This window comes from Cobetia sp. BL01 (assembly GCF_056493605.1).
On record NZ_JBVBEE010000001.1, the window covers coordinates 1 to 57,671 of the forward strand.

The 57,671-nt window shown below is 59.4% G+C and carries 38 protein-coding genes and 1 pseudogene (1 of these 39 running past the window's edge); 17 read left to right on the forward strand and 22 right to left on the reverse strand.

Annotated elements, in window-relative coordinates; all coding sequences use genetic code 11:
• Window positions 1-94: 94 nt before the first annotated feature.
• The 17 genes from ACZYGA_RS00005 to ACZYGA_RS00085 all read right to left on the reverse strand — a co-directional run bounded on the left by ACZYGA_RS00005 (window position 95) and on the right by ACZYGA_RS00085 (window position 23,138).
• Window positions 95-1,591, reverse strand: coding sequence for a polysaccharide deacetylase family protein (locus tag ACZYGA_RS00005; RefSeq protein ID WP_479398172.1), 1,497 nt, complete (start codon window positions 1,589-1,591; stop codon window positions 95-97).
• Window positions 1,591-2,490 (reverse strand): hypothetical protein, encoded by a 900-nt coding sequence (locus ACZYGA_RS00010; RefSeq protein ID WP_479398173.1) that lies wholly within the window; start codon window positions 2,488-2,490, stop codon window positions 1,591-1,593. Before ACZYGA_RS00010 ends, ACZYGA_RS00005 begins: the two co-directional genes overlap by 1 nt.
• Before the next feature lie 29 nt (window positions 2,491-2,519).
• On the reverse strand, window positions 2,520-4,655 hold the full coding sequence (locus tag ACZYGA_RS00015) for a glycosyltransferase family protein (protein WP_479398175.1): 2,136 nt from the start codon (window positions 4,653-4,655) through the stop codon (window positions 2,520-2,522).
• Between the two features lie 3 nt (window positions 4,656-4,658).
• Window positions 4,659-8,021 carry a glycosyltransferase family protein gene (locus ACZYGA_RS00020; RefSeq protein WP_479398177.1) on the reverse strand — a complete coding sequence of 1,121 codons (3,363 nt, stop codon included), beginning with the start codon at window positions 8,019-8,021 and terminating at the stop codon, window positions 4,659-4,661.
• A 99-nt stretch (window positions 8,022-8,120) separates the two neighbouring features.
• On the reverse strand, window positions 8,121-9,401 hold the full coding sequence (gene wecC, locus ACZYGA_RS00025) for a UDP-N-acetyl-D-mannosamine dehydrogenase (protein ID WP_479398178.1): 1,281 nt from the start codon (window positions 9,399-9,401) through the stop codon (window positions 8,121-8,123).
• 116 nt (window positions 9,402-9,517) lie between these two features.
• Complete coding sequence (gene wecB, locus ACZYGA_RS00030; RefSeq protein WP_479398180.1) at window positions 9,518-10,639, reverse strand: non-hydrolyzing UDP-N-acetylglucosamine 2-epimerase; 1,122 nt, start codon at window positions 10,637-10,639, stop codon at window positions 9,518-9,520.
• 39 nt (window positions 10,640-10,678) lie between these two features.
• Window positions 10,679-10,963, reverse strand: coding sequence for a hypothetical protein (locus tag ACZYGA_RS00035; RefSeq protein ID WP_479398181.1), 285 nt, complete (start codon window positions 10,961-10,963; stop codon window positions 10,679-10,681).
• 71 nt (window positions 10,964-11,034) lie between these two features.
• Window positions 11,035-11,811 carry a hypothetical protein gene (locus ACZYGA_RS00040; RefSeq protein ID WP_479398182.1) on the reverse strand — a complete coding sequence of 259 codons (777 nt, stop codon included), beginning with the start codon at window positions 11,809-11,811 and terminating at the stop codon, window positions 11,035-11,037.
• Window positions 11,812-11,857: 46 nt separating this feature from the next.
• Window positions 11,858-12,943, reverse strand: coding sequence for a KpsE/RkpR family capsule polysaccharide export protein (locus tag ACZYGA_RS00045; protein WP_479398184.1), 1,086 nt, complete (start codon window positions 12,941-12,943; stop codon window positions 11,858-11,860).
• Window positions 12,944-13,069: 126 nt separating this feature from the next.
• Window positions 13,070-14,047 carry an ABC transporter ATP-binding protein gene (locus ACZYGA_RS00050; RefSeq protein WP_479398186.1) on the reverse strand — a complete coding sequence of 326 codons (978 nt, stop codon included), beginning with the start codon at window positions 14,045-14,047 and terminating at the stop codon, window positions 13,070-13,072.
• On the reverse strand, window positions 13,975-14,817 hold the full coding sequence (locus ACZYGA_RS00055; protein WP_479398188.1) for an ABC transporter permease: 843 nt from the start codon (window positions 14,815-14,817) through the stop codon (window positions 13,975-13,977). Before ACZYGA_RS00055 ends, ACZYGA_RS00050 begins: the two co-directional genes overlap by 73 nt.
• 14 nt (window positions 14,818-14,831) lie before the next feature.
• A complete protein-coding gene (locus ACZYGA_RS00060) occupies window positions 14,832-16,547 on the reverse strand; it encodes a polysaccharide biosynthesis/export family protein (protein ID WP_479398190.1) in 1,716 nt (571 codons plus the stop codon).
• 179 nt (window positions 16,548-16,726) lie between these two features.
• The gene (locus tag ACZYGA_RS00065; RefSeq protein WP_479398192.1) at window positions 16,727-17,155 is read right to left on the reverse strand and encodes a DVU3141 family protein; all 429 of its coding nucleotides are present in this window, start codon (window positions 17,153-17,155) and stop codon (window positions 16,727-16,729) included.
• 62 nt (window positions 17,156-17,217) lie between these two features.
• Entirely contained in the window at window positions 17,218-19,128 is a 1,911-nt protein-coding gene (cysN, locus tag ACZYGA_RS00070) for a sulfate adenylyltransferase subunit CysN (RefSeq protein ID WP_479398194.1), read from the reverse strand.
• 171 nt (window positions 19,129-19,299) lie between these two features.
• Complete coding sequence (gene cysD, locus ACZYGA_RS00075; RefSeq protein WP_479398195.1) at window positions 19,300-20,241, reverse strand: sulfate adenylyltransferase subunit CysD; 942 nt, start codon at window positions 20,239-20,241, stop codon at window positions 19,300-19,302.
• A gap of 159 nt (window positions 20,242-20,400) precedes the next feature.
• Window positions 20,401-21,249, reverse strand: a complete 849-nt coding sequence (gene cysQ / locus ACZYGA_RS00080) for a 3'(2'),5'-bisphosphate nucleotidase CysQ (protein ID WP_479398196.1) — start codon at window positions 21,247-21,249, stop codon at window positions 20,401-20,403.
• A 110-nt stretch (window positions 21,250-21,359) separates the two neighbouring features.
• Window positions 21,360-23,138: an SLC13 family permease gene (locus ACZYGA_RS00085; protein WP_479398197.1), complete on the reverse strand. Its 1,779-nt coding sequence runs from the start codon at window positions 23,136-23,138 to the stop codon at window positions 21,360-21,362.
• Window positions 23,139-23,847: 709 nt separating this feature from the next.
• Here ACZYGA_RS00085 and ACZYGA_RS00090 point away from each other — a divergent pair.
• The 7 genes from ACZYGA_RS00090 to ACZYGA_RS00120 all read left to right on the forward strand — a co-directional run bounded on the left by ACZYGA_RS00090 (window position 23,848) and on the right by ACZYGA_RS00120 (window position 41,002).
• On the forward strand, window positions 23,848-25,920 hold the full coding sequence (locus tag ACZYGA_RS00090) for a capsular polysaccharide biosynthesis protein (RefSeq protein ID WP_479398199.1): 2,073 nt from the start codon (window positions 23,848-23,850) through the stop codon (window positions 25,918-25,920).
• Between the two features lie 282 nt (window positions 25,921-26,202).
• Window positions 26,203-27,417 (forward strand): capsule biosynthesis protein, encoded by a 1,215-nt coding sequence (locus ACZYGA_RS00095; protein ID WP_479398201.1) that lies wholly within the window; start codon window positions 26,203-26,205, stop codon window positions 27,415-27,417.
• Between the two features lie 131 nt (window positions 27,418-27,548).
• Complete coding sequence (locus ACZYGA_RS00100; protein ID WP_479398203.1) at window positions 27,549-28,433, forward strand: SDR family NAD(P)-dependent oxidoreductase; 885 nt, start codon at window positions 27,549-27,551, stop codon at window positions 28,431-28,433.
• 344 nt (window positions 28,434-28,777) lie between these two features.
• Window positions 28,778-30,529 (forward strand): LTA synthase family protein, encoded by a 1,752-nt coding sequence (locus ACZYGA_RS00105; protein WP_479398205.1) that lies wholly within the window; start codon window positions 28,778-28,780, stop codon window positions 30,527-30,529.
• Window positions 30,526-38,742 carry a type I polyketide synthase gene (locus ACZYGA_RS00110; protein ID WP_479398207.1) on the forward strand — a complete coding sequence of 2,739 codons (8,217 nt, stop codon included), beginning with the start codon at window positions 30,526-30,528 and terminating at the stop codon, window positions 38,740-38,742. The genes ACZYGA_RS00105 and ACZYGA_RS00110 overlap by 4 nt, the downstream gene beginning before the upstream one ends.
• A 267-nt stretch (window positions 38,743-39,009) precedes the next feature.
• Complete coding sequence (locus ACZYGA_RS00115; RefSeq protein ID WP_479398209.1) at window positions 39,010-39,348, forward strand: hypothetical protein; 339 nt, start codon at window positions 39,010-39,012, stop codon at window positions 39,346-39,348.
• Between the two features lie 316 nt (window positions 39,349-39,664).
• Window positions 39,665-41,002 carry an aminotransferase class I/II-fold pyridoxal phosphate-dependent enzyme gene (locus ACZYGA_RS00120; protein WP_479398343.1) on the forward strand — a complete coding sequence of 446 codons (1,338 nt, stop codon included), beginning with the start codon at window positions 39,665-39,667 and terminating at the stop codon, window positions 41,000-41,002.
• 154 nt (window positions 41,003-41,156) lie between these two features.
• On the opposite strand, the gene ACZYGA_RS00125 is transcribed toward ACZYGA_RS00120, so the two are convergent.
• The 4 genes from ACZYGA_RS00125 to ACZYGA_RS00140 all read right to left on the reverse strand — a co-directional run bounded on the left by ACZYGA_RS00125 (window position 41,157) and on the right by ACZYGA_RS00140 (window position 46,823).
• Window positions 41,157-41,807 carry a DsbA family oxidoreductase gene (locus ACZYGA_RS00125; RefSeq protein ID WP_479398211.1) on the reverse strand — a complete coding sequence of 217 codons (651 nt, stop codon included), beginning with the start codon at window positions 41,805-41,807 and terminating at the stop codon, window positions 41,157-41,159.
• A gap of 114 nt (window positions 41,808-41,921) precedes the next feature.
• Window positions 41,922-43,229, reverse strand: a complete 1,308-nt coding sequence (locus ACZYGA_RS00130) for an O-antigen ligase family protein (protein WP_479398212.1) — start codon at window positions 43,227-43,229, stop codon at window positions 41,922-41,924.
• Between the two features lie 251 nt (window positions 43,230-43,480).
• Window positions 43,481-44,647, reverse strand: coding sequence for a nucleotide sugar dehydrogenase (locus tag ACZYGA_RS00135; RefSeq protein WP_479398213.1), 1,167 nt, complete (start codon window positions 44,645-44,647; stop codon window positions 43,481-43,483).
• Between the two features lie 445 nt (window positions 44,648-45,092).
• Complete coding sequence (locus tag ACZYGA_RS00140) at window positions 45,093-46,823, reverse strand: thiamine pyrophosphate-dependent enzyme (protein ID WP_479398214.1); 1,731 nt, start codon at window positions 46,821-46,823, stop codon at window positions 45,093-45,095.
• A 335-nt stretch (window positions 46,824-47,158) separates the two neighbouring features.
• Between ACZYGA_RS00140 and ACZYGA_RS00145 the strand changes: the two genes are divergently transcribed.
• On the forward strand, window positions 47,159-48,229 hold the full coding sequence (locus tag ACZYGA_RS00145) for an NAD(P)H-dependent flavin oxidoreductase (protein WP_479398216.1): 1,071 nt from the start codon (window positions 47,159-47,161) through the stop codon (window positions 48,227-48,229).
• A gap of 325 nt (window positions 48,230-48,554) precedes the next feature.
• A pseudogene (locus ACZYGA_RS00150) lies at window positions 48,555-48,983 on the forward strand (helix-turn-helix domain-containing protein); the annotation flags it as partial.
• A 105-nt stretch (window positions 48,984-49,088) separates the two neighbouring features.
• On the opposite strand, the gene ACZYGA_RS00155 reads toward ACZYGA_RS00150, so the two are convergent.
• A complete protein-coding gene (locus ACZYGA_RS00155; RefSeq protein ID WP_084208310.1) occupies window positions 49,089-49,817 on the reverse strand; it encodes a FadR/GntR family transcriptional regulator in 729 nt (242 codons plus the stop codon).
• Between the two features lie 303 nt (window positions 49,818-50,120).
• Between ACZYGA_RS00155 and ACZYGA_RS00160 the strand changes: the two genes are divergently transcribed.
• The 8 genes from ACZYGA_RS00160 to ACZYGA_RS00195 form a co-directional block, all read left to right on the forward strand.
• Entirely contained in the window at window positions 50,121-51,149 is a 1,029-nt protein-coding gene (locus ACZYGA_RS00160; RefSeq protein WP_271303399.1) for a 4-hydroxythreonine-4-phosphate dehydrogenase PdxA, read from the forward strand.
• A 59-nt stretch (window positions 51,150-51,208) separates the two neighbouring features.
• Entirely contained in the window at window positions 51,209-52,381 is a 1,173-nt protein-coding gene (locus ACZYGA_RS00165) for an L-rhamnonate dehydratase (RefSeq protein ID WP_479398218.1), read from the forward strand.
• A 10-nt stretch (window positions 52,382-52,391) separates the two neighbouring features.
• On the forward strand, window positions 52,392-53,399 hold the full coding sequence (araD1, locus tag ACZYGA_RS00170; RefSeq protein WP_479398219.1) for an AraD1 family protein: 1,008 nt from the start codon (window positions 52,392-52,394) through the stop codon (window positions 53,397-53,399).
• Between the two features lie 164 nt (window positions 53,400-53,563).
• Window positions 53,564-54,562, forward strand: coding sequence for a TRAP transporter substrate-binding protein (locus ACZYGA_RS00175; protein WP_479398220.1), 999 nt, complete (start codon window positions 53,564-53,566; stop codon window positions 54,560-54,562).
• Between the two features lie 38 nt (window positions 54,563-54,600).
• A complete protein-coding gene (locus ACZYGA_RS00180; RefSeq protein ID WP_479398221.1) occupies window positions 54,601-55,614 on the forward strand; it encodes an amidohydrolase family protein in 1,014 nt (337 codons plus the stop codon).
• A gap of 81 nt (window positions 55,615-55,695) precedes the next feature.
• The gene (locus ACZYGA_RS00185) at window positions 55,696-56,769 is read left to right on the forward strand and encodes a TRAP transporter substrate-binding protein (protein WP_479398223.1); all 1,074 of its coding nucleotides are present in this window, start codon (window positions 55,696-55,698) and stop codon (window positions 56,767-56,769) included.
• 158 nt (window positions 56,770-56,927) lie between these two features.
• Window positions 56,928-57,578 (forward strand): TRAP transporter small permease, encoded by a 651-nt coding sequence (locus ACZYGA_RS00190; protein ID WP_479398224.1) that lies wholly within the window; start codon window positions 56,928-56,930, stop codon window positions 57,576-57,578.
• Window positions 57,575-57,671, forward strand: partial view of a TRAP transporter large permease subunit gene (locus ACZYGA_RS00195; RefSeq protein WP_479398226.1) — the beginning only. Its footprint extends 1,184 nt past the window's final position; 97 of the gene's 1,281 nt are visible here — the first part of the coding sequence; its start codon is at window positions 57,575-57,577; the stop codon falls past the right edge of the window. Before ACZYGA_RS00190 ends, ACZYGA_RS00195 begins: the two co-directional genes overlap by 4 nt.

Below are 57,671 nucleotides of genomic sequence, written 5' to 3' on the forward strand. Positions count from 1 at the left end.
CCTTTATTACTTATAAACCAGCAACCTGATGAATAAGGGGCTCAGTCTATTAATTACAAACACCATGAAAAGCAAAAAAGAGACCTCTAAACCATCAGTTTATTAACAAAGGAAGATCTCCATCTTTGGGTGGGATGTAATTGCTGGAATATTTAAACTCTTCCATAGATCTGCTTACCGTTGAAAATTTTGCCCCGCAACTTTTCAAATGAAACAAGAAGCTTGAAAACTTTTTGAATTCCTCAGCTTTCTCCCCAAAAACAACTATCCTTCTCTTGCCTTCTAGAGCATCATTATGGCACACTGAATCGCTTAAAATTTCGCTTTCATTTCTTTCGTCACCCCACTTCCCTAAATGCCTTCTATCACAGAAACTGAAACTATGAAGCATATAGTTTAGGTAGCCTGTTCCTCTAATAGAAAAATCTTTCACTAACTGGGCATGCTCTTCACTAGTCAGCCAATTAAGGTCCGCTTTCTTGACACGTACAATTCCATCTACACCGCTAACGGCCAGTGGAGTAACAGGTGCCTCAAAAATCGCACCCACTTTTTGTGGCTGCACATAGTCTGATAGGCTAAGTGGCTCTTCTACAAAACCATATAAAAACGAGGAATCAATCGATATACCTACTTCAGCAAGAGCTTTTATAGTATCTTCATTGTAACGGTATCCTCCAGCCCGATAACTTTTCACCTCGCTTCCAGTCCACTCCTCCAAGACATTCTTTCCCTTTGAAAGAATTTTAACTTGCTCATCCAAGGTATAATTCGGCAGCTCTTTATTGTACCAATCTAGATGATTGGATGGGTGTGTATGCAATGCAACTTCATGGCCTAACTCATCCAGCTCACGGCAGATATTTTTCAGCTTTTCCTCAAGACTGGTCTCCAAGGCTTCATATACGTTTACAAAAAATGTTCCCTCAACACCTAGGCTCTTCATCAAGTAAGCTGCTTCCATAACGCCTGGCCAACGCTTAAAATCATCTTGAATCAAGCAGCCGTCTGAAAAGTCTTTATCCTCTACATCAATTGTAATGTTGACTAGAAGATCTCGTGTTGCCTCTTTTTGCCAGCTAACGCTTCCCGCCTTCAGTGCGCCATTAAGCATTACCTCGGTAGCTTTTCTACGCTGCGGAGAAAACAATCTTACCTTGTGCCCATCTTGTCCATATATTTTTTTTGCTGAAATGCTGTAGACTGGTTGCGTTTTTACAATCTCTACTTTTGGTCTATTAACCTCTTGGCTCTTGAATAATCCATAAATTTCCAGACCTTTCCCACCGCCAGGTATTGAAAAAACTCTATCGCGATAACGTTTCGAGGTTAAATCCAGCGCCACCTCGCGAAACTTTCCAGAAAATTTATACCTTATATAGAGGTAGGAGGCTTCCTTAGTCTCAACTTTTGCATAAAACACGCCTTCTCCTACCAAAGCATCGCCAACTTCATCTCCTACGTCGAACTGCAATACGTCCCAGCTGAACTGTAGCTCTTCTCTATTCGGAATAACATCTGAAGAGAGAGAAAAATGTGAGAAAGCATCAGTCTCTAGTTTTTTATAATTCGAAAGAAAAACTCTCTTCATCAGTAGTACCCTAGCTTCTTCAATTCAAGATCAGGGAAAAATTCTTTGAAAAACGTCTCATCCTTTGACGAACACCTTTTTTTAACTTCTTCAACTAGCTCGCTAGTTAGGAAGTTTGATCGCCTGTGAGTAAGATTAGAAAAATTATCCGAGAGAAACTTTTCTAGTTTGGAGACATCCTCACCGTCAAGATAAAGATTTGCTAAACGAGATATCTCCACGGCAATATGGGAATAGCTAGGATTGGAATGAAGCGCAGTATTAATGTTTTCAATATCAACAACTCCTTTAAACACTGACTTCAAGAATGAGTCATCACCTTTTTTTATCCACTCATATGGAACAACATTTACTTTATCCTTACCTAACTTATCTATTACTGGATTAATAACCGAAGCCCATGACATATCCTCAGGAAGCTTCTCATTGATAAACTTATCTATCCCAGAGGAAACTCTACCTTTTCGAACCTCTTGGGCATACATTGCCTCCACTAAATCACTTTGCTTCCTAACGGTCAATACCACTTTCAGCTCCGTCTCGGCATTTAGCTTTTCTAGCCAGTGCGCAGTAGCATTAGGGTGGTACATTTGCTTACTGCTAGAATTGAAAGGATGGCCAAGCATTCCTTCCCACGAGTGAAAAAAACAATCAAACTTATCACTATCATACAGTTCTTTGAAAGTTTCTATCGACCCCCTAACATCAGCATTCTCACCTGATGACTGTATATCTCGTATTGCTTTTCTAAACTTAGGTTGAAATTCTTGGCTATGTGCTTTCGACCGCTGATCTATGAAGCCATAACCATTCTCCCCAAGCTCACTTACATTCTTCCTACACAGCGTTTGGATAGTGGTAGTTGCTGTCTTCCAAGACCCTATATGGATAATATTCATAATACTACTCCTTGCTATCACCGCTCATATCAGCCTGTGATTACTTTTTTCCAACGAGAACGAATGTCTTGCGACGACATGGCGCTCATGATGTCGGTCGCCTGCTCCTTAGCCGGCTTACCGCTGACGACGGCCTTCTTGGCATCTTGGAGTGAGCGAATCACGCATTTCTCCCCCCAGATCTCCGCTGCCCCATCCCAATCCCAGATGATCGGCGTGGCGCCGGTCAGCATCCCTTCGCCGATGGCCATATGGAAGGATTCGAAGTCCGACGGCGAGAGAATAAAACCCACCATGGTGAACCAGTCGTTGACGTCGTCACCGGGGGGGTCGAAGATCACCTTATGCCGTAATCTGGGGTTGCTGTTGATGCGCTCGAAGACGTTGCGGTAGTAGGCCAGCTCGTCTTCACGCTTGAGCAACCACCCATAATCGAGCGGATGCTTGCCCTTCACCCGCAAACAGTAACGGTCGTCCTCTTCCAGCAGGGCTTCCAGCAAGTCCAGCGCCCGGTCCAGGCGCTTGCGGGCCGGGGCTACGCCGATGATGCCCAGGGTGTAGCGGGCATCGCCGGTCTTCTTCTTGGGCGTGAACTTGCTCTCATCCAGCAGGTTGGGGATCACCGAGGTCTTCTCGAAAGGGAAGCCGAAGGCCTTCTGCCCTTCCCTACGGATAAACTCGCTGACGTAGCTGATGTGGTCGATATTGTCCCAGTTGGCCTCGGCCACGTAGGGCAGCTCGCGCTCCTGCAGGTGGAAACGCGCCACCAGGCGCTGGTGGTGCTGCTTATTGTGCGAGTACCACTTGAGGTTGCCCAGGCACCATTCACAGAAGATCACGTCGGCCTGTTCCAGCAGGGCACGGCTCTTGGCTTCATCGTGCTTGTTGTGGCCCTGCCACTGGTCGGTGAGGAACTCGAACTGCCCGGTGGCCTCCAGCTTTTTCTGCAGCAGGGTAAAGAATTTAAGATCGTGCCCGGCTACCAGCACTCGGGTCTTGGCCTGGGGCTTGGGTGCCTTGGGGGCATCGGCCAGCCACTGGCGAATCTCTTCCACTCGGGTCGAGAAGGTGTGGCGCTCGGCCAGCCGCTGCAGGGCATCGGCGGCCTGCTGGGCCACCTGGGGCTCACGCAGAGCCCGGGTCAGCTGGCGGCTAAACTCGGCGTCGCTGTTGGCAAACAGCGGGTAGTCCCGGCCCAGCAGCTGTTCATGCAGGGGGTTGCGGTTAAGGATCGCCGCACAGCCGGCCCCGCCGTACTCGAGGATCTTGGTAGAGTACTCCACGCTGTCGTTCATGCTCTCGTGCCGCCAGGAGAGCCCTACCCTCGCTTCGCGCAGCTGCTGCTGCACGGCTTCCCTTGGCTGGGCGCCCAGCCAGCGCAAGCCGGCGGTGCCTTCCAGCGCCTGCTGCATCTGCTGCTTGTAGCCTGGGCGATCCGGCTCGTCATGGATCTTGTCGCCGATCATCACCAGTTCGCTGCCCGGTAGCTCACGGTGAATGGCGGGCCACGCCTCGGCCATCTCCAGGGTCATCCAGTCGCCCTTGAACTTGCCGGCGTAGATGGCGCGCCTGGGGCGCTCGGCGATGGGCGGCAGCGTCGCGGGCAGGTCCGGAATCACCGGGGTGTAGAGCCGCACCTTGGCGCTCTCCAGGTCCGGCACCAGGGCCTGCCACAGCGCCGTGAAGCCCTCGGTCTGGCAGAGCAGGCGCTGGCAGCCCCGTGCGATGCGCTGCATCAGCAGGCGCTGGTCGGGGGCATACTCGGCCACCGCCTGGGGAATATCGGTGAGATACATCCAGCACTTGGCCAGTACGTCCGGGGCTTCCAGCAGCTGGGTGGCGATCTCCAGCCCGCGCACGATGATGACGTCGTAGGGCTGGGTGCGGTCCAGGCGAATGGTCAGCTCGCCCATCATCGCCGGGGTAATGCGCGCGAAGCCCCGGCCCTGCCAGTGCTGACGGTCGCTGCCATCGATAAGGGTGAGGTTGTCGGCGGCCTTCAAAGGGCCGTGGAGCTCGTCGCGCTCGGGGGTGCTTCTGGCCAGGAACTCGACCTCCGCCTCACCGGTCGCGGCGGTGGCCAGGGCGATGGTCTGGGCCCAGATGGAGGAGCCGTCGATGTAGTTGAGGTCGGGGTTGCCGCAGATCAGTACACGCTTGGTCATGGTTTAGCCTCCCACCACTTTCTGTGCCGCGCCGGCGGGTTGGAATTGGTCGCCATCGGCGAGGTAGAGATCCGGGCGCGTGATGCGCTCCTCCGGGTGGGCCTTGAGGGGTTGCTTGAGAAACTCCACTCGCTTCCAGAGCGCGCCGCCCAGGCTGGCCGGCCCGCCATAGGCGAAGCGATCCTGCTCCAGCGCCTTGGCCCAACCGCCGGCCTCCGGCTCGTAGAGGCTGGCGTTGGCCAGGTCACGCAGGTAGTGCTCGCCGTAGTGGGCCTGGGGGCTCAACCAGCCGGCCAGCGGGGATTCCGCGTGCTGCTCGGCCAGCCAATCAGCCTTCTGCCCCCGCTGCAGCAGGGTGATGTTCTCCGAGAGCGAGCCGGCCAGCTGCGCCAGGCCCGGCGCACAGGCGATGCCCAGCTGGAAGTGGCGGTAGCTCTGCTGGCGGGCGAACTGGTCGAGGGCCTGCAGCTCGGCGTGGCTATGGGCCTCGGCCACCAGCGCCATGGCCGGATCGGTGGGCAGGCGGGTTTCGATGCCCAGGCGGTCGAAGATATCGTTCAGGCGGTGGGCGTAGGTGTGCTTGGCGAAGACCTCACGGATACCCGCCAGGCTGCGGCGGCGCCACTCGGCGTCGTCGGTCATCAGGGTGTGCAGGGCCGCGTCGGCCTCTTCCTGGCTGTGGACCAGCCATACCGCATCGGAGTCGAAGAGGTTCTCGATGCCCTTGGCGTAGGTGCTGACCACGGGGGTACCGCAGGCCATCAGCTCGAACACCCGCCGCGAGAACATGGTGGGCGAGTCGGTCACCGAGTTGACGTTAAGGAACACCCGGTAGCGGCTGTACTCGTCGCAGAGCTCCTTGTAGGGCAGGCTGCCCTTGATGCCGGCCTGATACTCCTCCGGGAAGGGGAAGATGCCGGTGCCGTGGTTGCGATCGAAGATATCCAGGCCGTGCCGGTTGGCCGCCTGCAGCAGCCAGCGCATCGCCTCGCCGCGTTCGGCGTGGCGGTTGCCGTACCAGCTGCCCGCGAAGCAGGCGCGGGGCTTGCGTCCCGCCAGCGGCGCCGGCTTGTGCAGCGCCGGCTGGGCCGCGAAGGGCAAGGCATGGACGTTGGGGTTGCCGGTCTTGGCCTGGTAGGAGTCCTTCATGTTGGCGTCGGTGGTGAAGATGTGATCCACCAGCTTGGCGCTGCACATGAACTTCTGGTGATGAACCGGGTCCTCCTTGTTCCAGAACAGGGTAGGAATGCCCTTCTCCCGGGCGTACTGGCAGATATGGGCGATTTCCTGACCGGGCTTGTTGGCATAGTCCGCCACCCGGTACTGCCAGCTGCCGTAGTTACCCTTCCAGGCGCTCTCGATGAAAAAGAACTCGGGCTGGTACTTCTCGGCCAGGGCGTACCAGTTATCCGGGCGGGGCTGAATCAGGTTCACATCCTGCTCGAAGCAGCCGGTGGTGAACTCGTCCATGATGCCCATCACATAGGGCTTGCCGTTGGGTGACTGCTCCGGCCAGCCAAGAATGCTGATCTCGGCGGCCTGGGCGCTGGGGGGCACGAACTGGGTGGGCTGAGACTTATCCGGCTTGGGCTGCATGCGCAGCTCGCGCAGCATGACCTGCTCGTCATCATTCTTGTTGAAGCCACAGACGCCTATACGGATCTCGCTGACGCCTTCGGGCACGCTGAAGGTGTGCAGCTCCTGGATCTGGTTCTGGGTGCAGGGCAGGTACTTGAAGTAGGCCTTGAGGTGGCCGGACTTGGCCATCTTGCCGCAGGGGGTATCCACCGGCTTGCCGTCGGCGTCGAAGGCGTTGATCAGCAAAACCGCCTTTCGATTCTGGGCGCCCTTGATATTGCAGTATTCGGAAGCGGCTTCGATGATCAGTGCCTGACCGGCCTTGACCGGCACGCTGTGCCAGAGCGGGTCCTTGGAGGGCAGCTCGACGGTTTCGGGGCGGCTGAAGACGCCGAGGCGGGGCTGGGGCGATGCCGAGCTGTCCGAGGCGGCGGAAGCGGTAGCGGGCGCCTTGGCGGGCGTCGCCTTCTGCGCTGCCTTGGGTGTCGAAGGTTGTGCAGGCGCCTGCTGGGCAACGGGCTCACTCTCTCCGCCCTGCTGCCCTTCCTCCCCCTTCAACGCTTTGACCATCGGCTCGATATGCGCCGAGAACAGCAGCTCACCACTCGGCTGAGGAGCAGGCAACTTCAGTGACCCCTGAAGAGCCACGACCAAGCTTTCAGCATTATCGGCTTCGAACAATATCACGCTCTCATGCTTCTGGGCGTATTCCGCCAAAGGTGCGACATCGGAGGCCACCAAACGCTTGCCGTAGGCCAAGGCCTCGGCGGCCTTCATGGGCGGCACTAACTGACACACTGCCGAGTGCTTACGAGGAATCACCACTACATCTAGCAACGCGTAGTAGTCAGAGATCTGTTGATGCGGAACTCGGCCAGTCTGAATCAGCCAAGGTTTGTCTGCTACTGACTTGATACTATCTTTTGCACGGTCGAGTGGTTGATCATCACCCACGAACAGCAGATGAATTTTCTCACCAGCTTTTATCAAGTCAGTGCAAGCTTCAGTCAATACATCGAGGCCTTCATAGGCAGTTAAGCTACCGATATAGCCGATAACCTTGCTACCCTTGTCAATTCCAAGTTTTTGACTAAGAGCGTCATCAGCCGATTTGATAACCGGCAGCTGGCTGATCCCATTGGGTACAATGGAAATTTTAGCAGGGTCTATCTCCCTACGAGCAAGTTCACTACGCATTGGTTGATTAAGGGTAAATACCCGGTCTGCCTTACGGGCTATGAAAGTATCGCGCTGTGCTTCCTGCTGAAATGCCGGTGTCTTTTCATATCCAGGCTCCCTTGCTTCACGTGATAGCTCCCAGAAACCCCGTACCTCATTATAGAAGGGGAGGCCCAGACGCTTGGCAGCTACCCAGGCCGGAAGTCCAACAATATAGTTTGAGGCAGCAATGACCTTCTCAGGCCGATAGACACGGAATAGTTCAATAAAACGCTCGACACTGGCCTCAAGGTGAGCATGCTCTCCCTTCGGCACTTTACCTGCAGGCCATCGGCTATGGAGATAGCGCACCCCGTCAATGGTGACTTCCGGCGTGATGTCCACTTGGGTGTTCAGCTCCCAGGGGCGGCCCGGGCGAATCATGCAGAGGACTTCACATCCCTGTGCATTCAGGGCCTGAGCAATGCCCTGTGTCCGAATGGCGTAACCATTAGTGGCATAACTCTGCCCGTGACTGACGACATAGGCCACACGCCCCGATATCGGAAACGCCAAAGGAGAGTCATCATGTTCGGCCAGGCGCATCGCAAGCTGCAGGAGATCGTCCATTAAGTCCTTCTTTACCTTTCCGCGTATATAGTGAAATCAACAAAGGCGTCCAATACACGCCTTTGTTATGCCCACAAGTTTTTAGTCAAGCTTTGACAATTACCCCAATAAACCTACGGCATCAATTACTAGGGCTTTGTCCTTCAACGATTCGACCTTGTGGATAAACAGCTTGTGCTTGACCAGCACACAGATGACATCGGCTTGTTCGAGAGCTTCATCCAGGCTGACCAATGAAACATTTTCGGATTGAAGCTCCTTGGGTAGAGAGTCAATATTGGGCTCAACCACTTGGACCATGCAGCCGAGCTCAGCCACTTTCTTGGTGATGCCCAAGGCTGGACTTTCACGTAGATCATCAATATCTGGTTTGAAGGCTACGCCAAGGCAAGCCACAGTGAGGTCACGACGTGTTGAACCCGGTTGAGCGCGATGCAATTCTTCCAATGACTGGCCAACACGCTCAAGCACCCACTCTGGCTTATGGTCATTCACCTCTCGCGCGGTGCGAATCAGGCGTGCCTGCTCAGGGCATGCCGCCACGATGAACCAGGGATCTACCGCGATGCAGTGACCGCCGACACCTGCCCCCGGGGAAAGAATATTGACTCGTGGATGGCGATTGGCCAGCGAGATAAGATCCCAGACATTGATTTCCAGCTCGTGGGCAATTATCGAGAGCTCATTGGCGAAGGCAATATTCACATCACGGAAGCTGTTTTCCGTCAACTTTGCCATCTCGGCAGTACGCGCAGTAGTCGGCAGGCACTCACCTTCCACTACAATTTGATACAGAGCGCAAGCGACCTCGGCGCATTTAGGTGTCATGCCGCCAATCACACGGTCATTTTCTACTAACTCACGCACGACATGCCCCGGTAGCACACGTTCCGGACAATGAGCAATGCGGATATCTGAGGCCTCTCCGTGAGTTTGGGGGAAGGTGAGATCCGGACGGGCTCCCGCAAGCCAAGCGGCCATCTGTTCCGTGGTTCCCACCGGGCTTGTTGATTCAAGTACTACCAGATTGCCCGGCACCAGTACTTTGGCGATCGCCTCACAGGCAGACTGGATATAGCGGAGGTCAGCCTTGTGATTCTGGCCATTCTCGTCTGTATGGAAGGGAGTCGGAACAGCTACCATGAAGGCATCAGCGGGCTCTGGCTGTGTAGTGGCACGTAGGTACCCTTCATTTACAGCGGAATGCACCACCATATCCAATTCAGGCTCAATGATATGTATCTTGCCCTGATTGATTATATTGACAGCCTGCTGATCGATGTCCACCCCGATCACCTTCTTGCGACGTGAGGCAAATACTGCTGCTGTTGGGAGGCCGATATAACCAAGGCCTATCATTGAGATCGTATTAAATTCCATTATGTTGCCCTTGCTTTATGCCTGTTTGTAAATAAAATGTAAGGGAAGCATGCCAAATAGATTGGATAATATTCTTTGATACACTTACATTATCACATGAATTTTACTCTAAGCCACTACAATTTTTTTGTTACCAGTGCATCCAGTATATTTTGACAAGCATTGCCATCTCCATAGGGGTTATGGGCATAACTCATGGCTCGATAAAGCTCTGGTTGATCCAACAGCTTGGTCAATTCCGAGGTAATTACATCAACACTCGTACCCACGAGCTTGACCGTCCCTGCTTGCACTGCTTCCGGGCGCTCTGTGGTATTACGCATGACCAGTACTGGCTTGCCAAGAGAGGGAGCTTCTTCTTGAATACCACCTGAATCCGACAGGATGATATGCGCTCGGTTCATCAGGTAGACAAAGGGGAGATAATCCTGAGGTTCGATCAGGGTGACATTGTTGACATCCGCCAACAAGCGATTGACAGGTTCACGTACATTAGGATTGAGGTGGACAGGATATACGATCTGAACATCTGGGTGTGTCTTGGCCGTTTCCACTAAAGCGCGACAGATATTCTCAAAGCCCTCGCCAAAGCTCTCACGTCGGTGACCGGTAACCAGCACGAGTCGCTTGTCATCCTTCAGGAACTCGAAGCGTGAACGCAGTTCATCCCCTAGCGGGCCTGCCTCCAGCTTGCTTACAACTTCGAACAGCGCATCAATGACCGTATTCCCCGTAACATATATATTAGCTGGATCAATATTCTCCTTGAGCAGATTTTGTCGCGAAGTCTCTGTCGGTGCAAAGTGCTTAGCCGCCAGAGCCGCTGTCAATTTGCGATTTCCCTCTTCTGGCCAAGGCGAGTACAAATTGCCTGTACGTAAGCCTGCTTCAACATGGCCGACTGGAATCTGCTGATAATAAGCCGCCAGACTGGTGGCAAAGGTGGTGGCGGTGTCTCCATGTACCAGGACCATATCTGGCCTGAAATCTGACAAGACACTCTTCAATCCCTGTAATATCCCGCAGGTAACATCATTGAGATCCTGTCCGGGTTTCATCAGATTCAGATCATAGTCGGGCTTCAGCTCAAATAGGCCAAGCACCTGATCCAGCATCTCACGGTGCTGTGCAGTTACACAGACTTTGGATTCAAAGCGATCATCCTTCGCAAGTTGCAAAGCGAGTGGCGCCATCTTGATAGCTTCTGGGCGTGTACCGAATACAGTAAGAATTTTCATAGCTGCTCCCCATTTGCGTAGTAGAAATACATTTTTAAATCATTTTTTTGCAAGCTCATTTTCTAGCTTCTGGCTCTTTATGAAATAATATTCCAAGTGCGCCTGACTATCCGTCAGCTGTTTTATTATATTAATATCTTCTGACAACGGAATATAATTATAGGTATTTTTACCATCAATATTCTGGATTGCTCTATTACATAACATAATATTCGCATAAAAAAGACTTTCACCGTAAAGCTTACCTGCTTCTTGATATAGCTCTAGGGCTTCAAAGTACTTACCACTACGGTACGCAAAAGCTGCCTTTTTTATAATACTCACAACTACTCCTAAGCACTTAATATATATAATATCGCAGATACCACTCTATCGTTAAATCTTGATTAGCTTTTTCAAATAATTGACCGGCCTTCATCAACCCCGTGCCTAATATAGTGTAACAACGGATTAACGCCTTTATCTGCCACATCAGGATATTGTATAAGATAACGTAGCGTATCGAATTCAGGAGAAGGGCTTCGTCCTTCACATGCACCATACATTAAATAATGGACGATGGGATCCACCCCAGACCTGGCAACATCTTCGTATTGCGTAATGTACCATTCTTTGTCAAAGAGCTTAGAACTTTCTATCTCTTCACTTTCTACTTCCAGTTTCAGTTTCAGTGATTGTTCGCCGCCTGATATTAGCTGCTCCTGTCTTATCGCGAAAATCTTTAATACTAATCGTCGTTCTTTCTCAGCTTCTTCCTTCTTATAACTCTCTAGGTATTGACTCTGCTCAATTAGCTCTTTATGGCGTCTTTGATTGGCAATACTTAGCTTAAGCAAACGTCTATATAATAAATTGTAGCTCGATTGCAGTTCAGCGCATTTATCCTTTATAGTGTTCTTTTCCAAAATTACTTCTTCTAATGCTATCTGCACTTCTAGCAACTGACTGATTAACAGAGAATTCTCGCAAGAAAGATCACTACCATCAGACAAGAAAAATGCTTTATCCAAATCTGCTCTCAACACATTGATCTGCTTAATGAGAGTATCTTTTTCTGAAAGCAAGCTCTGATATTGATCGTATAGTTTATCATCGGATTTATCTTTCACGTTTGTCTTGGCCATATACAGTTCAGAATTTTTAATAGAGGCATATTTTTTAGTTTCACTCATGAACATCACCACATTACTCTAAACTGATAATTTTTTTAAAGTCAGTCTAATCACGATGATCTTTCACGATCATGACCAACATACTGAAAATGAAACCAAGGAAGATCATGACCAACCCAAAGATGGTCACGTTATAAAGACGTTCCGGCTGTTCCGGGTATTCCGGCAAGATCGGGCTCTGCAGAATGCTCACCTGCTTGAGCTTGCGAGCAGCTTCAATTCGAGTATTTTCCAGTGCCGCCAGCGCGTTGGAGTAGGTCTGCTTGGCAAAGTCGGCGCGCAGCTGCAGTGTCTCGTACTGGCTGGAGACACTATTGAGCGCATTGCCGGACTGGCGTGCCAGGCGTTCCTTCTCCAAGTCTATCTGTTTCTTGAGGGCGTTGATTTCGCTTTCGACACGCACCATCTCACTCGAACGCTGACTCTGGTAGCTCCCCAAAGCACTTTTGCGAGCCTTATAGGTGGCCAACTGGGCTTCAAGTGAGGAGACGACGGTGTTCAGGCTTTCGACTGTCTGAGTCGGGGATACCAGACCATTCTTGTTCTGGTAATCCAGCAGGTCCTGTCGGGATTTCTCGAAGTTGTCTTCCAGCAGGGAGACCTGCTTGTCGAGAAATTCGACCTGGTCTTCCGCCAGACGCTGCCCCATCTCATTCATGTGGCGTTCGCCTTCCTCCAGCAGTAGCTTGGCGAATCTCTGCGCAAATTCCGGTGTCCAAGCCTGTACCTTGACATTCAGCACGCCAGAATACTCATCCATTTCTACCGAGATTCGTTTCAAGTAGTAATCATGGAGTTCCTCTATCGGTGCATCGGCGTCTCCCAGGCGGGCAACGACATCACCGTGCTGGCTGTAGTGAGAACGAAAATCGAGCTCTTCCTGTACCTTCTTGAGCATATCCACGCTCATCAGGTATTCACGCAGCAGCAGCAGATCACTGTCAGTCTGGCTACCAGAAAGAAGCGAGCCGAAGCTGACTTCACTGGAAGCGCTGACCTGCGGGCTTTCCAGCACCACTGTCGCCTTGGATACGTAGCGGTCGTCCGCCCATACCAGCCAGTAGAAACCGACAAGCACGATGGACAGCAAGACAACGGCCCATTGTGGATAGCGTTTGATAAATGAGGTCATGCGTATTCCCGTTGAAGGCGCGCACCGAGTTCAGCGGCGGCAATGAAGTGAAAACGATGAGAGTAAATTCGAGGGTGCGAACAGATTGGTGACTGTCAGCATGATGCGTAGCTTTGGCCAACTGGATCATTCATCTGACAAGGTGCCAGGCTTGCCAGCAGCGCTAGCTTGGCGAGATTCAATTTCCTCTCGCACTTCCCGCAATGCTTCACGTGCAGCGCGCAGGGCATCGCCGTAAGGCTTCTTTTCACGTGGCGGTAGAGTGTCTGCGGACTCTCGTGCCAACTTGGCTTCTTCCATGACAGCGCGCCGTTCCTTGCGCAGCTTCTGCAGGGCCTGCAGCGTCATCTTGTCGAGCTGGGGGCCATCGCTGTCTGCGTGATAGGCCTTGATGGCGTCATGGACACTGTCATACCAGTAGGCCTGCCCCTCTTTCAGGTAGATACCTGCCTGACACAACTCCTTCAGGATGCCTTCTCCATGCGAGACCATGATCAGGCTGGCTTGCCCCACCTTGTCCTTGAAGGCCTTGGAAGCCTTGGCCTTGAAGGAGCGATCCCCCACCGCTGTCGCTTCATCCGAGAGGTAGACATCGAAATCGAAGGCTAACGACAGCCCGAAGTTGAGACGCGAACGCATGCCTGAGGAGTAGGTGCGAATCGGCTCATCAAATGCCGGGCCTATTTCCGCGAAATCCTGGACTCGTTCAATGATGCTGTTGATGTCGTACTCGGTGCCATGCATGCGCGCGACGAATTTGACGTTCTGGCGCCCTGTCATACTGCTCTGCAGCCCTGCCGCCAGTCCTATCGGCCATGACACCTTGGAATGACGTATCACTCGCCCCTTCTGTGGAGTATCCATACCAGCAATCAAACGTAGTAATGTCGACTTGCCTGCGCCGTTGGCGCCCACTAACCCGACACTGACACCTGTCGGGATGGTGAGATTGATATCCTTCAGCACCCAGTGGTCTTCACTTTGACTGTAGTGCGAGTGGTAATAGCGCTTGGAAAGGTTCTGTATTTCAATCATTGGCTTTTCAGGCGCTCCTTGAAACGCACGTGCATCAGTAGCCCCAGCACGAGTGAAGACAACGTCCATGCCCAGAAGTAGGTCAGGCTGGTGCCGTGTACCACCTGATAACCATCAAAGAAGCCGTGACGGATATATTCGAGACCGTGGACGATGGGATTGAGCATCAGGTATTCCAACAGGTAGTGCGGCAGTTGGTTGAGCGGCATGATGACACCGGACAGAATCAGCAGCGGCATGTTGAGCATGCGGATGATCTTGCTCACCTCTGGGACCAGTGTGCCCAGTACGGACGTCACTAGCCCGAGTCCCAGCCCGAACAACCAAAGTGACAACCAGCCGCCGATGGCCTGAAAACCGTTGTCAGGCCGGAAGTCTGTACCCAGCATCAGTCCACCCAACATAAACAGCAGGAAGATGAGGGTCCTAATCAAGCCGTCGAGTGCATTGCGAACGAAGACTCCATCGACAGGATGTACTTGCCGGTAAGCAAACAGTGCCTTGTTGGCATTGATGGCGCCCAGGCCCTGCATCATCCCCTCACGGATCAGGAAGAAGCCCATCATGCCGACCAGCATCCAGGGGATGAAGGGAGCATTGACGATAAGCTTGTCACCCCGGATGAAGCTGCGTATGCCGATCATCACGAGCAAGAACATTGCAGGCTCTGCAATCATCCAGAACCAACCCATGCGGTCAGTCATGGTACGGCCGATGGCTTCGCGCATGAACATGGCGAACCAGACACTACGCGTCACGGCCCAGGCGGAGCGCGCCTTGGGGCTGCTCTTCTTGTCGCCTGATGAGCGTTCAGTTGAAGGGCTAATGTCATCGTTCATGTCACTGGCCATGATCAGAGGTCTATCGCGACTTTGGTGGCGACGGCGACCTGGTAGAGAATCTGCGTGATGCTGGTGGCCAGCTGCAGGTTCTTGGTCGGCGGTTCCGGCAGTACCAGAATCTGATCACCCGAGCGCAGCTCGACTTCCTCGGCGCGACGCACGGCGCCGTTCTGACGTACGACCAGGATCTGGTCTTCATCCGCATGCTGCGTGAAGCCACCGGCGCTGTTGATATAGTCCATCACCGTCATGCCCTGGGTGTAGACCATGGCCTGAGGCACCACGACTTCGCCGCTGATCAGCAGGGAATCGCTGATTTCCGGAATGGTGATGACATCGCCATCCTGCAGGCGCACATCGGCGATGTTGCCGTCTTCACGTGCCACGACCAGTCGTCCGGTCGGCTCTTCCTGCTTCGCCTGTTCGACGAACTTCTCGATCATCTCGGCTTCCTGGACACGAAGCTCGGATTCTTCAGTGGTCGAGGAAGGCGCGCCGAGATAGGTAGCCTGAAGACGCTTGAGACTGTCCTGCAGTGCCTGCGCCTGCTGTTCCTTGACGCTCTCACGACGAATGGAAACGCTCTGGTAATCGGTCAGTCCTTTCGGCACCCCGACGGCATTGAGCAATTCCCCTAGGTGGGCATCGCGCGGCAGTGCATAACGCGACGGGCCATAGAAGCTGCCTTCTAGCTGCACGACGATGGTCTCGTCACGCTGGTCGGCACTGAACAGCACTTCATCACCAGCGCGCACGTCAGCAGCGCGGAATTCCGTCACCGGCAGATAGCGCGAGATGGGGCCGTCGGGGCGGGAGCCACGCAGCAGCACGTGAGAGACACCCGACTTGAGGCGCGCCAGGTTCAGGACGTCTTCGCCACTCAGGCGCGAGTCGGTGAGCTCATAGCGATAATCACGCTCGACATCCCCGACCACGCTGATCGCCGGGCCACGCTCCTCGACGACGACGGTATCGCCATCGCGGAACTGCGGACGAGCAATCTCGCCGTTGATCAGGAAGTCATACAGATCGACCGTATTGATGACGCGGCCATTGCGCTTGATCTTGATCTTGCGGTAGCTGCCCAGTGCCTGGTCGATGCCGCCGGCCTGATCGAGGAAATACAGCATGGAATCATTCGGGGTACCGGCGTAGCGGCCCGGATTCTTGACATACCCGGTGACGAAGACACCCACCGGCTGCACGCCCTGCAGGTTGGTGTAGACGCTGACGTTCTCGGGATACACCTCTTGAATGGCGCTGCGTACCTTGCCATCCAGCTGGGCATTGGTGGTGCCCTGCACCTTCACCGGACCGATGCCCGGCAGGAAGATGTTGCCCTGCGCATCGACAGGCAGCACGGACTCCATCTCGACCCCACCCCAGACACGCAGGGTGATCTGGTCACCCGGCTTGATGGTGTAGCTGCTGTTGAGGCCATCGGCCATCATGCCGCGGAAACCACCGGTAAAGAGGTTTTCGCCGAACGGCGGCAGGGAATCAGGGTCGGTCTGCGCACGGGAGGTCAGCGGCCCGTAGGTTCCGCTGCGCCAATCGGCACGCGCCTTGTCTTCTACACTATCCGTCTTTTGCGGGATGCTGGAGGCTTGGTCATTGCTGGACAGGATGGAACCACTGTCCAGGCCGGCTGCCATGGCAGGGCTGGCGTTCAGGCACGCTACCGCCACCAGGCACCCGGCCCGGAGCAAGAATCTGGAAATCGTCATCGGGCTAGGCCCCTCGTAGTGCAAAGAAAATCGTGCAAAAAATAGAGCAATGTCGGTCAGGAATGACAGTGCCGGTCACACTAGCTTGCTTACTGTAATCGTCGTTTCACGCCAGGCCAGGTGCGGGCCTTTCAGCGAGAAGGTGCCGAGAAGTTGCTGAGAAGTTATCGAGAAACTCCTCAGCGGGCCTCTTCCAGCAGGCCGGTCACCAACCGCTGGGTCACCCAGGTGCCTTCACCGGCCTTGCCGTCATTGCTGGTCCGGCACGCCAGCTCCTTGCTGGGCAGATCACGCTGATTGGAGACCGTCAGCTCGCGACAGCTACGCCCGCTGGCCGCGAAGTAGCGCTCATGGGCGACCACTTCGACATTACTACCCCAGGGGCTGGTCGACACGGCAATCACACTGCCGGGGGCTGCGCTGTCGAGAAATGACGAGACATCCGCCGACAGCGACGCAGCGCCGGCCAGGTTGGCCAAGTTAGTGCTGCCGGCACCGGTGGATTCCAGATAGGAGGTCGCGCAACCGGTGATGGCCAGTGCCAGGCCTATCACTGCCGCGAGACGCGCGACATGCGGCAAACGCTGTTTGAATCGTAAAAAAGTCATGTCAGAGTCCTGAAACGGCATATGCCCCCTCCCTACGGCGGGGGCTGATCGGCGTGGATACATTAACCAATGACGTTGTAGTGCTTGAGCTGATTGACCAGCTTGAGCGCAGTCTGCTCGAGGCTCAGTTCACCGGTGTTGATCTCGATTTCCGGGTTCTCCGGAGCTTCGTACGGCGAACTGATACCGGTGAAGTCGCTGATCTCGCCGGCACGCGCCTTGCGGTACAGGCCTTTCGGATCGCGCTCTTCGCAGACACTGATCGGCGTGTTGACGAAGACTTCGATGAACTCATCAGAACCAACCATGTCGCGTACGATCTGGCGATCGGCCTGGAACGGCGAGATGAAGCTGACCAGGGTGATCATGCCGGCATCAACCATCAGCTTGGCGACTTCGCCGACACGACGGATGTTCTCGGCGCGGTCGTCTTCGCTGAAACCAAGGTCACCACACAGGCCGTGACGCACGTTATCACCGTCCAGCAGGTAGGTGTTGTAGCCCATGGCGAACAACTGACGCTCCAGCGCGTTGGCAGCGGTGGACTTGCCGGCACCGGACAGACCGGTGAACCAGATGATGCACGGCTTCTGCTTGTTGCGATCGGCGCGGCGCTGCTTGGTGACCGCCATGTCGTGCCACACGATGTTGCTGGCACTCAGGGTCTCCTTGACCATACCCGCACCGATGGTGATGTTGGACAGGCGGTCAATGAACACGAAGCTGCCGGTATGCGGCGAGCGCTGGTAGCTGTCCATGGCCAGCGGCTGGGTCAGTTCGACCTGCACGCGGGCGATGCCATTGAGCGGGATGTTCTCCGCTTCGTTGCGCGCCATGGTGTTGACGTCGGTCTGATGGATGATGCGACCGACGCGACCGATGACACTGGACGTGCCGAGCTTGAGCTCGTATTCCTTGCCGACGATCAGCGGGTCTTCATGCATCCATACCACATCTGCGGTGAAGGCGGTGCACGGCTCCAGATCAGAATCTTCCGCCACGATCATGTCGCCACGCGAGATATCGATCTCGTCGGTCAGCGTCAGCGTGATGGCCTGCCCCGGCCAGGCGATGTCGAGATCACCGTCGAAGGTGACGATACGCTCGACAGTGGAGGTGCTGCCGGACGGGAGGACCTTGATCTGCTGACCCGGCGAGACGGTACCGGCGGCCAGGGTGCCGCAGTAGCCACGGAAGTTGAGGTTCGGACGATTGACGTACTGCACCGGGAAGCGCAGATCGGTCAGGTTGCTGTCCTCGGTGACATCGACGGTCTCGAGGATGTCCATCAGCGGGCGCGCTTCGTAGGCTGCGTCGTCGTACCACGGCGTATGCTCGCTGATGGAGACGACATTGTCGCCTTCCAGTGCGGACAGCGGGACGAAACGGATGTCCGGGACTTCGAGGTCCTTGGCGAACTCCTGGTAGTCCGCGACGATCTCGTCGAAGCGTTCCTGGGAGTAGTCGACGATGTCCATCTTGTTGACGGCGACAATCAGGTGCTTGATGCCCAGCAGCGAGCAGATGTAGCTGTGACGACGAGTCTGGGTCTGCACGCCGTAGCGGGCGTCAATCAGGATGATCGCCAGGCTCGCGGTGGAAGCACCGGTCGCCATGTTGCGAGTGTACTGCTCGTGCCCCGGGGTATCGGCGATGATGAACTTGCGCTTGTCGGTAGAGAAGTAACGATAGGCGACATCGATGGTGATGCCCTGCTCACGCTCGGACTGCAAGCCATCGACCAGCAGCGCCAGGTCGATCTTGCCGGTGGTGCCGCTCTTCTTGGAGTCGCGGGTGATGGCGGCCAGCTGATCTTCATAGATCATCTTGGAATCGTGGAGCAGGCGACCGATCAGGGTCGACTTGCCGTCATCCACGCTGCCACAGGTGATGAAACGCAGCAGATCTTTCTGCTCGTGTTCCTTGAGATATGCTTCGATGTTTTCCGCGATCATCGTCGACTGGTGAGACACTGTCATTCTCCCTGAACGAGGCCTGTCCGGCGCGAGCGTCTTGTGGCGTGTGAGGCGCGACGCTTCCAGCGATACGGATACCCCTCGTCCTGTCAATTTGTAAAGTCTTGCATGCCTTGAGGCGCGTCATGGCCGTTACGGGCCGGTTGAAGCCATTTCCCGGGATGAATCCTAGAAATAACCTTCGCGCTTCTTCTTCTCCATGGAGCCAGCCTGATCGTGATCGATCGCACGACCTGAGCGCTCGCTGGTGCGGGTCAGCAGCATTTCCTGAATGATTTCCGGCAGGGTCGCGGCGGTGGATTCCACGGCACCGGTCAGCGGGTAGCAACCCAGGGTACGGAAGCGAACGGACTTCATTTCCGGCACTTCGCCTTCGGCCAGCGGCAGACGCTCGTCATCAACCATGATATCGAGACCATCACGCTTCACGACCGGACGCACGGCGGAATAGTACAGCGGCACGATCTTGATGGATTCGAGGTAGATGTACTGCCAGATATCCAGCTCGGTCCAGTTGGAGAGCGGGAAGACACGGATGGATTCACCCTTATTGATCTTGGAGTTGTAGATGTTCCACAGCTCGGGGCGCTGGTTCTTCGGGTCCCAACGGTGATACTGATCACGGAAGGAGTAGACGCGCTCTTTCGCACGTGAAGCCTCTTCATCACGACGTGCGCCACCGAATGCCGCATCGAAGCCGTGCTTGTCGAGTGCCTGCTTGAGGCCGGCAGTCTTCATGATATCGGTGTACTTGGCACTGCCGTGATCGAACGGATTGATGCCCGCCGCGACGCCTTCCAGGTTGATGTGCTCGATCAACTCCATGCCGACTTCCTCGGCCATCTCGTCGCGGAACTTGATCATTTCCTGGAACTTCCAGGTGGTGTTGACGTGCATCAGCGGGAACGGGGGGACGCCCGGCGCGAAGGCCTTGCGTGCCAGGTGCAGCATGACGGCGGAATCCTTGCCGATGGAGTACAGCATGACGGGATTGGCAAATTCCGCTGCCACTTCACGGATGATGTGAATGGATTCGGCCTCAAGCTGCTTGAGGTGAGTCTGGCGTTCCGGTGTTATGCCGAGCTTGTCGGCCGTAGATGATGCAGTCATTACAGGTCCTTGAGATCACTCTGCTAGTTGTCCTTATCCTCTCCGCACATGCTGACACACGAAACTCGCTGCGTAGAGAACATAGTATCTTTGACACGAGACTGACATCGTCTGACGTCAGTCCCGTGACGCTTGCCTACCCCCTGCCTTGCGCCTTGTTCATGCCCAGGGAGCAGCCGGCTTGGCACAGACGATGAAATAGGGGTTGAGCACGCTGTCATGCTGGTTGTAATGCAGTGCCTGACGGGTCTCGGCATTCAGCACTTGGCCACCCGCGGCTTCGACCACCGCATGCGCTGCACCGGTATCCCATTCACAGGTCGGGCCGAGGCGCGGGTAGAGATCTGCTGCCCCTTCCGCGACCAAGCACAGCTTCAGGGAGCTGCCCATGGCGACAATATCGCAGGCAGCGAAGTCGGCAACGAACGCCTTGAATTCTTCGGTCTGGTGAGAGCGGCTACCGACAATACGCCAACTGTCGGTGCTGCTCGGCACGTCACTGACGGCGATGGCCTGACGCTCACCGTCACCAACCTGCTTCTCAGCGATGGAGGCCTGGCCTTCCCCCTGCTGGGCACCGACGTAGAGTGTCTCGATGGCCGGCGCATAAACGACTCCCATGGTCGGCACGCCCTGCTCGATCAGCGCGATGTTGACGGTGAATTCACCATTGCGCTTGATGAATTCCTTGGTGCCATCCAGCGGGTCGACCAGCCAGTAACGCGTCCAATCCCTGCGCACGTCCCAGCTGATGTCCGCGTCTTCCTCGGAAAGGACCGGTGTGGCGCCGAACTCGGCGTCCATGGCCTTCAGCCCGTCGACGATGACGGCATGCGCTGCACGGTCTGCCGTGGTCAGCGGAGAATCATCCGACTTCATGTCGACCGTGAAGTCACCGCTCTCATAGATCTCCATGATGGCAGCGCCCGCCCTGCGAGCAATGGCCTCCAGCGCATTCAACATGGAGCGTGTCGTGCTGTTGGTCATGCTCACTGTCGTATCCGTCATGTGCCTTCCTGTCTGTGTAAATTCGCCAGCCAGGCTGACGATGTAAAGGGTAACGCTCGCTAGCGGCCACCAGGCGAAGCAGAACATGGATAAGCCCATGAATGACCAGCTCAGCCCGTGAATGGCCAGATCAGCGGAATCAGAGCGACCGAGGTGACGCCGACGATGATGCTCATCGGCAAACCGACCTTCATGTAATCGGACACCTTGTAGCCCCCCGGCCCCATCACCATCAGGTTGGTCTGATAGCCCAGCGGGGTAAGAAAGCTGGCCGAGGCCGCGAACATGATCGCAATCGCATAGGGCATCAATGAAACCCCTAGCTGCTCGCTGACCGCCATGGCGATCGGAAACATCAACACGGCGGCAGCATTGTTGGTGATAATCTCGGTGAATAGCGTGGTAGTGAGATAGACGAGCGCCAGCATCAGCAGTGGCGAGCCGCCCCCCAACTGCATCAGCTGATCCGCCACCATCTGCGCCGCCCCACTGTAGGTCATCGCCTGGCCCAGCGCCAACGCCGCGGCAATGACGACCAGCACGCTGCCATCGATGCTGGCACGTGCCTGGGCAGCCGGCAGACAACCGGTGAAGACCATCAGGATAGCGGCTGCCACGGCCGCCTCGACCAGCTCGGCCATACCCGCCAAGTGCGTGATGATCATCAGGCTCATGATAGCGAGTGCGATAGGCGCTTTGGTGAGGTTGGGCATGCCATTGCCATCCAGCGTACTGACCAGCAGAAATTCACGGTTATAGCGATGCAGGCGCGTGAAGTCAGCGGCGGCTTCCAACAACAGGGTGTCACCGGGACGCAGCACGATGTCACCGACCTTGCTGTTGATGCGCTCACCATCACGCGACACGGCGAGAATCACGGATTGGTAGCGAGTGCGGAAACGCGCTTCACGCACGTTCATACCGACGACGGGAGAGCTGGGGGCGATGACGGCCTCGACCATGCGACGCTGGTGATGATCCAGATCCAGCCCTGCAGCATCGCTCTCCAGCCCGCGGAAAGCACGTACTTCATGCGCCGTGTCCGCGACACCTACAAAGATGAGGCGATCGCCGGACTGGAGGATAGTGTCAGGGCCGACCATGGACAGCAGCTTGCCGGCACGCTCTATCTCGGCCAGATAACCGAACTGCAAGCTACGCAGGCCTGCCTCTTCGATGCTCTTGTCGTGCAGCGGCCCCTTGTCGGCGACTCGCATGGCCACGGAATACTCGCGGCCATTGCCGAGCTGCTCGACCAGCCCCTTGCGCTGGGGCAGAAAACGCCATCCGATCAGTACCATCCACAGGGTACCGATGATCAAGACGGGGACGCCCAGTGCAGAGATATCAAAGATGCCGAGCCCGGGCAGATTGGCCTGGGACTGCAGCAAGCCGTCGACCACCAAATTGGTGCTAGTGCCGATCAGAGTGCAGGTGCCACCGAGGATGGCGGCATAGCTCATGGGCATCAGCAGACGAGAGGGAGAGATCTTCATGCGCGCGCACCAGCCCTGCACCAAGCCGATGAAAAGTGCCACGACAGGGGTGTTGTTCAGAAAGGCACTCAGCAACGAGGTGATCGGCATCAGGCGTGCCAGTGCTGAAGAGGGAGAGCTGGGGCGGCCGAGAAGACGTTCTAGCATCCAGCGCAGCGCTCCGGTTTCTTGCACGCCGGCAGCGACCACGAAGAGCGCACCAATGGTCATAATGCCGGGGTTGGAAAATCCAGATAGGAAGGTCGCGGGCGAGATGATGCCCAACAGAATCAACAGCACGGCGGCTGCCATCATTAGCCACTCAGCCGGCCAACGGTTCCTGATCAATCCCGCCAGCACACTGATGGTGACCATCAGTGTGATGACAGCATCCATGTGCTGCGCGATTTCCATCTAATCGAGTTCCCTTGGCATCCTGCCGCTTCTTTGAGTCGGTCCAGTACTATTTTCCTGACCACACGAAGCTGTAGCATTTAATATAAATCCGTAACTTGGCGCAGCACAAAGCATAACACTTTAGCAGAAAACCCATTATGGCAGAAGCGTGCAGTGAGTAAATCAAACAAGCACGAAGCCATGCATGCTAATAATTCGCATGCTACCAATATTAAGAGCAAAGCCTTGATTGAATTAGTTCGTCACTTTGCGTACTTTCGCTATTTGCGGACTCTGAGTCAACGTCCTCAGGTGACAAGGTCACTGGGAGTGCTGGGGATTACGAGTACGCAGTCACTTTTCTTATCTAAAACGGACACCCTGCATGCTGAAGGCGGCAATGATTCAAGGATGGAGGCTTCTCACACGCACTCTGCCTAACGCCTCTCACAGTCGGCACGGATTACTAGATGTCAAGAATGACGTATCCTCCGGGGCATCACTGTGTTTTTCCCCAGGCATTTACCGCCAACCTCTCCTCGCCCTTTTCATTCCCGAACTACTGCCGTTGAAGAGAAGGCATACATGCCTTGCATGTCAAAACAATGATACTCCCTCAGCCTTCAAGAATTTATCTTTCGTTGCCAAACGACGTGCCCCATCAGGCATGCGGAGCAAAAAAAATGTAGAAAAAGAACAACATTCCGTGACAACGAGAACCGATTCCTTGTCAGAATTCGGGGCATCGAAAGCGATAAAAACTGCGGCGGGCTCAGCGGAGAAAACACCCAGACAAGAAATTATGCGTGTCGTCGGTTGGGGGCATAAATCTACGGCGAATCACGCACGCCAATATGCGCTCAAACATGGATTGCCCTACGTCGCATTGGAAGATGGATTCCTGCGTTCACTGACCCTGGCTAGCGCCGGTTATCCCAGCATGTCGATGGTGGTCGATCATCAGGGCATCTATTACGACGCACGCCAACCGAGTGATCTCGAACACCTGATCAATGAAGCGCCGACACGCCAGGGAGAGGCATTGCTGGCCCGAGCGCGCACAGTTCTCGAAAGCCTACGCCTGCATCGCTTGAGCAAGTACAACCATGCTCCTGAACGTCAGCTCCCAGCCCGCCAACCTGGCATTCAGCGGCTTCTGATCGTGGACCAGACTGCAGAGGATGCATCGGTCGTGGGCGGCATGGCCAGCCCTAAGACCTTCCTTGCCATGCTGAGGGAGGCCTGTGCCATTGAGAGTGCCGAGGTGTGGATCAAGGTGCATCCGGATGTGATCGCCGGCAAGAAGCGCGGCTATCTACTGGAGGAGGCGCGCAAGCTTGGCTGCAAGCTGCTGAGCGAGGACATCAACCCCTGGTGCCTATTTGAACAGGTCGATGGCGTCCATGTCGTGACCAGCCAGCTTGGGTTCGAGGCCGTGATGGCAGGCCTGCCGGTGACCTGCCACGGCATGCCGTTCTATGCCGGCTGGGGCCTGACGGATGATAGACAGAAATGCCCACGCCGCGGCATCTCGCGTACGCTTGAGCAGGTGTTTGCCGCTGCTTATATCGAATACAGCCGCTATGCCAACCCCTATACCCAGCAGGCCGCGACGCTCGAAGAGATCATTCAATTATTGGCGGATCAAAAGCGCCAGGCCGAGAGATTGGCAGGTCACTGGATAGCGCCGGGGTACTCGCGCTGGAAGCGTAACTTCCTACCCGGCTTCCTGGGGCCATTGGCACACTACGACTTCGTCAAAAGCGATTCCATCGCACTGCAAAAGCTGCAACAGAAAGCTGGTGTCATCATCGCTCATGATCCGCAAGCGTTGTCGCAGCGCGAACAACAGGCCCCACACTCTACCCGGGTGCTGAGCTGGGCGAGTCGGACCACAGTAGAGCTCGAAGCCGCCGTCATTGCACAAGGGGGCGCTCTGTGGCGAATCGAGGACGGTTTCTTGCGCTCAGTCGGCCTAGGGGTGGATCTCACGCGGCCACTTTCGCTTATCCTCGACCCGCTCGGCATGCACTTTGACGCCAGTCGCTCAAGCACACTGGAGCAGTGGTTCATGCACCATGATTTCACCGATGCCGAGTTAGGCCGCGCACACCAGTTACGCGAGCGCCTGATTACGTTGGGACTAAGCAAGTACAATTCGGAAGGTGATGAACTGCCAGACCTTCGCGCGATGGCCAAGGGTCGTGACGTGATATTGGTTGTCGGGCAGGTGGAGTCAGATGCCTCGATACGCCATGCGTGTCCCGGGATACATACCAATCAAGCTCTACTTGAGGCGGCGCGGAAATTGCATCCTGAAAGCTACGTGATCTATAAACCGCATCCCGACGTTGTCACAGGGGGGCGTAGTGGCGAGGTGGTGACGGCAGGCGAAGCGTACGATCTCGAATTGACCACCGGCAATATCAGTCGATTATTTGAGCAGGTGGATCATGTACACACGCTTTGCTCGCTCGCGGGCTTCGAAGCCCTGATACGCGGTGTACCCGTCACGACCCATGGCCTGCCCTTCTATGCTGGCTGGGGATTGACCCATGACCTCGTTGAGTGCCCAAGGCGAACGCGGCACTTGAGTGTGGATGCCCTGGTGGCTGGCGCTCTGATCGAGTATCCCGTGTATGTGGCCCCTGAGCACGGTCACTTATGCAATGCCGAGACAATCGTCACGATCCTGGAACAACAACGTGACAAGCTTCGCAGGGGCACCTTGAAGCCTGCTTTGCCTTGGAAAACCCGTCTTTATCGAGGCTATCGCGCCTTATTCATCGGGAAGCATTGAATCATGTCACATGGACGCCTGGCATTACCTTTCACCAAATCAGCTTCCGCCCTTATACCCGCGGACGCACAATCGCAAGAGAGCCTTGGGGAGCAAGGGGGCTCGTCGACAGCCTCCGTGGCTAGCGCGATCGAAAAGCTGCGCCTGCTCAAGATGTCAGATGATGCCGTTTTGACACGTCCGCCAGTCCAGACCGACGCCTCTAGCAATACTGACATACAAACTCCAGGGCAACCTCCCACTGCTCACATCCAGCCGGGGGGGGGACGCAGGCGTGTATTCATGTTGCTGCAGGGGGTATGCTCCCCCTTCTTTCTCCATCTGGCGAAAAAGCTCAAACAGGATGGCCACGAGGTCATCAAGGTCAACTTCAACAGTGGTGATAGCTTTTACTGGCGTCACGACAAGGCGTATGCCTATCGCGGCAAGCTCGAAGACCTCGGCGACTGGATCGCCGCGCTGTGGCGTAAGCATCACGTCACTGATCAGGTACTATTTGGTGACCGACGCCCGGTACATCGGGATGCGGTACTTAAAGCGGAATATCTCGGTATTCGTACCCATGTGTTCGAGGAAGGCTACTTTCGCCCTTACTGGGTGACACTGGAACGCGAAGGCGTCAATGGCCACTCCCTGCTGCCACGCGACCCTGACTGGTTCCGTGAGGCAGGCAGACACCTCGAAGATGCTCCCACTCCGCAACGTTTCAAGGCGCCTTTCAGTGAGCGGGCGCGCCACGACATCACCTATCACCTGGCGGGCGCGGCCAATCCGCTGCTGTTCCCGCGCTACCGCTCGCACAGCATTCACGCCGTGCAGGAATACGCGGGCTATGCAACACGACTGCCCTTGATGCGCTGGTACAAGCGGCGTGATGCCAAGCGTATCGATCAGCTGATGGGCAGTGGCGCACCCTACTACATGCTGCCGCTGCAGTTGAATACCGATGCCCAGATACGCCACCACTCGCGCTTCGCCAACATGCAGGAAGTCATCCAGCGGGTGATGAAGAGCTTCGCCCTGAATGCGCCACGCGGTACACGCCTGGTGATCAAGAACCATCCTCTCGACATGGGGCTGGTGGATTACCCGGGGCTAATTCGCTCATTGGAGCGCCGCTACGACCTGATCGGCCGTATCGTCTACCTGGAGAGCGGCAATCTTGAGAAGCTGCTGCAGCAGGCCAAGGGCATGATTACGGTCAACAGCACGACCGGCAACGTGGCGCTGCAGTATCGCTGCCCGACCTTCTGTATGGGTGACCCGATATTCAATCTGCCGGGCCTGACCTTCCAGGGTTCTCTGCATGATTTCTGGTCCCAGGGCCAGCGCCCCGACACGACTTTATTCCGGCATTTCCGCAATACGGTGATTCATACCGCGCAGCTAAATGGGGGGTTTTACAGCAAGCCGGGTATGCAACTGGCCGTGCTGGGCGCGTCCAAGATACTGTGCGCCGAACGCTCGCCGCTGGAGAACATGTTGAGCCGCTGCTGAACATGAAAAAAGACTGGTGGACTACGCAACAACGGTGAGACACGCCAATGATGGCAGCCCTCTCAATCGACCGTAACGAGAAACGCAAGGGAACTGCCGGCCTTCGGTGTCGGGATTCAAGGAGACCAAAGATGACGGCCATGCCCCCCCAGCAGCCAGAGTCCACCGATGCTGAGCGCGACGCTGGCACTCACCGAGCGGATAGCCGACCTGCGGAGAGCGACTCCGGTGCGCAAGCCGCGCAGGATGCCAGCCGTCTGCGGCGCGTCCTGATCACCGGCGCCACGGGCGAGATCGGAGGTGCTCTGGCACGCGCCTATGCCGAGACAGGCACCACGCTGATCCTCACCGGCCGCAAGCAGCGCAAGCTCGATGCGATCGCAAGCGATTGCCGCAAGCTGGGCGCCGAGGTGGAATGCACGGTACTCAACCTGTGTGATGAAGAGACCCTGTTCACCTGGCTGGATGAAGTCTGCGCGCGCGGCGTGCCGGACATCGCCATCGCCAATGCCGGCATGAATACCGATATTGGCCCACAGGGCAACGGGGAGCGCTGGGAGGTTTCACGCCGCCTGCTGCAGACCAACGTGATCGGAACGCTGGGCATGGCCCATCAACTGGCCATGGCGATGAAGCAACGTGGCAGTGGTCAGCTGGTGTTGCTAAGCTCCCTGGCGGCCTGGCATGGACTGGCATTGACGCCCAGCTACAGCGGCAGCAAGGCAGCGGTCAAGGCATATGGCGAAGGTCTGCGCAGCTGGCTCAAACCCCATGGCGTAGGGGTCACCGTCGTTATGCCCGGCTATGTCACCTCGCCGATGTGCGAGGCCATGCCAGGGCCCAAGCCCTTCGAGATGCCCCCCGAAAAGGCCGCACGCCGCATCCTCAAGGGTGCAGCGCGTAACCGGGCGCGTATCAGCTTCCCCTTCCCGCTCAACTTCGGGTGCTGGTGGTTGAGTGTCCTGCCCGCCGGAATCTCACAGCGCCTGCTCGGGTGGTTCAATTACACTCATTGATCGAGGCTTGCGTCTTCGTGAGCCTGAGCCGTGGGCCGTGGGCCGTGGGCCGTGGGTCGGCCCGCCATGAGCAGTAGGCGATGACTCAGCGTTTTTCCATTGTCATGACAATGAGTTAGCGTAATGCCCCAGTACCTGCCACTGGAGTAGATCGTGCAGGATCGATAAGGAAGACAGTGGCGGGAACGCCATAGCGGCGTTGAACATGCTGAAACGACCAGGATCTGGACGCGAGGGGCCGACTTATCACTCCCCTAGCCGCCATGGATCTTGATCAGGGTCGAGTACTCGACCGGACACTACACAGCCCCTGCGACGGCAGCGGCTAACGAGGTCGGCATTACATGGAGTTTGTCATTGCGTTTGTGTCTTTCATGGCCGGGCCACTGCTGGTCGGCCTCGGGCTGACGTTGGAGCTTGAGCATCTGCTGCTGAAACAGATGACGACACCGCCAGCCGCATTCTGGCGCCGCCCCGTCAGTGCCCGGGTGGCACATGTCGGGTACTGGTGCGCCAGCTGGTCACTGTGCACCTTGATCACCCAGCGGCCATGGTTCTCGCTGATCGTCGTCAATGCGTTGTGGTTGGTAGTGCTGCAGGTCAGCCACACCAAGTACGTGTCGTTGCGTGAACCCTTCCTCAGCCATGACTTCGAGTACTTCACCGACGCCATCAAACATCCGCGCCTGTATATCCCCTTCTTCGGCATCGGGCTGACCATCGCCGCGACCACGGCAGGGGCGCTGGCGATCGGTCTGGGGCTCTGGCTCGAACCCGCACTGGGCTACTCCGCCGCCTACTCAGGCAATGCCGCTTTGTGGCTGGTGCCGTTGATCAGCGTACTGATCGGTGCGAGCCTCCTGGTCTACGCCCTGGGCAACCGTCTGGCCAGCAAGGTGATGTTGGTCCCCGAATTCGACCTGAGCGAGCTGGGCATGGTGCCCTACCTGCTGGCCTATGCGCGGCTGGCGCGTCGCCCACTCACGCCGCAGCACAACCCCCTGGATGAGGGAGAGCGCGAACTCGACGCCACCTTGCGCGAACTCGATGACAAGAGCGCCACCAGGACACTGCCCCATGTCGTCAGTGTGCAGAGCGAATCCTTCTTCGATGCTCGCCGCGTCTATCCCCAGGTGCGTGATGACCTGCTGCCGAACCTGGACCGCTGCCACTTCACCGCCCTGGCCCAGGGCCTGCCGTGCGGTCGTCTGGCCGTGCCGGCGTGGGGCGCCAATACCGTGCGCACTGAAACCGCCTTTCTGACAGGTCTGACCGCCGAGGAGCTCGGCGTGCACCAGTTCAACCCCTACCACCAGCTGGCGCGCCGCGCCGTGCCGAACCTGGCCGCCAGTTACAAGGCGATGGGCTATCGCACGCTGTGTATCCATCCCTATCCCGGCAGCTTCTATCTGCGCAATCAGGTGCTGAAACAACTCGGTTTCGATGAATTCCTCGACATCGCCCACTTCAGCGATGCCGACAAGAGTGGCCAGTACATCAGCGATGCCGCCGTGGCGGCCAAGGTCGAAGACTGCCTGCTGGAAGCCGGCGACACGCCATTGTTCATCCAGGTGATCACCATGGAGAACCACGGCCCGCTGCACCTGGAAGCCTTCGACAGCGCATGTCTGCCGGAGTGGTATGACGGCGACCTGCCGGAGAACTGTCAGGAACTGGGCATCTATCTGCGTCATCTGGTGAATGCCGATGCGATGATCGACCAGCTCACCACCGCGCTTTCGCGACTGCCGCGCGGCGGGCTGCTGTGTTTCTATGGAGACCATGTGCCGATCATGCCTGAGGTTTATACGACCCTGGGCGAGCCCAATGGCGTGACCGACTGCTTCATCTGGTCCAGCGCCCTGCCGGAGTCCGACGACACAGCCCGCCAGACCATGTCGGCCGTGCGCGACAAGGACCCGGAGCTGATGGAGTGGGCCCTCGACTGCGAAGGGCCCTTCAAGACTGACGAGCAATGCCGCAAGGGCGACCCGCGCGTCATCAATATCGATAGATTAGGAAGTGCGCTGCTGAAGGCGACCGCGAAACATGCTCGCCACAGTGCAGTGACTCAGAAGTTCAGGAGCTTGTCATGACCCGACGCGTTGCCATCATCGGCGCAGCCAGCCGTTTCCCCGGCACCACTCAGGCCAACCTGTGGGACGACCTCCTGGCCGGCAAGGACATGGTGACCGAAGTCGCCGACGACCGCTGGAGCAAGGAGTCTCTCTCGCACCCGGACAAGAAAGCCCCGGGCATGAGCTACAGCTTCGCCGCAGGTTCACTGGGCGACATCACGGGCTTTGACCCCGCCTTCTTCGGCATCAGCCCGCGTGAAGCCGCCAGCATGGACCCCCAGCAACGCATACTGCTGGAGATGAGCTGGGAAGCCATCGAGCACGCCGGCATCCCGGCCGAGAAGATGCGCGGCTCACGCTGTGGCGTCTTCATGGGCATCGCGAGCCTGGATTATTCCTATCGCATGGCGGATGACCTCAGCGCCATCGGCCCGAATACCGCAACCGGCAATACCTCCAGCGTGGCCTCCAACCGCCTGTCGTATGCCTTTGACCTGCACGGCCCGAGCCTGTCGCTGGATACCGCCTGTTCCTCCTCGCTGGTCGCCTTCCACCAGGCTTGCCAGTCGATCAGAAGCGGCGAGACCGACATGGCGCTGACCGGCGGCATCAGCCTGCACCTACATCCGTACGGCTTCCTGATCTTCTCCAAGGCCACGATGCTGTCGAAGACCGGCCGCTGCCAAGTCTTCGATGAGGCCGGTGACGGCTATGCGCGCTCCGAAGGCGGCGGCGTCTTCCTGCTCAAGGATCTCGACCAGGCCATCGCCGATGGCGACCGCATCCTCACCGTGGTGGCCTCTTCCGTGGTCAATACCGATGGCTACAAGTCCGGCCTGACCGTGCCCAACCCGGCGGCGCAAATTCAGTTAATGGAGCAGGCCTGCGAGCAGGCCGGAATTCAACCGGACGAAATCGACTATCTCGAGGCCCACGGCACCGGCACCGCAGTCGGTGACCCGCTGGAAACCCGCGCCATCGGCGCCGCCATCGGCCAGAAGCGCACCAGTCCGCTGCCGATCGGCTCGATCAAGAGCAACATGGGTCACCTGGAAACCGCCTCTGGCGTGGCTGGGCTGGCCAAGGCACTGGGCGTGATCGCGCACCGTGAAGTGCCGGCGACGATCAAGATCCAGCGTCTGAATCCGAAGATTCGTACCGACGAGTGGAATCTGGATATCGTCACCCAGCCGCGCAAGCTCAAGGCGGACGGGCGCCTGGTCGTCGGGGTCAACTCCTTCGGCTTCGGTGGCGCCAATGCCCACGTGCTGCTGGAAAGTGCTCCGGAACAGTCGGTAGCGCAATCGCACTCTGAAGGTGAACAAATGCCGCCGCTGCGCCTGAGTGCCCGTTCGCCGCAGGCGCTCAAGCAATCCGCACTGGAGCTGGCAGAGCACCTGCGTGAGCTCGCCGCCCACGACATGGCGCCCAGCCTCTACGATCTCGCCTGGCAGTTGGCCGCCCGCCGCGAGCACCATGTGCATGGCGCCCTGCTCAGCGCAGACACCTTCACTACCCTGCTTCAAGACCTGGACACCCTCGGTAGCGAGGGAGATCTCGGTGACCATCCGCGCATCACCCTGGCAGACCGTCTGCTGGCTTTGCCGAGCGCCAGCGACAATGGTGCCTCGCCGCGTCATGGCGCAAAAGTCGTCAGCGGAGTGCAGCAGGAGCGCGGCCCGGTGTTCGTGTATTCCGGCAATGGCTGCCAGTGGGCCGGCATGGGCCGTGCCCTGATGGAAGAGTCCGCCAGCGTGCGCGCCTGTCTTGAGCGCCTCGATGCAGCCTTCCGCGACTTCAATGGCTTCGAGCTGCTCAAGGAGCTGGACGGCAGCCTGAGCGAGAAAGGCGAGAACCGCCTGGACGCTACCGAGATCGCCCAGCCGACGCTGTTCGCGCTGCAGGTCGCGGTCACCGAATGGCTGATCGAACGCGGTATTCGCCCTGCTGCCGTCACCGGCCACAGTGTCGGCGAAGTCGCTGCCGCCTGGGCCAGTGGCGCGCTGACGCTCGAACAGGCCACCCGCGTCATCTTCCAGCGCAGCTACCACCAGGGGCGCACCCGGGGCACCGGCGCGATGATGGCCGTCGGTCTCGGCGAATGCGAGATGCGCGAGTGGCTGGAGCAGCCGCAATGGGCGTCGCTGTCACTGGCTGGCATCAATGGCCCGCGCGGCACCACCCTGGCCGGCGAGCGTGAGCTGCTGGAAGCGCTGAGCAAGGAGCTCTCCGCCCAGGGCACCTTCGCGCGGGTACTGGGGCTGGATTACGCCTTCCACAGCCCGGCGATGGACCCGATCAAGCCCGGCCTGCTCGAATCCCTCGACGGCCTAACGCCCCGCGCCACCCATACCCCGTTCATCTCCACCGTCACCGGCAGCGTCATTGCCGGCGAGCAGCTGGATGCACGCTACTGGTGGGAAAACATCCGTCAGCCGGTCATGTTCGAGGCCGCCGTCACCTCGCTGGTCAACTGGCACTCCGACGCGGAAGAGAACGCTGCCCTCGGCCGCCATCGCCTGCTGGTCGAGATCGGTGCACACCCGATCCTGCGCAGCTACCTGAACGACATCCTCAAGGCGCGCAGTGACGAGGCACCCGCCGGTCAGGTGCTCGCCAGTCTCGATCGTCGCCATGCCGGGCTAGATGCCCTGGAGCATCTGCGCGGTCGCGTGCTGCTTTCCGGCGCCGTCGACATCACCGGCCTGTTCCCGGTCGCCGGTCAGTTCGTCGAGCTGCCAGGCTACCCGTGGCAACGCATCCCGTGCTGGATCCAGACCACCAGCGAAAGCCAGCGTCTGCTGGATCGTCATTACGTGCATCCGCTGCTCGGCTATCGTCTCGCCCAGCAGCGCCTGACCTGGGAAGCCCAGCTCGATACCCAGAAGGTCGCGTGGCTGGCCGATCACCAGGTCGGCGAGAGTGCCGTCTTCCCGGGGACCGGCTATCTGGAGCAATGCCTGGCCGCGGCCCACGAATGGCAGGCCGCCAGCGCTGATGCGGACAGCCTGCCCGACGTGCTGGATCTGGAAGACTTCGAGATTCGCGCCCCACTGCTGCTCGATGACAGCACGCTGCGTCTAACCCGCCTGTCGCTGGACAGCTCCAATGGCGCCATGCGTCTGGAAAGTCGTGAGACACGCGCGGAAGATGCCGACAAGTGGAACCTGCACGCCGTAGCGCGCGCCTTCACCGCCACGCGTGGACGCCTGCTGGAGCGAGCCGCCCCAGTCATGCCGACTCGCGCCGCCGATTTCGGCCGCGATGAGCACGTGGCGGCTGCCGCGCAACTCGGCCTGCATTACGGCCCGCATTTCCGCGCCGCCGAGCAGATCTGGGTCGACGCGGGCGCCGACCATCACACACCGGGCACTGCGCGTCCGCAGGTGCTGGCCCGTTTCTCGTTGACCGAGGAAATGGCCAGCCAGGACGGAGACTTCCACCTGCACCCCGGCGTGCTCGACAGCGCCTTCCAGCTGTTCATTCCGCTACTGGGCGTGCTCAAGGGCCAGATGGCGGCCAGCAATGGCATGGCCTTCGTGCCGGTGCGTGTAGGTCGCCTGCAGGTGCGTGAGCAGGTACGCGCCTCGCAGATCGTCACCGCGCGCGTCGTGCTGCGCTCGCGTGGCCCGCACTCCCTGTGCGCCGACTTCGAGCTGTTCGATGCCGAAGGCCGCGCCGTGGCGGTTGCTGAAGAGGCCCGCTTCCGCGCCGTACGCCTGGGACGTGACGGCACGGCGCATCTGGATTATCTGGATATCGAACTGACTGCCGCCCCGCACCCGCTCACTCAGCCGTCCGCCCCGGCCTTAAATCTCGCAGGCCTGGTGAATGACGCCATGCAGGCGTCAGAAGCTGCCGATGGCGGTGAGGGTGTTGGTGAGAATATTGCTGAGAGCGACACGGCCGCCAGCGCACAGACACTGCTGGCCGACAGCCAGTGCTTCCGCGATGAGCTGGAGCCGCTGCTCGACAGCCTGATGCTCGCCAGCGTCCATGAAACCCTGCTGCGTCACGCCGCGCCGGGCGACCCGGAGGTGGCCCATCTGGATCACGAGGCGTTGTCGCGCTGGCAGCGCCGTTGTCCGCTGTTCAGCCGTGCCCTGCTCGACTGGGCCGAGTCACAAGGTCTGACGGAAGCACTCGACAGCGGCGACTGGCAGATCAACTCGCTGGACCTGCCCGCCGCGAATGACATCTGGCAGCTGCTGGTACGCGACTACCCGGGCCAGTTCCCGCTGACGCATGCCGCCGGTCGCCTGCACCTGCATCTGGATGAATGGCTCAATCGCGGCATGCCGTTGGACGGTACTCAGTCAGAAAGGAATGAGGCTGATGAAGTGGTGGCAGATCGCGAGGCGCTGCTCTCGACGGACGCCAGTGCCGCACTGGAGCATCTGCGCCAGCCGCTGATCCCGACGCTGCTCAAGACGGCGGTCGGCAATGCTGGCTGGCAGTGGTTGAGCGCACAGCTCGATCAACGCATCAGCAGCGCGCTTGCCGCCTTGCCTGCCGGCCAGCGCCTCGATGTGCTGGAGCTGGGTGCCGGCGGCCCCTGGCTGGGCCAGCGTCTCGCGACACTGCGCGAGGCGGATGCACGCAACGGTCGCTACTCAGCGCTGGATTACCGCTTCGTGGCCGCCAGTGCCGGCGCCCTCAATGAAGCCAATCGCCTGCAGGATGACTTGCCGCTGATCGACGTGATCACGGGCGAGGCCTTCCAGGACACTGTTACGACCCACAAGGCGCAGCTCGCCATCGTGCATCTGGACTTCGAAGCACCGTCACAGGCGCGCGAGCTGCTGACAGCGCTGATCGCCCGTCTGGCCCCCGGCGCGCAGCTGCTGCTGTGTGGCTGTGAACCGGCGGCCTGGGCCGGGCCGATCCTGGCCCTCGATGATGGTGAGCAGCTGCGCAGTCATCCGGGCATCGCGCAATGGCAGCGTCTCTTGACCCAGCTGGGCCTCGACATCGAGTCACCAGCGCCTGCCAGCGATAGCCTGGCCAGCGATCATCTGGGTACTGATACATCAGGCGCCTGGTGGCTGTCCGCGACGCTCGCCGCTCAGACACCACTCGCGGCTCTTGCGAAAACCGCTGAAGGCCAGACGGCGGCAGGTGAATCAATCGAGAGTGAATCAGTGGAAGGCGAAGCAGTGGCAAGCCAGGCCGCCACGCTCTCCATCGCGCTGCTGGATAGCCCGCAGGCACCGGCGGATCAGGCACTGCTGACGCGCTTGAGCGACTCACTGACCGCACGTGGTCATCAGGTCAGCCATCAGCCTCTGTCAGCCAGCCTGCCCGCGGACATGTCCGCATTGATCGAGCAGCTTGGCGACGTTGATCACCTGATCGCGCTGCCCAGCGCTGCGGCGACAGCTGAGCAGAATGATACGGACAGCACCAACGCCCTCCAGTGCGCACGCCAACAGCTACTGACACAGGTCGCCCAGGCCTTTGACAGCGCCCAGGAGCAGGACGACAGCCGCCTCGCCCCGACCCTGTGGGTGCTGACACATGACGTGGCGACGCTGTGGCAGACAGATGGTGCCCCCGCCGCGACGCCACCGGCGGATGCAGCCAGCTGGGGCTTTGCGCGCAGTCTGGCCAACGAGAGCCAGTCGCTGACCATTCGCCTGCTGGATACGCCGACGCTTGAGCACGACGACGCCTGCACGCCGGCCTTGATGGACGCGCTGGTGCAGGAACTCGAAGCACCGGATCAAGAGCAGGAAGTGGTGCTGAATGCCACTGGCGCGCGCTTCGCGACACGCCTGCGTCAGGTGACGGCGCCTCAGCAGGCCGCTGGTGGCGAGAGCTCCCTCTCGCAGATCTCAGGCTCGCAGACCTCAGGCGCTCAGCGCCACGGCGTCAGCCTCGGCTTCAGCCAGCCCGGCCAATTGCGCAACCTAGAATGGCAGCCACGTATTCTGCCCGCCGTGGCAGCCGGCGAAGTGGAAGTGCGTGTCGAGGCGACCGGTCTCAACTTCCGCGATGTCATGTACACCCTCGGCCTGCTGTCGGATGAGGCCATCGAACACGGCTTCTCAGGCCCGAGCCTAGGGCTCGAGTTCTCCGGCATCGTCACTCAGGCCGGCGCCAATGCCGAGTTCAAGGTCGGCGAGCGCGTAGTTGGCTTCGGCCCGGCCAGCTTCTCCGACCGTCTGGTGATCGCCGATACGGCGCTGGCCCATGTGCCCCACGGCGTCAGCCTGGAAGCCGCAGCGACCATCCCGACCACCTTCTTCACCGTCTACTACGCGCTCAAACATCTGGCGCGATTGGAAGAAGGCGAGAAGGTACTGATTCACGGCGCCGCCGGCGGCGTGGGCATCGCGGCATTGCAGATCGCCGAGTGGCTGGGCGCCGAGGTGTTCGCCACCGTCGGCTCGCCGGCCAAGCGCGACTTCCTTGCGCTGATGGGCATCGACAACGTCTATGACTCGCGCAGCCATGGCTTCGCCGAGGATATCCTGGCCGATCTCGCCGCATGCCAGCAGCATGATCCGTCTGTCGATGCGCGCGGTGTCGATGTGGTGCTCAACTCGCTGGCCGGTGAGGCCATCGCCCAGAATCTGCGCGTGCTCAAGCCGTTCGGACGCTTCTGTGAGCTGGGCAAGCGCGACTTCTACGAGAACACCCCGATGGGGCTGCGTCCGTTCCGCAATAACTTGAGCTACTTCGGCATCGATTCCGATCAGCTGATGAAGGAATGCCCGAGCCTGACCACGCGTCTGTTCCGCGAGATGATGGCGCTGTTCGAGGACGGCACCCTGGCGCCACTGCCCTACACCACCTTCGATGCCAGCCAGGTGGTCGAGGCCTTCCGCTACATGCAGCAGGCCCGCCAGATCGGCAAGGTCGTCGTCACTCAGCGCGTAGCCGAGCACGCCGCGGAGCAGACAAGTGCAAGTGCGGAGGCGGGAGCAGGTGCAGGTGCAGGTGCAGTGTCCACTCAGCGCGACGCATTAGCGGCCAATCAAAAGACACTGACGATCGACCCGGCTGGCAGCTATCTGGTCACCGGCGGTCTGGGCGGCTTTGGCCTGCGCACCGCCGAGTGGCTGGCCGCGATGGGCGCGCGTGAGCTGGTACTGCTCGGGCGTTCCGGCGCGGCCAGTGAAGAAGCACAGCAAGGCGTCGCGCGTCTCGAGGCCCAGGGCGTGAACGTACACGCGCTGGCCTGTGATGTCGCCGATGAGGCCGCGTTATCAAAGGTGTTCGCACGCTTCGGCAAGTCCGCTGACGGCGATGGCATTGCACCGCTCAAGGGCATCATCCATGCCGCTGCGGTGATCGATGATGCGCTGATTCGCCATCTCGATGCCGAGCGCATCCAGCGCGTGATGACGCCGAAACTGGAAGGTGCGCGACTGCTGGACCGCCTGAGTGCCGAGCATGCGCTGGACTTCTTCGTGCTCTATTCCTCGGCCACCACTCTGTTCGGTAACCCGGGGCAGAGTGTCTACGTGGCGGCCAACCACTGGCTGGAAGGGCTCGCCGCCAACCGTCGTGCGCGTGGCCTGCCCGCCACCTGCGCACGCTGGGGCGCGATCGAGGATGCCGGCTTCCTGGCACGCAACGAGAAGACCCGTGAAGCACTCAAGAATCGCCTCGGCGGCGATGCGCTGATGGCAGACCACGCTCTGGCCTGTCTCGGCGAGATGATCAGCGCGGATCAGCATGCCCAGGCACTCGGCTTGCCGGGACGCTCATTGGGGGTGCTGGAACTGGACTGGGGCGCGCTTGCGCGCTTCCTGCCGACCGCCGCCACGCCGCGCTTCGAGGAAATCTCCCGCCGCGCCGGTGAGGATGACAATAGCCAGGCGCAGCAGGATGATATCGCCGCGGCACTGGCGGGCCTGTCCGGTGAAGCGCTGCAGACCGCTATCGTCGAGATTCTCAAGGGCGAGCTGAGCAAGATTCTGTTGATCGACGCCAGCGCCATCGACGTCAACAAGAGCGTCTACGACATGGGCTTCGACTCGCTGATGGGGGTCGAGCTGATGACGGCGGTCGAGGCGCGCCTGGGGATCAGCATTCCGGTCATGATGATCAGTGAAGCCGCCACCCTGTGGCGCCTCGCGGAGCGCCTGATGCACAAGATGGGCAATGCCGACAGTGAGGAAGCTGAAAACAGCTCTGAAGACCAGGCCATGGCACAGCTCGTGAAGCAGCATGGCGGTGACTCCATCACTCAAGGAGAAGACACTGCCGTCATGAGCAAATAAGCGTAAACGCATCACGTGATAGGCGAGAGCTGGTAACACTACCACTCTCGCCTTTTTTCTATCAGGGACCGGGTTGCAGGTCATGCAGGATGAAATTTGCCATCGAGTAAAACTAATGGCGCCATACTATCTACTGAATTTTAGCGTGAACTGAACTAAAGTTTGTTCAGCTGCCATCGCAGTGCATGGAGCACTCGGTTGTTCACCAAATAAAGCCCAATCCATAGCCGACTTTATGGCTTCTCATTTTTGATGGAGCAAATCCTCATGGACGAAATGACCATCCTGTCTGTCAATACGCACCATGATCTGCAGGATCATACCCCCTTGGCACTCACAACGAGCGCGGAAGGCTTTACGCTACTGCTGGCCAAGACACAAAGCGAGACCTACCTCGTGATCGTCCAGTTCATTGGGCAGACCGTCTCGACGCTAGAGCTGGCTTCAGCACGTTATGGGGACTTTGTCATTCAGCTCATCGATGAGCACATTCGGCGACATCCAGGGATTCAGGGCACAGATCTCGATATGCACATCCGGCTCAAGGCAAAAGACCATTTAGCGCGCACGCCCTTGCCAAGCAATTTTTTAGAGCCTGCTGCCTGATATCAACAGCCGATGGCGTCACCTTACCCAACGATGAGCGGCCTCGAGAGGAGTTAGCTCCTTGAATGGACAGGTGAGACTCGATAATCGGCATTATTGTGGGTGGCGCTTGAGCAGCCCTGACGCGTGACTCACCGACCGCTCGCGCGCAACCGCATGTGGCGGGTGCTCAGCAAGTCCCAGAGAGATTCGTTCCCACGCGCGCAAAGGCTTGCCCTCTTGCTGACACCCCATCATCATCAAGGGAAAGACCGCTTCAACTTCAAGGACTTCCTCTTTGGCAACACGTCACTCCTCCGGCCTCTCTCCCCGCGACATGAAACAACAGCTGCTGGACAAGGCGCGTGCCCGTCGTACCCAGACAACCGCTCGCGTGGCGGACGACGCAGGCGACGATATGTTTGCCAGCAAGCCAACACCGCTTCAGATCAGCGATGACTTCGTGCGTTTCGATCGCCAGCCCGGTTATCAGCAGCTGAGCATGATGCAGCAGGCCGGTGCCGCCTTCGGCGTGCCGGAGCCGTTCTTCCGCGTGCATGAAGGCTGCGCCGGCGCCACCACATGCATCGATGGGCGCGAGCTGGTCAACTTCGCCAGCTACAACTACCTCGACTATTCCCGTCATCCCGAGGTGATCAAGGCCGCGGCCGAGGCGGCGGCCCATTACGGCACCTCGGTGTCGGCCTCACGCGCCGTCTCCGGTGAGCGCCCGATCCATCGGCAGCTGGAAGCGGCGGTGGCGCGCACCTACGAGGTGGAGGATGCAGTGGTGTTCGTCAGCGGTCATGCCACCAACGTGTCCACGCTGGGCTATCTGCTCGGCCCGAAGGACCTGATCCTGCATGACGAGTGGATCCATAACAGCTCGCTGGTCGGCGCTCAGCTCTCCGGCGCTCGTCGCATGCCCTTCGCGCACAACGACCCCGATGCGCTGGAAGCTCTGCTCAGCAGTCAGCGCAGCAAGTTCGAGCGCGTACTGATCGTCACTGAAGGCCTCTACAGCATGGACGGCGATGTGCCAGACCTGCCGCGCCTGATCGCCCTCAAGCAACAGTACCGCTGCTGGCTGATGGTCGATGAGGCCCATTCCTTCGGCGTGCTCGGGGAGCACGGGCTCGGCCTGAGAGAGCACTTCGACATCGCTGCGCATGATGTCGATATCTGGATGGGCACGATGAGCAAGACGCTGTCCGGCTGCGGCGGCTACATCGCCGGCTGCAAGGAACTGGTCAGCATGCTGCGCTACTTCGCGCCGGGCTTCCTCTACTCGGTGGGCATGCCGGCACAGGTCGCCGCCCCGTCACTGAAGATCCTCGAACTGCTCCAGGGTGAGGATGCCAGACAGCGCATCGCGCGCCTGCATGCCGTCTCCGGCTACTTCCTCACGCGCGCCCGTGCGCTGGGGCTGGATGTCGGCGACAGCCTGGGCGTCGCGGTGGTGCCTGTCATCCTCGGCAGCTCCCTGGTGGCGGCACGCCTCTCCAACCAGCTGTTCGAGGCCGGCTTCAACGTCCAGCCCATCCTGCACCCCGCCGTCCCGGAGAAAAGCGCCCGTCTGCGTTTCTTCCTCTCCTGCGAGCATACCGAAACCCAGGTGGACGCCGTCCTCAAGACCCTCATCCAACAGCTGAGCGACATCAAGGCAGGGCTCTGAGGGTTATTAGCCCACACGTGACGGATCGGCCCGTTCTGCCAGTTCACACCCCAGAACGAAAAAACGCGGCCCTGCTCAAAAGCGGGGCCGCGTTTTTGTCACGGGATCGTCACTACCGACATCAGTGCTTGAGTGGCACCTCATTCGGTGAGCCTCAAGCCTGATCTCCCGCAAGCTCGCTCAACACCTGCTCGAACACCTCTTTAGGTTGGGCCCCGTTCAGAGCGCTGCGACGATTGAAGACGAAGGTCGGTGCGCTGGAGATGCCCATCTTCTGCCACTGGGCTTCGTGCGCCCTTACCTGCTGGAGGGCTTCCGGGTCGTCCAGTCTTGCCAGCCCTTCAGTGGCATCCAGCCCGACCGCGGCCAGAGCGTCCGCCATCACGGCGCGGTCCGACATGTCCTTCTGCAAGGTGAAGTAGTCGGCGTAGAACTGCATCATCAGGTCATGCTGCATGCCCTGTTCGGCGGCGTACTCGAGCAGAACGTGGAGCTCGAGGGTATTCACCATGCGCATGTCGTCGAAGAAATTGAAGACCAGGCCTTCCTCGGCTGCCAGAGCGGTCAGGTTGCGACGTACCTCGGCACTGGCCTTAGGCGTGGTGTCGTACTTGCGCTCGATATGGGCGCGCAGATTCTCGCCATGTGCCGGCATGTCCGGATTCAGCTCGAAGGGCTGCCATTCGATCTCGACGCTATCTTCCAGACCGAGTGACTGAATGGCGCTCTCGAGGCGCTTGTAGCCGATCACGCACCACGGGCACATCACGTCGGAGACGATGTCGATCTTGAGCTTGTCTTGCATGTCAGTTCTCCTGAGCGGTGAAGCAGCCTCCTTCACCCTACGTGAATAGTCGTGAGCAATTGCTCAAATTTTGCGCGTACTGTAGACCCGTCACCTTCGCAGGTCAAAATACTCTCAGGGTGCCTGCAGTGTCTCGAGGCGTCGCTCGTGGGCGCGCAGCGTGCCCCACACGATCGCCAGCCAGAAGGCGAAGACCATCACGCCGCTGGCCTGGGAGAACATCACCCAAGTCATCCCGAAATCGAGGAAGGTCAGCGGCAACAGTACGCCGGCGACAGCCAGTGAGCGCAATGTCAGGTCGTTGCTGTCCAGGCGACGGTAGAAGAGTCGCAGCGGCACCAGATAGAGTGCCAGCAACGCCAGCAAGCCCAGTATCCCGCGCTTAACCCAGGCATCGAGAAACTCGTTGTGGGGATGCTCATACCGTTGGACATGGCGACTGAGCTCTCCCCGCTCGATCATCGCATCACGCGCCTCGGCATACCCCGTCTCGCCCCTGCCCAGCCACGGCTGCTCGGCAATCATCATGAAGGCGCCCCGCCACATCTCGAGTCGCGCCCCCGCGGAGGTGCCGGCATTGCGGTCCTCCACGTACTTCGTGACATCCGAGACACCGGCTTCGACACGTTGCTGGATACCGGTGGCCGGGGTGATCACCATCAAGGCGATCCCCCCGGCACACATGAAGACGCCCATTCTGAGCACACGGCGTGAAATCACCTCCCCATAACTGCGATACAGCACCCAGGCCGCGAAGGGAAAGCCGATCCAACCGCCGCGTGTCCCCGACATCAACGAGCCGATAATGCCGAACGCCCCGCCAACCAGCAGCGCCAGTATCCAATAGCGCCGCCGGGCACCTGCCAGACTCATGGCCCAGCCAAGTCCCGCGAGACAAATCAGTCCCATCAACATGCAGATATCACCGAAATTGATGGTGTTGGTGAAGCCGCCGGCGCGGTGCACGCCCCACACCAGCTTCTGCCACATCGCCCAGCTGCCGGCCAGCACGCTGCCGAGGATCAACCCACCCCACATCGCCCCCAGCGACGGAGGACACGACAATACGAGCAACAGCACCGGTACAGCCAGCAACAGGCGGATAGGCACACCTGCCGTCTGCCACGCATCCCCCTGCAGCAGGATGTTCACTAGCAACAAGGCTGCGAGGCACGCCATCACGCCGATGACGGTCACATCCTCCTTGCCAGGCGCGCGCAGCAGCGTACGCGGCTCACGCAGCAATCCATAGCCACTGAGCAACACCAGCAGTGCCGGCCCGATGCTATAGCCAGAGGGCACGACCAAGCTGAGCAGACCGAACAGGAAAACGCCGCAGGACACGGGGCGCGACGTCACCGAGGAAACATCGGCGTCAACGGGGGATGAAGCTGAACGAGCGAGGGAATCGTATGACGGCATACCTGGCCTTCCTGACCCAGTGATGACTCTATGAAGGATGGCACGAGCCACTCAGGCGCATGCTGCAGAGGGCTATTGAGGACTCCATGGGAGGGATAGCCTGACACAACTCTCCTCCTCCTTGGCATCAGGCAAGCAGCATGAAAGTCTTCACCTATGCCCTCTCTACCCGGTGCCCTGTGAACCCATATGAAAACGCCGCATCACGAGGATGCGGCGTTGTATTTTCGATCAAGAATCAGCGCTCAGGGTCAATCGTTGCCAAACAGATCGCGCGTGTAGACCTTGTCGACCACATCGGCGAGCTCTTCCGCCATGCGATTGCTCAGAATGACGTCAGCTTCCTGCTTGAACGCCTCTAGGTCTCGCATGACGCGTGACCCGAAGAAGGTGTCCTCTTCCAGTACCGGCTCGTACACCACCACTTCCACACCCTTGGCCTTGATGCGCTTCATCACGCCCTGCATGGCACTGGCGCGGAAGTTGTCAGAGCCGGACTTCATCACCAGGCGATACACCCCCACCACCTGCGGGTTGCGCTTGAGCACGGATTCCGCAATGAAGTCCTTGCGCGTGGTGTTGGCATCGACGATGGCCTGGATCATGTTGTTAGGCACTTCCTGATAATTGGCCAACAACTGCTTGGTATCCTTTGGCAAGCAGTAACCCCCATACCCGAAGGACGGGTTGTGATAGTGCTGGCCGATGCGCGGGTCCAGCCCCACCCCTTCGATGATCTGCCTGGCATCCAGGCCATGTGATTCGGCGTAGGTATCCAGCTCATTGAAATAGGCGACGCGCATTGCCAGGTAGGTATTGGCGAACAGCTTGATGGCCTCTGCCTCGGTGCTGTCAGTGAACAGCACATCGACATCCTGCTTGATGGCACCTTCCTTGAGCAGCCCGGCGAATACCTCGGCACGCTCGGAGCGCTCACCGACAATGATGCGAGACGGATGCAGATTGTCGTACAGCGCCTTGCCTTCGCGCAGGAACTCGGGCGAGAAGATCAGGTTCTCGGTATTGAAGCGCTCACGCGCCTCTACCGTATAGCCCACCGGCACGGTGGACTTGATGACCATCACCGCGTCAGGATTGATGTCACGCACATCCTGAATCACCGCTTCCACACTCTTGGTAGTGAAGTAGTTGGTGGTGGCATCGTAGTCCGTTGGCGTCGCGATGATCACGAAATCGGCATCGCCGTAAGCCTCTTCCTTGTCGAGGGTAGCGCGGAAATTCAGATCTCCACGCGCCAGAAACTCATGAATCTCATTATCGACGATAGGTGAGATACCACGGTTCAGGCCCTCCACCTTCTCCGGCACGATATCCAACGCGACGACTTCATGATGCTGAGACAGCAGCATGGCGTTGGAGAGACCAACATAACCGGTGCCTGCGATGGCGATTTTCATACTGAAGATTCCTGTAATTCATAAACAACCATTGAGCAGCATATCCCCAACGATCAGTTCATATTCAGAACACGAAAAGAACATTCGGGATGCTTCTTGTTGCGCAACGAAATAGCGCCATAGCATAACGCCGAATTACGATATACTGCATCCTCGGTGCGGCTCTCAAAAGACGCAAAATTCTCATACCGTGAAATCCCATGACCAGCTATCGCGACATGGACGACTACTGGCGCGGTTTCGCCTCACAGGTATGGAAAGGATCCTGACCGCGAGCTGACCTCTGCTCCCGCAGACAACGGCCGGTCGTGCTGAAGTTTCCCTCTGTCACCTGCCGTACCAATGACAAGGCCCCGATCCTCTGGATCGGGGCCGTCTTGTCTGCGCCTTCACTCATTCCTTCTTGAGTGAAGGCATGGGTGGGTCACAATCTCGCACATCGTACTCACCGCCCGGTGAAGTTGTTGCGCACCAGATCGACGACATCATCCATGCGCCCATTGAGCACCGCCTTGGCGGAATAGAGCGCGGTGGAGGCGACCTGTCCGGCTTCGATGTGCGGCGGCATCACCAGCTCCATGCGGTTGACCTTGACCTCGAGTACCCCAGGGCCGTCCTGGGCCAGCAGGCTCTGCACTGCCTCATCCAGCTCGTGCTTCTCCTCGACACGCAGTCCCCACAGCCCCATGGACTGGGCGACCAGCGAGAAGTCGGGGTTCTCGAGTTCGGTGTAGGTATCCAGGATGCCCTCGACCTTCTGCTCCAGCTCAACGAAGCCCAGCGTGCTGTTGTTGAAGATGACGATCTTGAGCGGGATCTTCTCCTGCTTGAGGGTCAGCAGGTCCCCCATCAGCATCGACAGACCACCATCACCGCACATGGCGATCACCTGACGCTCAGGGTAGGCCTTCTGGATGCCGATGCCCTGAGGGTAGGCATTGGCCATGGTGCCATGCATCAGACTTGGCAGCGTGCGGCGCTTGCCGTTGGCGCGGATATGACGCAGGCACCACACCATGGGGCTGCCGCCATCGGCGGTAAAGACGGCGTCCTCACTGGCATGGCGGTCCAGCGCCAGGGTCAGCTCCTGCGGGTGAATCAGATGCTCATCGTCGGAGGTGACGGCGGCCTCGTCGCGTGCCTCGAGATATTTCTTGCGGCAGCTGTCCAGCCAGCCACTGTCATCACGCGGGTCCACGCGGGTCAGCAGCGCGTCGCAGGTATCCTTGACGCTACCGACGACACCAAGATCCACCGGATGACGGATACCGATCTTGCCGGGGTCGAGATCCACCTGGATCACGGTGGCCTTGTCCGGATAGAACTGGGACCAGGCAAAGCTGCAGCCCAGCAGCAGCAAGATGTCACATTCCGCGACGGCCTCGTAGCCGCCCTGCAGGCCGAACACGCCGGTCATGCCGACTTCCTGCTCGTTGTTGGGCTCGATGAAGTCCTTGGCACGCGACGTCCAGGCCACCGGCGCCTTGAGGCGACGTGCCAATGCCAGCACTTCTTCCTGCGCATCCTGACAGCCGACCCCGGCGTAGATCGACACTTTGCCCGGCTGATTGAGCGCCTCGGCGACGGCGGCCAGCTCCTGCTCACTCGGGCGGATTACCGGCGAGAAGCGGTGGGCACGCCAGGGCAGCGAGGCCTTCGGCTTCTGCGAGAATAGATCCCCCGGGACGATCAGCACCGCGACCCCACCTTCCGCCAGCGCCTTCTGCGCCGCGATGGCCACCATGCGGCGAGCATTCTCGGGATTGGTCAGGTATTCACAGAACACGCTGTACTGGGAGTAAAGCGCCTTCTGATCCACATCCTGCGGGAAGCCCACGCCCATCTCGGCGGTATCGATCTGCGAGGCGATGAACACCACCGGTCCGCCATTGCGATGCGATTCGATCAGACCATTGAGAAAGTGAGTGCTCCCCGGCCCACAGGTGCCGGCACAGCAGGTCAGCTCCCCGCTGATGAAGGACTCGCCCCCTGCCGCGAAGCCGGCCACCTCCTCATGCCGCACATGCACCCACTCCATTTCGGAGCGCCGGATGGCGTCGGTGAAATGGTTGATGGTATCGCCGACGATGCCGTAACAGCGCTTGGCACCTGCCTCGAGCAGAGATTCGGTGATGATCTCGGAGACACTGTGGGCCGAAGAATGGGACTTGGACATGGGGGCGCTTTCCTTTTCCGTTGAGTTGCGGTGAAGGATGAGCAATGCATTCACTCATTCGAATAAACAGTAAACAAGACGTTGGGATGACCCGAGGGATTGCAATGGTGAGGGCGCAAGGCATAAGTGGCACACGGCGTTGCGTGCGGCGTAGCATAAGCCTGAGGCACCCGAAGCCACGAGGACCTGATCACGCCACGCAGCGTGCACAGGCGGAGTGCACAGGCAGAGTGTGCATGCAGAGCAGAGCGCGATGCTGGATGGAGCAATACTGGAGAGATCGCAAAGCCGGAAAGTGCGCAATACCGGAGAGAACGATGCTGGGGAGAACGAAAATGCTGAAGAGGATGGGGATGCAGTGGCCGATCATTCAGGCCCCGATGGCAGGCGTCTCGACGCCGCGTCTGGCAGCCGAGGTCTCGCAGACAGGCGGGCTGGGCTCGATCGGCGTCGGGGCCACGGATGCCGCCGGCGCCCGCAGGATGATCACAGAACTGCAAGCGCTGACCGACAGGCCCTTCAACGTCAATGTCTTCGTGCACCCGGCCCCGGCACATGACGCTGCTAGCGAGAGCGCCTGGCGGGAGTGGCTGACGCCGTACTTCCAGGCCTTCGAGGCAACGCCCCCCACCAGACTCGACACGCTCTATACCAGCGTCGCCGATGACCCCGACATGCAGGCGATGTTGCTGGAGACTCGCCCACCCGTCGTCAGCTTTCACTTCGGCCTGCCCTCACGCGATTTCATCCGCGCCTTGAAGGAGGCAGGCATCTGGCTCATGGCGACGGCGACCCACCTGGAGGAAGCCCGCGCCATCGAGCGGGCCGGCCTGGACGCCATCGTGGCGCAGGGATTCGAAGCGGGAGGTCATCGCGGCATGTTTGATCCAAAAGCCGCAGATACCCAGCTGAGCACTGCCGCCCTGACCAGGCAGCTAGTAGACGCCACGCACCTGCCGATCATTGCCGCAGGGGGCATCATGAACGGTGAGGCCATTGCCGCCGCTCTCGCGAATGGCGCCGTGGCAGCCCAACTCGGAACCGCCTTCATCGCCTGCCCGGAATCCAGCGCCGATGCCGCCTATCGAGACGCACTCACAGGACCGGCAGCGCATGACACCCGCATGACCTCGATCGTCTCGGGCCGCCCCGCACGCATTCTCGCCAATCGATTCGTCAGCCTGATGGAAGACCCATCATGCCCCGCACCACCGGACTACCCTCTCACCTACGCCGCCGGCAAGGCGCTCAACGCCGCCGCCCGCTCGCAGGGCGACACCGGTTTCGGGGCACAGTGGGCGGGCCAGGGCGCCCCGCTGGCCAGAGCGATGCCAGCGGGAGAGCTGATGGCAATATTGGGAAAGGAATATCGAATGGCGTGTAGGGCAATGTCATTGCGGAGATAACGGGTCAGAGCAAGGCGCTGCACCTTCAGTGCAGTGCCACTCCTGACAGGCTGCCTCACTCAGTACTCCACACTCCCCCTCACCTCCTCATTCCTATCCCGTTCCTCCCCTACCTCTGCTCGCCCGCCTTCGCCCCTCGAACCAACCTGCGCAGTGCACCCAATTGATTCTTTATTTCAAGACGTTAGCGCTAGATGTAGGGTGCCGGATGATCACGGAGACAGACTCCTCACAGGCATCAGCCGGCAGCACCGCACTCAGCAATGCAGAACAGGAAGACCGTCGTATCGGCAGACAGCTGCGCGACCTGCGCAAGTCCCGTCAGATGACACTCAGCCAACTGGCGAAGCGCGTCGGAAAATCCGTCGGCTATCTGAGCCAGGTGGAGCGCGGCGTCTCCTCCCTCCCCATCGGGGTACTACAGGCCCTGAGTGATGCCTTCGGTGTGCGCGTCAGCTGGTTCTTCCAGCCGGGCGGGAGTGACTCGGCGGCCGAGCAGGAAACTATCGTGCGCGCGGATCAACGCCGTGCCATGAACCTCAGCGCCATCGGTGCACGGGAAGAACTGCTCTCCCCCCGCCTGAGCGGTCAGCTCATCCTGATCATGACCCGCCTGCAGCCCGGCGGCAGCGGTGGTGAGACGCCTCGTGAGCGGCGCGGTGCGGAAGCGGGCTATGTGGAAAGTGGCCAATTGGAGCTGACCATCGGCGAGCAGGTATTCCTGCTCAACCCGGGCGACAGCTTCTCGCTGACCGGGGAGGAACCCCACTGGATTCGCAACCCCGGCGAGACCGAGACCCGTATCGTCTGGGTGATGACGGGCGTGGAGTACTGGCCCCCTCTTCTCCATGAGGCACCTTCAACGAGGCATCTTGTCCCGCGTAGTGTAATAGACGCTGTCGATATGCGAGAGCATGGCGCGTTCGGCGGCGTCAGGGTCGCCGGCGCGCAGCGCTTCGACGATACGTACGTGCTCTTCATAGCTGCGCTTGATCGAGCCATGCTCGGCCATGACCTGGCGACGAATGTTGAGCGCATAGGTATAGAGCTCGTGGGCGTAGCGGATCAGGATCTCGTTGCGCGAATACTCCGCGATCACCTGATGGAAGTTCTGATCCGAGAGCTGGAAGTTCACCGGCGAGTCGAAGTGCTGGGACTGGGCGTCCAGCAAGGCATCCAGCTTCTTGAGGCCCGCGGCATCGATGTGCCGTGCTGCGCGGCGGGCGATGGCCGACTCCACCACGATACGGCTCTCGAAGACGCTCTCGATGTCCAGATTGTTGAGCTCGTCGCCCTGCTGACGCGCGGGATGATTGCGGAAGCTGTCGATCACCGCCTCGCTGGCACACACCCGTGACTTGCTGCCATGCGAGACATTCAGCAGGCCATAGCCCGTCAACAGCGCCAGCCCCCCGCGCACGGTCTCACGACTCACTTCAAACAACTGCGCCAGCTCACGCTCGCTGGGCAGCTCATCCCCATCGCGCAGCAGGCCGGTCAGGATCATCTCGATGAGCTTGTCGGCGAGAATTTCCTTCTTGGTCTGATTCTTCAGCGCTTTCTCGAAGGCGAAAGGCGTCTGGTTCATACGGCCCCCACTGGTATAGATTTCATACCAGAATAACTGACAACCGAATCAGACGCACCAGAAAACCGACCATGGTCGCAATTTTCGAGAAATCCTTGACCAATCATCGTGCGCTCGGCTAGTTTTCATCTCAACTGGTCCGGTAAACCAACCAGCAGTCCAATCAAGTCGTGATGTTTCACAGTCCTGAACTGTCTTGAGAAGGCCCCCACGCCAGAGGCCGAACTGCTGAGCACGCCTGACATCGACACGATCGACAACGGTCGACGACAACAACGACGACAACACCAAGAGGTTGACCCCATGTCCGCAACACGCCCTGTCATTGCCCTGACCCTCGGTGACCCCGCCGGTATCGGCCCGGAGCTGATCGCTCGCCTGATCGCGGAACCCGAGCAGTTCGCCGAGACCCACAGCGTGCTGGTCGGGGATCAGTGGCTTTGGGAACAGGGCCAACGCCAGGCCGGGCTCTTCACCGAGCTGCCACGCGTCACAAGCTTCGCGGAAGCCCGTGAACATGAAGGCCTGTCATTGATGCTGGTAGAGAGCGTGGCACAGCAGAAGGTGACGCTGGCCGAGGAAAGTGCCGCCTGTGGCGCCTCGACCCTCGCGGTGCTGTCTCGTTGCCTGGAAGCGGCCCAGAACGAGGAAGTCGACGCCATCTGCTTCGCGCCCCTCAACAAGCTGTCGATGAAGAAAGGCGGCCTGGGCCATGAGGACGAGCTGCACTTCTTCGCCGAGACGCTGGGCGTCAAGGGCTACTTCTGCGAGTTCAACACCCTGGGGACGCTGTGGACCTCGCGCATCTCCTCGCATATCCCGCTCAAGGATGCCGCCGAGTACGTCACTCAGGAGCGCATCATCGCCGCCAGCCAGCTGATTCATGACTCGCTGACACTGGCCGGCGTCGAGCAGCCGCGCATCGCCGTGGCCGCCTTCAATCCCCATGGTGGCGAGGGCGGCACCTGCGGGCGTGAGGAGATCGATGTCATCGCGCCTGCCGTCGCCGAGTGCCGCGCCCAGGGCTATCCCGTGGAAGGCCCCTTCCCGGCTGACACCATCTTCCTCAAGGCACGCGATGGCGAGTACGACGCCATCGTGACCATGTACCACGACCAGGGGCAGATCGCGATCAAGCTGCTGGGCTTCAAGTCCGGCGTCACCGTCCAGGGCGGCCTGCCGATCCCCATCACCACGCCAGCCCACGGCACCGCCTTCGATATCGCAGGCCAGGGCAAGGCGGACGTGAACCCGACCCGCAATGCCTTCGCGATCGCCAAGCGCATGGGCACCAACCTGCGCGCGCTGCGCCTCGAGACCGCGTCGGCCTGACGACTTGTCACTCTTGCTCACCTATCTGCGCCAACGTCATCCACAACAAGGATAATCCGATGAAAATCACCAAGGTCAGAACTCGCGTCTTCGAATGGAAAGGCCACACCGTCCCCCCCACTGCCCACTTCTGCTCCAACGCCATGGACGAGCTGTGGGACAAGGGCGACTCGATGGGCACCTTCTGCTTCCACGGCTGGACGGTGGTGGAAATCGAGACCGACAACGGGCTGGTAGGGCTTGGCAACGTGGCACTCGCCCCGCGCATCGCCAAGGCGATCATCGATCAGTACCTCGCGCCGCTGATCATCGGTCAGGACCCCTTCGACTACGAATACCTGTGGCAGCGCATGTACCGCTCCACCCACGCCTGGGGTCGCAAGGGCATCGGCATGGCCGCCATTTCCGGCGTGGATATCGCCATCTGGGACATCATGGGCAAGGCAGTCGGCAAGCCGGTCTTCAAGCTGCTGGGCGGGCGCACCAAGGACAAGATCCCCTGCTACGCCTCCAAGCTCTACCGCACGGACCTCAAGGGCATGCAGGAAGAGGCCCAGTCCTATCTGGATCAAGGCTTCACCGCCATGAAGATGCGCTTCGGCTACGGTCCGCGTGACGGCGTCGAGGGCGTACGTGCCAACCTCGATAGCGTCGCCGCCGTGCGCGAAGTCATCGGCGAGGATATCGACCTGATGCTCGAATGCTACATGGGCTGGAACCTGGACTATGCCAAGCGCATGTTGCCGAAGCTCGAGCGCTTCCAGCCGCGTTGGCTGGAAGAGCCGGTGATCGCCGATGACATTGATGGTTACGCCGAACTCAATCAGCTGACCAGCATTCCCATCTCCGGTGGCGAGCACGAATTCACCCATTACGGCTTCCGCCAGCTGCTGGAAAAGCGTGCCGTTTCCGTCATCCAGTACGACACCAACCGGGTCGGTGGCATCACCGCGGCGCGCAAGATCAACGCCCTGGCCGAATCCTTCAGCGTGCCGGTCATCCCGCATGCCGGCCAGATGCACAACTACCACCTCACCATGGCCTCACTGGCCTCCCCGATGAGTGAGTACTTCCCGGTGCATGACGTCGAGATCGGCAACGAGCTCTTCTACTACATCTTCAAGGGCGACCCGGAGCCGGTGAACGGCTTCATCGACCTCGACGAAGAGACCCCGGGGCTGGGCCTTGAGCTGAACAGCGACTACTTCGATCAGTTCAACATCATCGAGTGAGGAAGCCATCATGAAACTCGTCCAACTTCGCACCGCCAACGGCCCGCGGGTCGCCGTGGTCGAAAGCCGCGACCAGCTGCGCCTGCTCGACTTCCCGGGCGGCACCTATGAGCTGGCCTCTCGCGCCATCGAGCTGGGCATCAGGCTCAGCGTACTGATCGAACAGCACTACTCCCACACCCTGGTCGACTACAAGCAGGCCATTGATCGCCAGGAACTGCTGCCGCCGGTCACCCACCCGGATCGCGCGCGCTGCACCGTCACCGGTACCGGCCTGACCCATCTGGGCAGCGCCGATACCCGCGACGCCATGCATGCCGCCGCTCAGGCGCAGGATGACGCAAGCCTTACCGACTCGATGCGCATGTTTCGCCTGGGGCTCGAGGGTGGCAAGCCCGCCGAGGGTCAGGTCGGCGCGCAGCCGGAATGGTTCTACAAGGGTGACGGCAGCATCGTGGTGGCACCGGAAACCGCGATCAGCGTGCCGGCCTTTGCCGAAGACGCCGGCGAAGAGCCCGAGCTGGTCGGCCTGTACTTGAACGATGCCAACGGTCAGCCGCATCGCATCGGCTACGCGGTAGGCAACGAGTTCTCCGACCACATCACCGAGCGCGCCAACTATCTATGGCTGGCCCACTCCAAGCTGCGCGCCTGCAGCTACGGCCCTGAACTACTGATCGGCGAGCTGCCCCAGCACCTGGAAGGCACCAGCCGCATCACCCGCGACGGCCAGACCCTGTGGGAGAAGCCCTTCCTGACCGGTGAGGCCAACATGGCCCACAGCCTGGCCAATCTGGAGCACCACCACTTCAAGTACGCCCAGTTCTGCGCGCCGGGGGATCTGCACGTGCACTTCTTCGGCACCGCCACCCTGAGCTTCGCCGATCAGATCAAGGTGCAGGAAGGGGATCGCTTCGAGATCGAACTGCCCGCCTTCGGGCGTGCACTGCGCAATCCCGTCGCGTTCGAGACCCACGCCAACGACGCTGAGCAGCCATCCGCCATGGCGGTGCTGTGAGCACGCTTGATCAGTACGAGCCATAGAGGAGGGATCAGGGCCTGGAGAGTGTCGCCACCACCCGGCCCTGACCCCGTCAGCACCAGTAACACCAACAGCACCAGCGTCAATAACGCCTGTACGCACCAGAAGCATCACGACAATAACGAGAAAAGGGCTTCGCCATGACACTCTCGACCCGCCACGCCACCGCCTCATTTATCACCGCCGCTCTTGCCAGTCTGCTACTGGCAGGCCCCGCACACGCCGCCACCTCGCTGACCTTCGCGCATGCGCATCCGGTCACCGACTCGCAGCATCTGGCCGCCGAACGCTTCGCCGAACGTCTGGCAGAACGCAGTGACGGTGAACTGACCGTCAAGATCTTCCCCAACGGCCAGTTGGGCAATGACCAGGCCATGATCTCGGGTGTGCGCAGCGGCACCATCGATATCGAGCTCTCAGGCAACCCCTACTTCAGCGGGCTGGTCGGCGAGCTGAACGTGCTCGACCTGCCCTTCCTGTTCGACACCCGTGAGCAGGCCTATCAGGTGCTGGATGGCGATATAGGCCAGGAGCTACTGACCGCCATGCAGCCGCAACAGATCGAAGGACTGGCCTTCTGGGAAATCGGCTTTCGCAACCTAACCAACTCGCGACGTGCGGTCGAGAACGCCGATGACGTCAGCGGGCTGACCCTGCGCACCACCCCAAATCCGGCGCATATCGCCGCCTTCCATGCACTCGGTGCCAATCCGACTCCGATGCCCTTCGCGGAGCTCTATACCGCGCTGGAAACCCGTACCGTGGATGGCCAGGAGAATCCGGTCAGCCTGATCCGCTCCGCCAACCTGTATTCCGTGCAGGAGCACCTGTCGCTCACCGCACACGCCTACACCGCCGCCCCCTTGATCATGAACAAGCAGACGTTCGACAGCCTCGCGCCCGAACTGCAGACACTGATCAAGGAAGAAGCTCAGGAAGCGGCCCGCTATCAGCGCCAGCTCAATCATGACAATGAGCAGGGCGATCTGGCCTTCCTCGAGGAGCAAGGCATGCAGGTCGTGCGTGAACCCGATACCGCCAGCATGCGTGCCAAGGTCGCCGAACCGGTGCGCGCCGAGTTCACCGAGAAGCACGGCAGCGAGCTGCTGGATCGCATCGACACCGCCCTCGCGCGCTGATCACGCTCGCCTGACTCGCCCATTCAAGGAGGCACGCCATGCTCTCTGACTCACTCCAATTTCCGGTAATACCTGCGTCTCTGGCGGAACTGGGCGAGCAGCGCGCACGTTATCTGGCCACCCGCCAGGAGGAAGACCTGCCGATCATCGATGCCCACATGCATGTCTGGGACCCGACGCGGAACTACCACCCCTGGCTGTGTGATGAGCCGATGATCCCCTTCCGCTACGGCGACTACTCCGCGATCCGTCGCCCCTACCTCCCCGCCGAGCATCTCCAGGCGGCGGGCGAGACGCATCGGTTGCTGGGGGGTGTCTACATGGAGGCGGAATGGGCGCGGGGCGATGCGCTCAAGGAAGTGCGCTGGATCGAGGAGACTGCCCGCGAGAGCGGCTGGCCCGATGCCATGATCGCCCAGGCCTGGCTGGATCAGGATGACATCGGCGAGCAGCTCGAGAGCCTTTGCACATCAGGGATGGTCAAGGGTGTCCGCCACAAGCCGGCCGCACTGGAGCGTCACGATCCGGCGCTTGCCACCCACGCCTTGCCCGGCTCGCTGCGCTGCCCGCGTTATCAGTCCGGCGTCAGTGAAGTCGCCCGCCACGGGCTGATCTTCGAGCTGCAGGTGCCCTGGTGGCACCTGGCGGAACTGCTGCCGCTGCTGGAGCGCCATCCGGAGATGCCGGTGGTGATCAATCACGCCGGCGTGCCCGGGGATCGTGATCCCGACACTCTGCGGGAATGGTCACACGCCCTCGCCAGGGTCGCTGTCTGGCCGCAGGTGATGATCAAGTTCTCGGGGCTCGGGATTGCGGGTCAGGCCTGGCGTCTGCAAGACAACCGCGAGGTCTTCGACAGCGTGCTGCATCACTTCGGGGCCCAGCGCGTGATGTTCGCCAGCAACTTCCCGGTCGATGGGCTGGTGACCTCTCTCGACACGCTGTTTCGAGGCTTCAAGACACTCAGTCGTCCGCTCAGTCCCGAGCAGCGACTAGCGCTGTTCTGCGACAACGCCGTGCGCTGCTACTCGCTGGACACCAGCATCCAGTGACCGATCGACACCGCAGCGATCAACTCAGCAACGATCGCCATCACCACGATTGCCATAACAACAACTCGCAAGGAATTCGCCATGTCCATCCGCCACGCTCTGCTCAACAAAACACTGCTCAACAAAACACTGCTCAACAAAGCCCAGTCCAACAAAGCCCAGCACACGAACGCCCTGCTCAAGACGGTCTCCACCCTGGGGCTGATGTTGACTTTCGCGACCACCGCCCACGCCGAGATCACCGCGCGCATGGGCACCAGCCTGCCGGAGGCGCATCCCCAGACACTGGGCGCCAAGAAGTTTGCGGAGCTCGTCGAGGAGAAGTCGGACGGCGAGATCACCATCACGGTGTTCTCCAACGGCATCTTGGGCAATGACGTCAACATGACCTCGATGCTGCAGTCCAACACCCTGGACTTCACCGCGCCCTCCACCGCCACGCTGAGCAGCCTCAACCCTGACTTCAACATCGTCAGCCTGCCCTTCCAGTTCGATGACAGTGAACACGCCGATGCGGTGCTGGATGGCGAGGCCGGCCGCGCCCTGCTCGCAAGCCTCGATGACAAGAAGCTGGTGGCACTCGAGTACTGGGAGAACGGCTTCCGTCACATGACCAACAGCCGCCGTCCCATCGAGACGCTCGAGGACATCGAGGGACTCAAGATTCGCACCATGCAGAACGCCCTCTACATCGACCTCTTCAATGGACTGAATGCCAACGCCGTACCCATGTCGGTCAATGAACTGTTCACCGCCATGGAGACCCGCACGGTGGATGGTCAGGAAAATCCCTACACCGTCATCGACGCCAAGCGCTTCTTCGAGGTCCAGACGTACCTGTCGCGTACCGCGCATGCCTATGACGCTCAGGTGCTGGTCGCCTCGGCGGGCTTCATGCAGTCACTCGATGACGCCCAACGCCAGCTGGTCCGCGAGGCCGCTCGTGAAGCCACGCTGTATCAGCGTGCGCAGAGCCGCGCCATGAACGAGGAACTGCTGAGCGAGCTGCAGGACAAGATGACCGTCAACGTGGTGGCGGACAGTGAACGTCAGCGCATGCGTGAGGCACTGGCACCGGTGATCCAGCAGCACACCCAGGCGCTGGACCCGGCGGTGGTGACGCAATTCCAGGCAGCGCTGGCCGACGCCCGTTAGTCAACATAACCAGTCCCGGCGACCAGTCTGAGCAACCAGTCCCGGTGACCAGTTCCGGTGACCAGTCTCAGAAAACGACCCGCGGCAGTGCTGCCACGCCCCGCCACAGCGTCGCACTGCCGCGCCGTCATCGAGATGCTTCCTTCGGGGATAACACCATGAACAAACTGACCCAAGAGATGCCGTTATCCATGTCGATCAAACCGCCCATCGCGCCATCCTCCGAGTCACGGGGAAGCCACGCCACCCCGCTGGCGTCAGCGGCGCCTACCCGCACTGCCGCCGGCATCACGACGATCTTCAAGGGACTGGAGAAGGCCCTCACCCTGCTGATGGTGCTGGCACTGGTGGCGATGATCGCGCTGGTCTTCGTCAATGTCGTGCTGCGCTACGGCTTCAACAGCGGCATCTCGATCAGCGTCGAGCTGTCCCGCTTCCTGTTCGTCTGGGTCACCTTCATGGGCGCCGTGACGGCATTGATCCGCCAGGAGCACCTGAGCGTCAACACCTTCGCCGACAAGCTGCCGGCGGCATGTCGCAGGGTGCTGGATCGCGTCGTCACCCTGGTGATGCTCGGCTGCTGCCTGATGCTGCTCAAGGGCAGCTTCGATCAGACGGTGCTCAACTGGAGCAATCTCTCTCCCATCAGCGGCATTCCCGTCGGCGTCTTCTATCTCGCCGGCCTGATGGCAGGCGTATTGATGTCGCTGATCCTGCTGTGGCGATTGCTGACGCCCCTTGCCCTACATGGCATCACGCCACCGAATGCCGCCAGCCCCTCATCTGATCAGCAAGGAGACACGCCATGACCATCGGGCTCTTCCTCGGCTCCCTGCTGGCCGCCATCGGCCTGAGCCTCCCCATCGCCTTTGCCCTGCTGGTCAGTGCCATCGTGCTGATGC

Excerpts from the sequence above, each read along its gene's own strand:
- ACZYGA_RS00185 (WP_479398223.1), top strand. The coding sequence starts at position 55,696 with ATGTCCATCCGCCACGCTCTGCTCAACAAAACACTGCTCAACAAAACA.
- cysD (WP_479398195.1), bottom strand. The coding sequence starts at position 20,241 with ATGACTGCATCATCTACGGCCGACAAGCTCGGCATAACACCGGAACGC.
- ACZYGA_RS00010 (WP_479398173.1), bottom strand. The coding sequence starts at position 2,490 with ATGAATATTATCCATATAGGGTCTTGGAAGACAGCAACTACCACTATC.
- ACZYGA_RS00140 (WP_479398214.1), bottom strand. The coding sequence starts at position 46,823 with ATGTCCAAGTCCCATTCTTCGGCCCACAGTGTCTCCGAGATCATCACC.
- ACZYGA_RS00020 (WP_479398177.1), bottom strand. The coding sequence starts at position 8,021 with ATGGACGATCTCCTGCAGCTTGCGATGCGCCTGGCCGAACATGATGAC.
- ACZYGA_RS00005 (WP_479398172.1), bottom strand. The coding sequence starts at position 1,591 with ATGAAGAGAGTTTTTCTTTCGAATTATAAAAAACTAGAGACTGATGCT.
- ACZYGA_RS00190 (WP_479398224.1), top strand. The coding sequence starts at position 56,928 with ATGAACAAACTGACCCAAGAGATGCCGTTATCCATGTCGATCAAACCG.
- ACZYGA_RS00130 (WP_479398212.1), bottom strand. The coding sequence starts at position 43,229 with ATGCCGTCATACGATTCCCTCGCTCGTTCAGCTTCATCCCCCGTTGAC.
- ACZYGA_RS00055 (WP_479398188.1), bottom strand. The coding sequence starts at position 14,817 with ATGAACGATGACATTAGCCCTTCAACTGAACGCTCATCAGGCGACAAG.
- ACZYGA_RS00160 (WP_271303399.1), top strand. The coding sequence starts at position 50,121 with ATGTCCGCAACACGCCCTGTCATTGCCCTGACCCTCGGTGACCCCGCC.
- ACZYGA_RS00085 (WP_479398197.1), bottom strand. The coding sequence starts at position 23,138 with ATGGAAATCGCGCAGCACATGGATGCTGTCATCACACTGATGGTCACC.
- ACZYGA_RS00180 (WP_479398221.1), top strand. The coding sequence starts at position 54,601 with ATGCTCTCTGACTCACTCCAATTTCCGGTAATACCTGCGTCTCTGGCG.
- ACZYGA_RS00050 (WP_479398186.1), bottom strand. The coding sequence starts at position 14,047 with ATGGACGTTGTCTTCACTCGTGCTGGGGCTACTGATGCACGTGCGTTT.
- cysQ (WP_479398196.1), bottom strand. The coding sequence starts at position 21,249 with ATGACGGATACGACAGTGAGCATGACCAACAGCACGACACGCTCCATG.
- wecC (WP_479398178.1), bottom strand. The coding sequence starts at position 9,401 with ATGGAATTTAATACGATCTCAATGATAGGCCTTGGTTATATCGGCCTC.
- ACZYGA_RS00155 (WP_084208310.1), bottom strand. The coding sequence starts at position 49,817 with ATGAACCAGACGCCTTTCGCCTTCGAGAAAGCGCTGAAGAATCAGACC.
- ACZYGA_RS00175 (WP_479398220.1), top strand. The coding sequence starts at position 53,564 with ATGACACTCTCGACCCGCCACGCCACCGCCTCATTTATCACCGCCGCT.
- ACZYGA_RS00115 (WP_479398209.1), top strand. The coding sequence starts at position 39,010 with ATGGACGAAATGACCATCCTGTCTGTCAATACGCACCATGATCTGCAG.
- ACZYGA_RS00095 (WP_479398201.1), top strand. The coding sequence starts at position 26,203 with ATGTTGCTGCAGGGGGTATGCTCCCCCTTCTTTCTCCATCTGGCGAAA.
- ACZYGA_RS00065 (WP_479398192.1), bottom strand. The coding sequence starts at position 17,155 with ATGACTTTTTTACGATTCAAACAGCGTTTGCCGCATGTCGCGCGTCTC.
- ACZYGA_RS00120 (WP_479398343.1), top strand. The coding sequence starts at position 39,665 with ATGAAACAACAGCTGCTGGACAAGGCGCGTGCCCGTCGTACCCAGACA.
- ACZYGA_RS00060 (WP_479398190.1), bottom strand. The coding sequence starts at position 16,547 with ATGACGATTTCCAGATTCTTGCTCCGGGCCGGGTGCCTGGTGGCGGTA.
- ACZYGA_RS00100 (WP_479398203.1), top strand. The coding sequence starts at position 27,549 with ATGACGGCCATGCCCCCCCAGCAGCCAGAGTCCACCGATGCTGAGCGC.
- ACZYGA_RS00135 (WP_479398213.1), bottom strand. The coding sequence starts at position 44,647 with ATGAAAATCGCCATCGCAGGCACCGGTTATGTTGGTCTCTCCAACGCC.
- ACZYGA_RS00125 (WP_479398211.1), bottom strand. The coding sequence starts at position 41,807 with ATGCAAGACAAGCTCAAGATCGACATCGTCTCCGACGTGATGTGCCCG.
- ACZYGA_RS00105 (WP_479398205.1), top strand. The coding sequence starts at position 28,778 with ATGGAGTTTGTCATTGCGTTTGTGTCTTTCATGGCCGGGCCACTGCTG.
- araD1 (WP_479398219.1), top strand. The coding sequence starts at position 52,392 with ATGAAACTCGTCCAACTTCGCACCGCCAACGGCCCGCGGGTCGCCGTG.
- ACZYGA_RS00015 (WP_479398175.1), bottom strand. The coding sequence starts at position 4,655 with ATGACCAAGCGTGTACTGATCTGCGGCAACCCCGACCTCAACTACATC.
- ACZYGA_RS00165 (WP_479398218.1), top strand. The coding sequence starts at position 51,209 with ATGAAAATCACCAAGGTCAGAACTCGCGTCTTCGAATGGAAAGGCCAC.
- wecB (WP_479398180.1), bottom strand. The coding sequence starts at position 10,639 with ATGAAAATTCTTACTGTATTCGGTACACGCCCAGAAGCTATCAAGATG.
- ACZYGA_RS00045 (WP_479398184.1), bottom strand. The coding sequence starts at position 12,943 with ATGACCTCATTTATCAAACGCTATCCACAATGGGCCGTTGTCTTGCTG.
- ACZYGA_RS00040 (WP_479398182.1), bottom strand. The coding sequence starts at position 11,811 with ATGAGTGAAACTAAAAAATATGCCTCTATTAAAAATTCTGAACTGTAT.
- ACZYGA_RS00110 (WP_479398207.1), top strand. The coding sequence starts at position 30,526 with ATGACCCGACGCGTTGCCATCATCGGCGCAGCCAGCCGTTTCCCCGGC.
- ACZYGA_RS00145 (WP_479398216.1), top strand. The coding sequence starts at position 47,159 with ATGCTGAAGAGGATGGGGATGCAGTGGCCGATCATTCAGGCCCCGATG.